54 protein-coding genes and 1 pseudogene (1 of these 55 only partly in view) are annotated in these 56,766 nt (G+C 61.7%); 20 read left to right on the forward strand and 35 right to left on the reverse strand.

Going from position 1 to position 56,766, the window contains the following annotated elements; all coding sequences use genetic code 11:
• Positions 1-2,374: PQQ-binding-like beta-propeller repeat protein (locus tag VLU25_04185; GenBank protein ID HSR67116.1), on the forward strand; the 2,374-nt coding region annotated here is incomplete at its 5' end.
• Positions 2,375-2,409: 35 nt separating this feature from the next.
• Here the strand turns inward: VLU25_04185 and VLU25_04190 are convergent.
• From VLU25_04190 to VLU25_04215, 6 genes are all read right to left on the reverse strand, one after another.
• Positions 2,410-2,940 carry a hypothetical protein gene (locus VLU25_04190; protein ID HSR67117.1) on the reverse strand — a complete coding sequence of 177 codons (531 nt, stop codon included), beginning with the start codon at positions 2,938-2,940 and terminating at the stop codon, positions 2,410-2,412.
• 628 nt (positions 2,941-3,568) lie between these two features.
• Positions 3,569-4,429, reverse strand: coding sequence for a hypothetical protein (locus VLU25_04195; GenBank protein ID HSR67118.1), 861 nt, complete (start codon positions 4,427-4,429; stop codon positions 3,569-3,571).
• 431 nt (positions 4,430-4,860) lie between these two features.
• A complete protein-coding gene (locus tag VLU25_04200; protein ID HSR67119.1) occupies positions 4,861-7,986 on the reverse strand; it encodes a glycosyl hydrolase in 3,126 nt (1,041 codons plus the stop codon).
• 63 nt (positions 7,987-8,049) lie between these two features.
• Positions 8,050-8,670, reverse strand: coding sequence for a class I SAM-dependent methyltransferase (locus tag VLU25_04205; protein HSR67120.1), 621 nt, complete (start codon positions 8,668-8,670; stop codon positions 8,050-8,052).
• A 90-nt stretch (positions 8,671-8,760) separates the two neighbouring features.
• Complete coding sequence (locus VLU25_04210) at positions 8,761-9,078, reverse strand: hypothetical protein (protein ID HSR67121.1); 318 nt, start codon at positions 9,076-9,078, stop codon at positions 8,761-8,763.
• Positions 9,023-9,454 (reverse strand): hypothetical protein, encoded by a 432-nt coding sequence (locus VLU25_04215; GenBank protein HSR67122.1) that lies wholly within the window; start codon positions 9,452-9,454, stop codon positions 9,023-9,025. The genes VLU25_04210 and VLU25_04215 overlap by 56 nt, the downstream gene beginning before the upstream one ends.
• Positions 9,455-9,599: 145 nt before the next feature.
• On the opposite strand from VLU25_04215, the gene VLU25_04220 reads away from it, so the two are divergent.
• From VLU25_04220 to VLU25_04235, 4 genes are all read left to right on the forward strand, one after another.
• A complete protein-coding gene (locus VLU25_04220) occupies positions 9,600-9,956 on the forward strand; it encodes a PadR family transcriptional regulator (GenBank protein HSR67123.1) in 357 nt (118 codons plus the stop codon).
• Positions 9,953-12,616 carry an ABC transporter permease gene (locus VLU25_04225; GenBank protein HSR67124.1) on the forward strand — a complete coding sequence of 888 codons (2,664 nt, stop codon included), beginning with the start codon at positions 9,953-9,955 and terminating at the stop codon, positions 12,614-12,616. The genes VLU25_04220 and VLU25_04225 overlap by 4 nt, the downstream gene beginning before the upstream one ends.
• A 135-nt stretch (positions 12,617-12,751) precedes the next feature.
• Positions 12,752-13,111, forward strand: coding sequence for a PadR family transcriptional regulator (locus VLU25_04230; GenBank protein HSR67125.1), 360 nt, complete (start codon positions 12,752-12,754; stop codon positions 13,109-13,111).
• Position 13,112: 1 nt separating this feature from the next.
• Positions 13,113-15,797, forward strand: a complete 2,685-nt coding sequence (locus VLU25_04235) for an ADOP family duplicated permease (protein ID HSR67126.1) — start codon at positions 13,113-13,115, stop codon at positions 15,795-15,797.
• A 78-nt stretch (positions 15,798-15,875) separates the two neighbouring features.
• On the opposite strand, the gene VLU25_04240 is transcribed toward VLU25_04235, so the two are convergent.
• A complete protein-coding gene (locus tag VLU25_04240; protein HSR67127.1) occupies positions 15,876-16,535 on the reverse strand; it encodes a helix-turn-helix transcriptional regulator in 660 nt (219 codons plus the stop codon).
• Positions 16,536-16,923: 388 nt separating this feature from the next.
• Here VLU25_04240 and VLU25_04245 point away from each other — a divergent pair, with 388 nt between their 5' ends.
• From VLU25_04245 to VLU25_04255, 3 genes are read left to right on the forward strand one after another with little or no spacing between them, the layout of a single operon-like run.
• On the forward strand, positions 16,924-17,655 hold the full coding sequence (locus VLU25_04245) for a helix-turn-helix transcriptional regulator (GenBank protein ID HSR67128.1): 732 nt from the start codon (positions 16,924-16,926) through the stop codon (positions 17,653-17,655).
• A 48-nt stretch (positions 17,656-17,703) separates the two neighbouring features.
• Positions 17,704-20,172, forward strand: coding sequence for an HD domain-containing protein (locus VLU25_04250; GenBank protein HSR67129.1), 2,469 nt, complete (start codon positions 17,704-17,706; stop codon positions 20,170-20,172).
• A complete protein-coding gene (locus VLU25_04255; protein HSR67130.1) occupies positions 20,169-20,501 on the forward strand; it encodes a P-II family nitrogen regulator in 333 nt (110 codons plus the stop codon). The genes VLU25_04250 and VLU25_04255 overlap by 4 nt, the downstream gene beginning before the upstream one ends.
• Positions 20,502-20,511: 10 nt before the next feature.
• On the opposite strand, the gene VLU25_04260 is transcribed toward VLU25_04255, so the two are convergent.
• Together VLU25_04260 and glnA are read right to left on the reverse strand one after the other, a co-directional pair.
• A complete protein-coding gene (locus VLU25_04260; protein ID HSR67131.1) occupies positions 20,512-23,460 on the reverse strand; it encodes a DUF294 nucleotidyltransferase-like domain-containing protein in 2,949 nt (982 codons plus the stop codon).
• Between the two features lie 39 nt (positions 23,461-23,499).
• The gene (glnA, locus tag VLU25_04265; GenBank protein HSR67132.1) at positions 23,500-24,915 is read right to left on the reverse strand and encodes a type I glutamate--ammonia ligase; all 1,416 of its coding nucleotides are present in this window, start codon (positions 24,913-24,915) and stop codon (positions 23,500-23,502) included.
• 271 nt (positions 24,916-25,186) lie between these two features.
• On the opposite strand from glnA, the gene VLU25_04270 reads away from it, so the two are divergent.
• On the forward strand, positions 25,187-25,414 hold the full coding sequence (locus tag VLU25_04270; protein ID HSR67133.1) for a CDGSH iron-sulfur domain-containing protein: 228 nt from the start codon (positions 25,187-25,189) through the stop codon (positions 25,412-25,414).
• A gap of 186 nt (positions 25,415-25,600) precedes the next feature.
• On the opposite strand, the gene VLU25_04275 is transcribed toward VLU25_04270, so the two are convergent.
• The 3 genes from VLU25_04275 to VLU25_04285 are packed head-to-tail and all read right to left on the reverse strand — an operon-like array spanning position 25,601 to position 27,667.
• A complete protein-coding gene (locus tag VLU25_04275) occupies positions 25,601-26,086 on the reverse strand; it encodes a bifunctional nuclease family protein (protein HSR67134.1) in 486 nt (161 codons plus the stop codon).
• Positions 26,070-27,449: a tRNA (N6-isopentenyl adenosine(37)-C2)-methylthiotransferase MiaB gene (gene miaB, locus VLU25_04280; protein HSR67135.1), complete on the reverse strand. Its 1,380-nt coding sequence runs from the start codon at positions 27,447-27,449 to the stop codon at positions 26,070-26,072. The genes VLU25_04275 and miaB overlap by 17 nt, the downstream gene beginning before the upstream one ends.
• 59 nt (positions 27,450-27,508) lie before the next feature.
• Positions 27,509-27,667 carry a DUF5989 family protein gene (locus VLU25_04285; protein ID HSR67136.1) on the reverse strand — a complete coding sequence of 53 codons (159 nt, stop codon included), beginning with the start codon at positions 27,665-27,667 and terminating at the stop codon, positions 27,509-27,511.
• Between the two features lie 105 nt (positions 27,668-27,772).
• On the opposite strand from VLU25_04285, the gene VLU25_04290 reads away from it, so the two are divergent.
• From VLU25_04290 to VLU25_04310, 5 genes are all read left to right on the forward strand, one after another.
• The gene (locus VLU25_04290; GenBank protein HSR67137.1) at positions 27,773-28,831 is read left to right on the forward strand and encodes a class I SAM-dependent methyltransferase; all 1,059 of its coding nucleotides are present in this window, start codon (positions 27,773-27,775) and stop codon (positions 28,829-28,831) included.
• Positions 28,821-30,050, forward strand: a complete 1,230-nt coding sequence (locus tag VLU25_04295) for a hypothetical protein (protein HSR67138.1) — start codon at positions 28,821-28,823, stop codon at positions 30,048-30,050. The genes VLU25_04290 and VLU25_04295 overlap by 11 nt, the downstream gene beginning before the upstream one ends.
• On the forward strand, positions 30,047-31,789 hold the full coding sequence (locus VLU25_04300) for a carbamoyltransferase (GenBank protein HSR67139.1): 1,743 nt from the start codon (positions 30,047-30,049) through the stop codon (positions 31,787-31,789). Before VLU25_04295 ends, VLU25_04300 begins: the two co-directional genes overlap by 4 nt.
• The gene (locus tag VLU25_04305; protein HSR67140.1) at positions 31,786-32,007 is read left to right on the forward strand and encodes a hypothetical protein; all 222 of its coding nucleotides are present in this window, start codon (positions 31,786-31,788) and stop codon (positions 32,005-32,007) included. Before VLU25_04300 ends, VLU25_04305 begins: the two co-directional genes overlap by 4 nt.
• Before the next feature lie 112 nt (positions 32,008-32,119).
• Entirely contained in the window at positions 32,120-33,904 is a 1,785-nt protein-coding gene (locus VLU25_04310) for a PQQ-dependent sugar dehydrogenase (protein ID HSR67141.1), read from the forward strand.
• Positions 33,905-33,913: 9 nt separating this feature from the next.
• Here the strand turns inward: VLU25_04310 and VLU25_04315 are convergent, their stop codons facing one another.
• Together VLU25_04315 and csrA are read right to left on the reverse strand one after the other, a co-directional pair.
• Entirely contained in the window at positions 33,914-34,393 is a 480-nt protein-coding gene (locus tag VLU25_04315; protein HSR67142.1) for a peptidylprolyl isomerase, read from the reverse strand.
• A 71-nt stretch (positions 34,394-34,464) separates the two neighbouring features.
• Entirely contained in the window at positions 34,465-34,686 is a 222-nt protein-coding gene (gene csrA / locus VLU25_04320) for a carbon storage regulator CsrA (protein HSR67143.1), read from the reverse strand.
• Positions 34,687-34,735: 49 nt separating this feature from the next.
• Between csrA and VLU25_04325 the strand changes: the two genes are divergently transcribed.
• On the forward strand, positions 34,736-34,873 hold the full coding sequence (locus VLU25_04325; GenBank protein ID HSR67144.1) for a hypothetical protein: 138 nt from the start codon (positions 34,736-34,738) through the stop codon (positions 34,871-34,873).
• Positions 34,874-34,890: 17 nt separating this feature from the next.
• Here VLU25_04325 and VLU25_04330 read toward each other — a convergent pair whose 3' ends face one another.
• The 20 genes from VLU25_04330 to flhB form a co-directional block, all read right to left on the reverse strand.
• On the reverse strand, positions 34,891-35,346 hold the full coding sequence (locus VLU25_04330) for a flagellar assembly protein FliW (GenBank protein ID HSR67145.1): 456 nt from the start codon (positions 35,344-35,346) through the stop codon (positions 34,891-34,893).
• Positions 35,347-35,356: 10 nt separating this feature from the next.
• A complete protein-coding gene (flgL, locus tag VLU25_04335; protein HSR67146.1) occupies positions 35,357-36,241 on the reverse strand; it encodes a flagellar hook-associated protein FlgL in 885 nt (294 codons plus the stop codon).
• A 10-nt stretch (positions 36,242-36,251) separates the two neighbouring features.
• Complete coding sequence (flgK, locus tag VLU25_04340) at positions 36,252-37,619, reverse strand: flagellar hook-associated protein FlgK (GenBank protein HSR67147.1); 1,368 nt, start codon at positions 37,617-37,619, stop codon at positions 36,252-36,254.
• An 18-nt stretch (positions 37,620-37,637) separates the two neighbouring features.
• Positions 37,638-38,072 (reverse strand): flagellar export chaperone FlgN, encoded by a 435-nt coding sequence (gene flgN / locus VLU25_04345; GenBank protein ID HSR67148.1) that lies wholly within the window; start codon positions 38,070-38,072, stop codon positions 37,638-37,640.
• Positions 38,072-38,248, reverse strand: coding sequence for a hypothetical protein (locus tag VLU25_04350; GenBank protein ID HSR67149.1), 177 nt, complete (start codon positions 38,246-38,248; stop codon positions 38,072-38,074). Before VLU25_04350 ends, flgN begins: the two co-directional genes overlap by 1 nt.
• Positions 38,249-38,326: 78 nt before the next feature.
• Positions 38,327-38,629 carry a flagellar biosynthesis anti-sigma factor FlgM gene (gene flgM / locus VLU25_04355; protein HSR67150.1) on the reverse strand — a complete coding sequence of 101 codons (303 nt, stop codon included), beginning with the start codon at positions 38,627-38,629 and terminating at the stop codon, positions 38,327-38,329.
• A 108-nt stretch (positions 38,630-38,737) separates the two neighbouring features.
• Complete coding sequence (locus VLU25_04360; protein HSR67151.1) at positions 38,738-39,061, reverse strand: rod-binding protein; 324 nt, start codon at positions 39,059-39,061, stop codon at positions 38,738-38,740.
• Positions 39,061-40,179 (reverse strand): flagellar basal body P-ring protein FlgI, encoded by a 1,119-nt coding sequence (locus tag VLU25_04365; protein HSR67152.1) that lies wholly within the window; start codon positions 40,177-40,179, stop codon positions 39,061-39,063. Before VLU25_04365 ends, VLU25_04360 begins: the two co-directional genes overlap by 1 nt.
• Before the next feature lie 23 nt (positions 40,180-40,202).
• Positions 40,203-40,898, reverse strand: coding sequence for a flagellar basal body L-ring protein FlgH (locus VLU25_04370; GenBank protein HSR67153.1), 696 nt, complete (start codon positions 40,896-40,898; stop codon positions 40,203-40,205).
• Positions 40,895-41,878, reverse strand: a complete 984-nt coding sequence (flgA, locus tag VLU25_04375; GenBank protein HSR67154.1) for a flagellar basal body P-ring formation chaperone FlgA — start codon at positions 41,876-41,878, stop codon at positions 40,895-40,897. Before flgA ends, VLU25_04370 begins: the two co-directional genes overlap by 4 nt.
• Positions 41,879-41,880: 2 nt before the next feature.
• Complete coding sequence (flgG, locus tag VLU25_04380; GenBank protein HSR67155.1) at positions 41,881-42,669, reverse strand: flagellar basal-body rod protein FlgG; 789 nt, start codon at positions 42,667-42,669, stop codon at positions 41,881-41,883.
• 23 nt (positions 42,670-42,692) lie between these two features.
• Positions 42,693-43,427, reverse strand: a complete 735-nt coding sequence (locus tag VLU25_04385) for a flagellar hook-basal body protein (GenBank protein HSR67156.1) — start codon at positions 43,425-43,427, stop codon at positions 42,693-42,695.
• Positions 43,428-43,522: 95 nt separating this feature from the next.
• Positions 43,523-44,053 (reverse strand): hypothetical protein, encoded by a 531-nt coding sequence (locus VLU25_04390; protein HSR67157.1) that lies wholly within the window; start codon positions 44,051-44,053, stop codon positions 43,523-43,525.
• A gap of 3 nt (positions 44,054-44,056) precedes the next feature.
• On the reverse strand, positions 44,057-44,341 hold the full coding sequence (locus tag VLU25_04395) for a FliM/FliN family flagellar motor switch protein (GenBank protein HSR67158.1): 285 nt from the start codon (positions 44,339-44,341) through the stop codon (positions 44,057-44,059).
• 16 nt (positions 44,342-44,357) lie between these two features.
• Positions 44,358-45,410, reverse strand: coding sequence for a flagellar motor switch protein FliM (locus VLU25_04400; protein ID HSR67159.1), 1,053 nt, complete (start codon positions 45,408-45,410; stop codon positions 44,358-44,360).
• 15 nt (positions 45,411-45,425) lie between these two features.
• Positions 45,426-46,202, reverse strand: a complete 777-nt coding sequence (locus VLU25_04405) for a FliA/WhiG family RNA polymerase sigma factor (GenBank protein HSR67160.1) — start codon at positions 46,200-46,202, stop codon at positions 45,426-45,428.
• A gap of 22 nt (positions 46,203-46,224) precedes the next feature.
• Positions 46,225-47,022: a MinD/ParA family protein gene (locus VLU25_04410; protein ID HSR67161.1), complete on the reverse strand. Its 798-nt coding sequence runs from the start codon at positions 47,020-47,022 to the stop codon at positions 46,225-46,227.
• 51 nt (positions 47,023-47,073) lie between these two features.
• The gene (flhF, locus tag VLU25_04415; GenBank protein ID HSR67162.1) at positions 47,074-48,333 is read right to left on the reverse strand and encodes a flagellar biosynthesis protein FlhF; all 1,260 of its coding nucleotides are present in this window, start codon (positions 48,331-48,333) and stop codon (positions 47,074-47,076) included.
• A complete protein-coding gene (gene flhA / locus VLU25_04420) occupies positions 48,330-50,423 on the reverse strand; it encodes a flagellar biosynthesis protein FlhA (GenBank protein HSR67163.1) in 2,094 nt (697 codons plus the stop codon). Before flhA ends, flhF begins: the two co-directional genes overlap by 4 nt.
• 50 nt (positions 50,424-50,473) lie before the next feature.
• On the reverse strand, positions 50,474-51,535 hold the full coding sequence (flhB, locus tag VLU25_04425) for a flagellar biosynthesis protein FlhB (protein ID HSR67164.1): 1,062 nt from the start codon (positions 51,533-51,535) through the stop codon (positions 50,474-50,476).
• 357 nt (positions 51,536-51,892) lie between these two features.
• On the opposite strand from flhB, the gene VLU25_04430 reads away from it, so the two are divergent.
• The 3 genes from VLU25_04430 (at position 51,893) to VLU25_04440 (ending at position 55,028) form a co-directional block, all read left to right on the forward strand.
• The gene (locus VLU25_04430; GenBank protein HSR67165.1) at positions 51,893-52,651 is read left to right on the forward strand and encodes an IPT/TIG domain-containing protein; all 759 of its coding nucleotides are present in this window, start codon (positions 51,893-51,895) and stop codon (positions 52,649-52,651) included.
• 37 nt (positions 52,652-52,688) lie between these two features.
• Positions 52,689-53,531 (forward strand): hypothetical protein, encoded by an 843-nt coding sequence (locus tag VLU25_04435; protein HSR67166.1) that lies wholly within the window; start codon positions 52,689-52,691, stop codon positions 53,529-53,531.
• 81 nt (positions 53,532-53,612) lie between these two features.
• Entirely contained in the window at positions 53,613-55,028 is a 1,416-nt protein-coding gene (locus VLU25_04440) for a pyridoxal-dependent decarboxylase (GenBank protein ID HSR67167.1), read from the forward strand.
• Positions 55,029-55,044: 16 nt separating this feature from the next.
• Here the strand turns inward: VLU25_04440 and VLU25_04445 are convergent.
• Positions 55,045-55,344, reverse strand: a pseudogene (locus tag VLU25_04445) (HigA family addiction module antitoxin).
• A 316-nt stretch (positions 55,345-55,660) separates the two neighbouring features.
• Between VLU25_04445 and dusB the strand changes: the two are divergent.
• Positions 55,661-56,689 carry a tRNA dihydrouridine synthase DusB gene (gene dusB, locus VLU25_04450; protein ID HSR67168.1) on the forward strand — a complete coding sequence of 343 codons (1,029 nt, stop codon included), beginning with the start codon at positions 55,661-55,663 and terminating at the stop codon, positions 56,687-56,689.
• A 47-nt stretch (positions 56,690-56,736) separates the two neighbouring features.
• Positions 56,737-56,766, forward strand: partial view of an MG2 domain-containing protein gene (locus tag VLU25_04455; protein HSR67169.1) — the start only. 5,616 nt of this gene lie beyond the right edge of the window; only the first 30 of its 5,646 coding nucleotides appear in the window; its start codon is at positions 56,737-56,739; its stop codon lies off the right edge, out of view.

The following is a 56,766-nucleotide window of genomic DNA, read 5'->3' on the forward strand; positions in this document are numbered from 1 at the left end:
CCTGAGCGCGCGGGCGGGCGAGGACTGGACCCGCTGGCGGGGTCCTAACATGGACCTCAGCGTCAAGGGCAGCGGGACATTCGAGCCTGATCGGAAGTACCGCCTCGAAGTGGCCTGGAGGAGGCCGCTGGGCCCCGGATACTCGGCGGTATCACTTGCCGGCGGTATCGCGGTTACGGCCTTCGCCTCAGGTGAGCATGACGTGGTGGCGGCTTTCGACGCCGCTACCGGGGAGGAGCGCTGGCGAACCCCGGTCGGGCCCAGGTATCCGGGACACTGGGGCTCGCAGGACGGCCCCATCTCGACGCCCCTGATCGCGGACGGAAGGGTCTTCATTGTGGATACCGGCGGACGTCTGGCGGCCCTTGATTTGGCCGATGGAAGTGTAATCTGGAGTTCGGATCTGGCCGAGGATCACGATTCTCCAGCCCCTTTCTACGGATTCGCAACTTCACCTATCCCTTTTGACGACCTGGTGATCGTGCAGACCGGCGGCAAGCAAGCCGCCATCGCTGCCTTCCAGGCCGATACCGGAGAGGTGCGCTGGGCTTGCTGCCAGGGGGCCGTCAATTACCAGTCTCCCTTCATTGCCGACTTCGAGGGCGAGCCGCTTCTTCTGGGGGTGGGAGACAAGCGGTTGTTCGGCGTGGACCCGCGCAGCGGACGCCAACTGTGGTCGGTCGAGCACGGCGGAGACGGCTCGGTCATCGGCAGCATGAGCAGCAACATCGTCCCCACCTCGAACCATCGCTTCTTCCTCAAGAACCGGGCCTCGGGATCCAAGCTCTTTGAACTGGTGGGACCGGAGCAAGGCGGAGTCCGGGAAGTGTGGTCGAGCCGTTCCATCCGCGGAACCTACGTGGTTGCGGTTCACCACGACGGCTACATCTATGGACCCTCGGGCCGGATCATGACCGCCATATCGGCCGAGACGGGAGAAACCGCCTGGAAGTCGCGGACGCCCAGCGACGGTTTTCCCATCGTTGTCGACGGACACTTGGTCGTTGCGACCAAAGACGGTGCACTCAGCGTAGGCCGGGCTTCCCCGCAAGGCTACCAGGAAATGGCCGGACTGAACCTCTTCGACGACCTGGTCTGGACTCCCGCCAGCTTCTACCAGGGCAGCTTCTATCTGCGCAGCATGTCGGAACTGGCCCGGGTCGACGTAGTGGAGGCCAGCGTTCCCATGGCGCTCGACCGGGAACGGCCCGGCGTCCTGCCCGAATCGGACTTCGCTAAGTGGGTGGCCAAGACGGAGTCGTCAGCCGACCCCGGCGCTGAAATCGACCGCTTCCTGCAGTCCCAACCCCGGCTCCCGGTCATCGAAGACAAGGACAAGGTGCACTTCATCTATCGCGGACCGGGGCGGGACATCGCTTTGGTCTCGGATCTCTTCGGAGGCCGCACCGACCGTCCCATGAACCGCATCGCAGACACCGACTTCTTCTACTACTCGTCTCCCCTGGAACCCGACGCCCGTATCACCTACGGATTTCTCAGAGACTTCGAGCATTGGGTGCTGGACGACCGCAATCCCCAGCGCGACGAACGCTACTACGGCGATTCCAGGTCGGTTGTGACCATGCCGGACTGGCGCCCTCCCGGCTTTCTCCACGAAGCCACGCCCCGGCGCCGGGGACGGTTGGAAGAAGTCCCCTTCAGCAGCAGCCACCGCCAGATCCATCTGCCGCTGAAAGTCTATCTGCCGGCCGACTACGACCCCGATCAGCGCTATCCCGTCCTCTATATTCACGCCGGCACCCTGGAGATTCTCTTCGGCCGCATGGTCCAGACCCTCGACAACCTCATCGGCCAGAGCGTCCAGCCTTTGATCGCGGTCTTCATTCCCGCACCGGGAGAAAGGCCCAATGGCGCCTCCAATGGATACACCATCTATCAAAGCTACTCAGGCGCAGAAAAGGACGCCACCCGCCGGATGCTGGTTGAGGAAGTCGTTCCACTGGTCGAAGAGCGCTATCCCATCATCGACGATCCGCAGTCGCGTGGACTGGTGGGAGGCGACTACACGGCGTTCGCCAGCTTTTATGCGGCCGCCAAGCATCCCGACTTGTTCGCTCGCCTTGGTCTACGTTCCATCGTCTACGAAAGCGCCTACCGGGAAGAGTACGCGGCCCTGCTGGCCAGCCCTCAAGAGCAGCCCCTGACGGTTTATCTCGAATGGGGCAAGTACGACGACAAGAGCGAGAAGGAAGGCTGGGACGCCCGAGCCGACAGCATGGCTTTCGCCCGCATGCTGCGCTCCAAGGGATACAGCTACGTGGGCGGAGAGACCCATGACGGTGCCGGCTTTTCAAGCTGGCGCAACCGCACCGACCGGCTGCTGCAAACCCTCTTCCCGCTCAAAAAGGACTGAAGCAGGCCCTACTTATCCGGCGTAGCAAGCAGCCGTCAAGGCAGCGGCGGACCGATCAAAAGGAAGACGTCGACTGCGAATAGACTGCCAGTCGTCGTTTCGAGTCTGGTCCAGTAGCGGAACTCATTTCCAAAGCCGTCGGTTCGCCGACTAGTCGTGAAGGTCAAGGGTATCTTGCGAATTGACGTCGCCGCCACAGATACCAGTTCGTCGGCTTGAGATCGTCCGTCATGATTCCAGTCGTACCAGAGTCCCAATGACGGAAACACACTGTCCTCGGCGCTGATGAGTCCATCTTGATTACCTCCTTCACTCTCCTCGTCAAACACCCCGAGAGCATGGAAGCCGTTTCGATCTGCCAAGGCTGGCTGCGAAGTGAAATTACCGAAGAGCTCCCGTCCGCTGTCAATGACACCATTTCCATTTCGATCAAGGACTAGGAAGCCTGCTCTTGAACCTGCTGCGGTCCAGCTTACGCGTTCCCGGTGGCCATCGCCATTTAGGTCAAACTCAACGCCGCCATCAAGTCCCGTAAGCTCAATGCGATTGCCCTTCTCGCTGATCAAAATCGGGGTTCCTGGCGAGCACGCGCAGATGCCAAAATCGTAGATCAGGCCGTTTTGGTAACAGGCGTCCAGTTCAGCTTGCGTCGGATTGCAGCCATTGGGATCATCGTCGCCGCTCGGAGGAGGAGGACAGGGTGTGGGGCAGCCCGGGCATCCAGAGGATGGAACCGAGAACATGTTGGTGGTTGTATTCTCACAGAAGCAAAGGCCAGCTCTGCGTCTCCGATTGATGACCTTCTGCTTCCACTGACAATTGCTGGCGGAAAGCGTGATTGTCGGATCATTCATTACTGGAACGCAATGGTCCCAGCCTCCCAGTCTACACGACGAGGAGATGCATTCGCCTTTGCCACTTGTTTGCTTCGGCTGAGCTGATACTCCGTAGCATCCAACAGACCACGTTTGCATATGGGTAATGGGATTGCCTGCTCCGGGACATGACGAGACATCTAGAATATCGTCCGTGAGTGACGATGCTATGCACTTGCAGTCAACGCAGTTCTGAGCCAAGCCAGGGATCACACCGGCAATGCCGAGAGTCATTCCAACTGTCAATATGGCTATTCTATTCATGTTCTATTCCATTGTGTGGTGTTTCTTGTTTTGATGTTTTTCGCTGGCTATTTTTCTAACGTGGGTCTCGTGGGACATGGGCACGGGACGCGCTGACCATTACTTCGAGATCCTTGATAATTTGCGCCGCTTGGCTGTAAGCGTCTCGGCCGCTGCGCGTCCTAAGACCCGACATTGGAAAGGCCAGTGATCCGGCCAGACTCTTTTCTTCCAGTCTTGCGGACGAATGATCTGAGGAGTGTCTTCCTACAGGGTATCTAGAATTGCCGTCGCGCAGTTGTTTCTTGATCAGACCGAGTCGAGAGAGCAGATCTTGCTCGTCTGCGGCCTCAGCCACTGCCGTTTTCAACTCCTCAAGCCAGTGCTCACGAACCGATTGAGAAATCTTCCGTTCTTCCAAAATCTCGGCAGCTCGCGCAGGATCCCCGACTGTGCCCAAGTCCTCGAAGATGATCGCGCGGGCATCGACAGCTATGCCGGTCAGTTCGCCGTACCCAGCAGGATCCGATCTTCTGGAGCTGGGAGGCACTGGATTTGCAGTCACTTCCCGCTCTTCGCCAGGTCGAAGCGGTCCCTCATTCTCATCAAAGGTCCAGCGCCCTGCCATCGCCCAGTCGGTAGCATGGAGGAGCGAAGAGGAGCGTCCGCTCGCATAGGTCATACGGTATTCAACTTCCCATGCTGTGATCACCCGAGGCAGTCGATTAGCGATGACATATCGTACTGTGCCGTTCACGACGTCCTCCGAAACAACTCGGATTGAAAAATGCCGCAGGCTGGGAATTTGATTGAGCTGCTCCTCGCTGTTGGCATTTCGCCTTTCCTTCTCCTGAGCTTTAATGAGGCTACCGGGCCCTGGAATCAAGCTCAGCATCAACAGCAGGCTGAGACCTAGGGTTATTGGATAAGAAAGCATAGCGCCCACTCCTGGTTAAGTATTTGTCCTCATCACATATGCGAAGAAGTCATCGCCAAGCCAAAAGGTCACATACTAGATTTCAGATTAGCTAGTATCATAAATATAGTTCGATGTTCGGGGGTTGTCAAGAGAAGAAATCAAAAATCATTAGAAAATAAGCTATTTTCGCTACTGAAGTTACATATTTAGTCTTGCGCTTAGCACGTAATTCTTCAAATACCAGTATGAGAATGATCTACGGCTAGTTAACAACTCTTCTAGTTTCTCCCTGTGTCGAATCTTCTGGCGCTCCTCGACCTGGCGGTGGTTGACTGGTGCACCGCAACCGTATGGAGGTCCTCGGAGACCAGACCGCCGCTCCTCGGCGGCTGTTGATTTGGTCTGGGCAGCCGGTTGAAGGAGTTGTGGGATATGGACCAAAAGCAGGCTTAGCTGCCGGGGAGAATGATGGGCGGGATCTGTTTTTCCGCCAGCAGGTCAATGAACTCCGGCAGGGTTTGGCTTAAGAAGGCGGCGACTGCTGCCTCGGCTTCCTCATGAGCAAACGCCAGCTCCTGCAAGAGCAGCTTGGCTCCCTCGGTGACCGGCGGGCCGCCTTCATCGATGGTGCGCATGAGGTTGAGGAGGCGGGCGTTGAGCTTGTTGGGGAAGTTGATGACGTCCTGGAAGGTTTCCTGTTTGGGCTGGGCCAGGGTGCTTTCCAGTGCCTCGATCCTCTCCAGCAGCCTCTCGCCGGCCTGCGAGATTTCGTCGTCGGCCTCGTGCCCGCTGGTCAGCTCCAGCAGGTCGTTGATCTGACGGCGCAGCGAGCGCAGACGCTGGACGTCGCGTTGGACGCTGTCGGCCCGCTTCCAGAGACCGTCGAGGATGTCCTGCTGCTCGGCGAACTGCCGGGCCGTGAAATCGGTGCGCGGATCTTGTGCGACCTGCAGGGGCGCTTCTTCGGCTTGTCCGCCCCGCCGCAGCCGCACCGTGAAATCGCCGGGGGCCAGGCGGTAGCCCTCCAACCCCCCGATGACGAAGAGTCCGGGCACCTTGGCCACCGGTTCCCGGCGCAGGTCCCAGACAAAGCGGTTAAGGCCTTTGGACGCAAGCAGCGGCTTCTCGGCCGCTGGACCCTCATCGCCGTCGGACTCGTTCTTCTCAGGCTTGGCGCTGGAAAAGCTGCGTATGACCTTCCCGCCCGAGTCGAGAATCTCTAACTCCAGCGGATCTTCGCCTTCCTCCACCGCCTCAGCCAGCCAGTAGTAGAGGATGGCGCCGTTGGGCGGGTTCTTGCCGGCTTCCGCACTGTCTCCCGCTGACCCCCCGGTGCGGACGGCCGGCGAGGGCTTGAACAAGTGCAAGTCCTTGTCGGCCAGTTCTTCCTCCCACTCCCGCAGCGGGGCGATGTCGTCGAGTATCCAGAAGGCGCGCCCTTGAGTAGCGGCCACCAGGTCCGCATCCTTGACCCGCACATCGGTGACCGGCGTGACGGGCAGGTTGAGCTGAAAGCGCTCCCACTGAGCGCCGCCGTCCCAGGAAACGTAGAAACCGTACTCGGTGCCGGCATAGAGCAATCCCGGACGCACCGTATCCTCGCGCACCACGCGCAGGAAATGTTGGGGCTCGAAGCCCTCGGTAAGCGACGTCCAGGTGGCCCCGAAGTCCTCGGTCTTGAAGAGGTAGGGAGAGAAGTCGTCCCACTTGTAGCGGGTGACGGCCAGATAGGCCGTGGCGGGATCATGGGGCGAAACCTCGATGGAGTTGATCATGGCCTCGCCGATTCCCGGCGGGGTGACGTCTTGCCAGTCGGCTCCGCCGTTTCGCGTCAGATGAACCAGCCCGTCGTCGCTGCCCGCCCAAAGCACCCCTTCTTCGTGAGGCGACTCGGCCACGTAGAGAATCGTGTTGTAGGTCTCCCCTCCCGCCGCCTCGTTGGTGATGGGCGCCCCTCCCGGACCTTGCTTTTCCTCCTCATCGCGGGTCAGGTCGGGACTGATCTCGCGCCACGATTGTCCCCTGTCGTCGCTGCGCAAGAGCACGTTGCCGGCATGAAAGATGACCTGCGGGTCATGCTGCGAAACCAGGATGGGGGCGTTCCAGTTAAAGCGATACTTGAGGTCCTTGGGTTGCGAGCCCAAGCCCAGGTAGGGGTAGGCCATGATGTTGCGCTCTTGTCCGAGCCGGTGGTTGTACTCGGTGATGATGCCTTGATAGCAGCCGGCGTAAACCAGGTTGGGATCGCTGGGATCGAAGGCTACGTGCGCGCTCTCGCAGCCGCCCACAGCATGCCAGTGCTGGCGTCCGATGTGAGAATCCATGCTGCGGCTGGCAATGGCCACGGTGGAGTTGTCCTGCTGGCCCCCGTAAACATGGTAGGGAAAGCGCTGGTCGGTGATGACCCGGTAGAACTGGGCGGTGGGCTGGTTGGACTGGGTCGACCAGGTGCGCCCGCCGCTGTAGGAGACGTTGGCGCCTCCGTCATTGCCGTTGATGAGGACCTGGTTGTCGAGAGGAGAGATCCAGAGGGCATGGTTGTCCCCGTGGGGCACCTCGATGCGCTTGAAGGTCTTGCCTCCGTCCACCGACTTCATGAGGGGGGCGTTGAGGACGTAGACCGTCTCCTCGTCGAGGGGATCGGCGAAGACGTGGGTGTAGTACCAGGCCCTGGCCCGCAGGACGCGCTGGCGGTTGACCCGCGTCCACTGCTGGCCGCCGTCGTCTGAGCGGAAAAGGCCGCCCTCCTCGGCCTCCACGATGGCCCACACCCGCTGAGGACGCGCCGGCGACACGGCCACTCCGATCTTGCCCATCTGATCGGGCAGTCCCTCGCCGAGCTGCTCCCAGGTGTCTCCGCCGTCGCTGCTCTTGTGGATGCCGCTGCCCGGGCCTCCGCTGAACACTCTCCAGGGCTTGCGCCGATGATCCCAGAAGGCGGCGTAGAGGATGCGCGGATTGGTAGGGTCCATGCTCAGGTCGCTGGCCCCGCTGCGCTGATCGACGTAGAGGACCTTCTCCCAGCTCGCGCCTCCATCCCGGGAGCGGTAGATGCCCCGTTCCTCGCTGTCGCCCCAGGGACTGCCTTGGGCGGCCACGTAGACCAGGTCGGAGTCGCGTGGATGGATGCGGACAGCCGAGATCTGGCGGGTCTTCTCCAGTCCTGCGTGAGTCCAGGTCTTTCCGGCGTCGGTGGACTTGTAAACCCCGTCGCCCGAGGAACTCATCACGCCCCGAAAGGGAGCTTCACCTGTCCCCACGTAGACCACGTTGGGGTCTGAGTCGGCTACCGCCACCGCTCCGATGGAGCCGGACTGGATGAAACCGTCCGATACGTTGCGCCAGCTATCCCCGCCGTCGAGAGTCTTCCAGACGCCTCCGCCGGTGGTTCCGAAGTAGAAGGTGCCCCGCTGGGAAGGGACCCCGGCCACAGTCGTCGAGCGGCCTCCCCTGAAGGGTCCGATGTTTCGCCATTGCAGGCCCTTGAAGGTCTCCGGGTCGGGCCCGGAGGCCGACAAACCGCCGCACAAAGCCGTCAGGAGCAAAAGCAACCAGGTCGAGTACCGTGTCAGCATGCCTGTCAGCATAGGCCCGGCGGGTGCTTCATGCAATCAGGACTCGCCAGGTGACCTGAGTCTTTACCCCGAGAGTGTGAGCCGTCCTAAACACGCTTTGGCCGTGTCGTAGTAGTGGTTTTCACCTTCATCGACGTGCTGGGCCAGCAGGGAGAGGCCTGCGTCCGAGATGGCGGTCAGGTAGGCCTCTATGCCTAAGGAAAGCGACTCGCGGCCGGTCAGAACGTCTCTCCAGGCGCCCTTCTCGGTGGGCGCCGAGAAGAGGAAACGGCCGCCCGGATTGAGGGCCAGCGCAACCTTGGCGATGAGATCGCGCTGCGCCTGGGCCGGCAGCAGGAACATCAGCCCGCTGGCCAAGGCGGCATCGAACTTCCGATCAAAGAAGCTGGACTTCTCGACGGGCTCGCAGACGACCTGCCCTTCAGGGCAGCGCTTGCCGAAAGCTTCCGCCAGGCTGGGCGAAGCGTCGACGCCATAGATGGTGAAACCGTCGTCGAGCAAGGCCCGCGAGACGGGTACGCCATGACCGCAGCCAAGATCGAGAATCGCCGTCCCCGGTTCCAGAGACCCTGCCCACTTTCGCACCGTGGCCACGCCGATGCGCGACTGATCGCGGCGAGCCATGTAGTCCGAGGCGAAGGATTCATATCCATTGGCTGTGTCGTCCTCGATCTTCTCTCGCATCGCTCAATGCTATACCGCCAACGGCCGCAACGTCCCTCCGTTCATTACGGCGGCTTCCTGCGTATTCGCCCCGACCGTCCGGTAGCATTTTCAAAGGCCCAGTTCGGTGCGCAGCACCTCTCCGCTTCCGGATGGTCCGATCATCTCCAGCGCCAAGGGGGCTTCTCCGGGATCGATGCGAAGGCGAATGGAGAGGAACGGGCAGCACAGCGACTCGAAAGCCGCCAGCCTTGCCGCGGCCAGGACCGTCTCCTTGCTCTTGTGCAGCTTTACGGCAAGCCCGTGGTCGCTGAATGATAAGGAAAGCACGGCTTGGCGCAAAGTCTCGATCAAGGCTTCGCGACCCTGGTTCTCATCGTCGTTGAGAACGCCGGGCGTACAGGCAATCGGGGGCGTATCGCTCATCATCAGTCCTTCCTTTGGGCAGCCTTTTCCGAGGCGGCCGGTCAACGACTTGCAAAAGATGTTCCGAATCAGTATAGAAGATCGCCGAGGCGTCGCGGTTTTCCTGGTGGGTTTTTTGCACGGCCTCTCCCGCCCAACCGCTCTGCGCCAGCCAGGGAAAGAGCAGGGAGATCGACACGCCGGCTAGGGCCGCCACCAGACCCGACCCCATCAACTTGTGGCTTTCTCGCTTCATTGTCATTGCCCCAATGCCGGCGGAGGCGATCTTGGGGACGGTGGCGACCCATCCGGCCAAGACGCTGCCCAAAAGCAGGAATCCCAGCCAGATCGCCCACCAGTCCTCCAAACGGTAGAGATCGCTCCACTTCTGCTTGCTCATCCATCCTCGCTTTTTGAAGAGCACTCTACCCGCAGCGCGGCAATCTCTCAACCCGGCACAATCGGGCCTCCATGCCACCTCGACCGCAAAAAAAAGGGCAACCCTATCTTCCCTTCGACAGTCTAAGGGTCTAAACTGGAAGACGATGACCAGATCAGATCGCGGAGATTTGCTGCGGGGGACCTTGGAGATGCTGATTCTACAGACTCTGAGGAGAGGGGCCATGCACGGCTACGCCATCACCGAGGCCATCGAACGGATCAGCCAGGACGTGCTCAAGGTGGGGGAGGGGTCGATGTACCCGGCTCTCTACCGCATGGAAAAGCGGGGATGGATCAAGTCCCACAAAGCCCGCTCCGAGAACAACCGCATCGCCAAGTTCTATCAGTTGACCGCTAAGGGGCGCAGGCATCTGCAGGGTGCGTCGCGGCGCTGGAAGAGTTTCAGCGCCGCCGTGGACGCCATCATGGGAGCAGATGCAGCCGAGGAGAAAGGGCCATGAGAAACGACGGAGAAGGGATCGATCCGACCCTGGCGGCCGAGATCGACGGGGAAATCGAGGAAGAAATCAGCTTCCATCTGCAAATGCGCATGGAAGCCAACATGAAGAAGGGGATGAGCCGCCAGGAAGCCCGCGCCCAGGCTCTGAGGCAATTCGGCGACCCCCAGGACGTGCGTCGCCAAGGACGCCGGATCTTGGCCTCCCAAGGTTCTTCATCGAGAGGCCGCGCCTGGTTCGCCGCATTAGGCCATGACCTTCAATTCGGACTGCGCCAGTTGCGCCGGCATCCCGGGTTTGCGCTGGTGGCGATGGTGACGCTGGCCCTGGGAATCGGGGCCAACACGGCCATCTTCAGCGTCGTCGATTCGGTCCTTCTCAAGCCGCTGCCCTATCAAGATCCTGAACGGCTGTTCATGCTCTGGGAGAGGCCGCCCGAGTATCCGCGCAATTCGGTTTCTCCGCGCACTTTTCTCGATTGGCGCGAGCAGAGCCGGAGCTTTGAATCCATGGCCGCCTTCAGCGATGACGGCGTGGTTGTGACGCGGGGCGGGGAACCGGAACAGATCTCGGGGGCGGCGGTATCGCCCGGATTCTTCCGTCTGCTGGGGGTGGATATGGCCTTGGGGACCGGCTTTCTGCCCGAATCCCGGCAGAGCGGAGAGCCGACCGTGATCCTGACCCACGCGTTGTGGCAGAGCCGCTTTGGAGGCGACCCGGCGCTGGTGGGGCAAACCATCACCGTGGACGGCAAGCAGATGCCAGTCGTGGGCATTCTCGAGCCGGGTCCTCTCGACCGCCGTCCAGCTCAGCTTTACTTCCCGCTGATCTTCGACCCGAGCCAGGTGGGACGGGCCAGCCATTACCTCACCGTCTACGCCCGTCTGGCCCAGGGACGCAGTCTCTCCCAGGCCCAGTCCGAGATGGACGCCATTGCCGCAGCCATCGCGGAAGAGTCGCCCGAGACCAACAAGGACTGGGGCGTCCGCATCGATCCCCTGCGCGAACGCATCGTGGCGTCCGACCTGGCTCAGAGCTTATGGGTGCTCTTTGCCGCCGTGCTGCTGGTGCTCTCCATCGCCTGCGTCAACGTGGCCAACCTTAATCTGGTGCGGGCCTCGGAACGGGAGCGCGAAGTGGCCCTGCGTTCGGCCCTGGGGGCGGGACGCCTGCGGCTGTTGCGCCAGTTCCTGGTCGAGAACCTCCTGCTGGCCCTGGCTGGAGGGGCGCTGGGGGTGGCGGTGGCTCACTGGACCCTGCGCCTCTTTTCCGCCTGGATTCCTCCGGGCACGCTGCCTGCAGAGGCCCAGGTGCAGGTGGACTGGCGGGTGCTGGCCTTCGCCCTGGCCGTCTCGCTGCTGACGGGATTGATCTCGGCCGGCGCGCCCGCCTGGAGGGCCTGGCGCCAGGATCCCAACGAGACCCTCAAACGGGCCGGACGCACCTCTTTGCCCGGCACCGGGCAGAGACGCTCGCGCAGTCTGCTCCTGGTGACCGAGACGGCGTTGGCCCTGGTACTGCTGGTGGGGTCGGGACTGCTCATCCGCAGCCTCTGGCAGCTCCAGCAGAGCGAGATCGGATTGGACCCTGAGAACGTCCTCTCGTTTCATATCAGCTTGCCCTACAGCAAGTATTCCGAGGCCCAAGCAAGTCTCGATTTCTTTCAGCGTCTGCGCGAAAACGTGGAAGCCTTGCCGGGAGTGGAGTCGACGGCTCTCGTGACTCAGATTCCGGTCACCTTTTGGAACAACGGACTCTTCTTTTCCATCGAGGGCGAAACGCCAGTGGACGTGGCCCGCCGTCCCGGCGCTCATTTCCAGCGCGTCAGTCCGGGATATTTCCGCACCATGGGCATAGCGCTGCTGCAAGGACGCGATTTCAGTCCCCGGGACGCTGCCGGCGGGCCTCTGGTGGCCATCGTCAACGAGACCCTGGTCAAGCGCCATATCCCTTCGGGCGATCCCATCGGACGGCGCATCGCCGCCGGCAGCGGAGACTTCGCCCGCAGCTACCAGATCATCGGCGTGGTGGGGGACGTGCAGGTCTACGGTTTAGCCCCCGGCGCCCAACCGGACGCACCAGAGATCTACGTGCCTCTCGTTCAAGCGCCCTTCAACAACAGCTTCCTGGTACTGCGGACGGATGGGCAGGGAAGCGATCCCCAGGCATTGACGCCGGCCGTGCGGGAGCAGGTGCGCCGCATCGATCCCCAGCAGCCCATCACCCAGGTGCGCAGCATGCAGGAGGTGGCCGCAGCCTCCCTTTCAGACGAGCGCTTCATCACCCTCTTGCTGGGCGCCTTCGCCTTGACCGCACTGATTCTGGCATCGGTGGGAATCTACAGCGTGGTGGCCTTTGTCGTCTCCCGCCTCACCCATCAGATCGGCATCCGCAGGGCTCTGGGGGCGCTTGACCGCCACGTGGTGGCACTGGTGCTGCAACAAGGTCTGCGGCCTGCCTTGTGGGGCATCCTGCTGGGGACGCTCCTGGCCCTGGGGCTGGGAGGAGTGATCTCCAGTCTGCTCCATCAAGTCAGTCCCGCCGACCCCCTGATCCTGGCAGCCTCAGCCCTCCTTCTGGTGGCCACAACCTTGCTGGCCCTGGCCGTCCCGGGATCGCGGGCCAGCCGCGTTCAACCGGTGGTGGCCCTGCGCAGCGAATGAGTCTGCTTCAGCCCGCTTCCTAGGATGTCTTGTTTTTCCCTGGGGCTCATCGGCACTAAAGAGAGCCAAGCGCCGTCAACTTAACTTCACCCTTGACCTACTATAAACAATCTGTCTATAATCAACCCGTTTGTAATGACGGAGAAACAACAGACGATTCAAGACTGGCTCCCGCTCAACCCTCAGGTGTTGGCGATACTGATGGTCCTGATGGAGCAGGACCGGCATGGCTACGGCATCATGCAGGATGCCGCCGCACTTTCCGGCGCCCAAGTCCGCATGCAGCCGGGAGCGCTCTACAGACACTTGAAAAAGATGCTGGAGGGCGGACTGGTCTGCGAGTTGGAGCGCCGCAAGGTGGATCCTGAAAGCGACGAACGGCGACGCTATTACCGCATCACCACGCTGGGAAGGGAAGTGGCCGCCGCCGAGGCCGAGCGGATGGCGCGGTGGGTCCGGCTCGGCCGGGCCCTGCAACTCCTGGATGAGGGATGAGATGGAGAAACGCGAAGCGGTCGCGGTACGGTTCTCGTCGAGGCTCTACCGCTGGCTGCTAAAAGTCTATCCGCCCTCTTTCCGCAAGCGGTTTTCCAGGGATCTGCGCGAGGCCTTTCACGATTCCTGCCGGGCCGCTTGGCGTGGGCGCGGGTGGATCGGCCTGATTCGACTCTGGACGGGAGCCCTGGCCGACCTGTGCCTGCAAGGGCTCGGTGAATGGAAAGATCGTTTACTTCCGCCCCGTGGCAATGTGGGCAGTCCATCAGGAGGAGGTCCCATGCAAGCACTGCGCTCCGAATTGACCTACGCATTTCGCTCCCTGATACGATCTCCGGGATTCGCCCTCACCGCCGTCTTGATTCTAGGCCTGACGATCGGGGCCAATACAGCTCTCTACAGCTTCTTGAGCCCCTTCTTGTTCCGTCCTCTGACGTTTCCTCAATCCGAGCAACTGGTTCATCTATACGAGACCGATCTGGAGCGAAGAGGCGAGATGGGATGGGATTTGCTGCGCCAATCCGGCCCCACCTTCGAGGACTGGCAGGCTCGGCTCAGCAGCTTTCAAGATCTGGCTGCCTACCAGTATTCAACGGTCAATCTGTCGGACGGCGCCGGTCCGCCCGAGCAGTTCGACATGGCCTGGGTCACTCCCAATCTCTTTCACCTCTTGGGGGTGCAGGCTCAGCGCGGACGCCTATTTTTGCCCGCCGAGGACCGGCCGGGAGACCCCAAGGTCGTGCTGGGACATTCGCTCTGGCTCACTCGCTACGGCGGCGACGAGCAGATCGTGGGACGCCCAATAGACCTCAACGGGAATCGCCATCTGGTGGTGGGGGTGGCTCCTCAGGACTTTCATTTTCCCTTCGCTTCGGTCCGCTTGTGGGCGCCGATCGAGAGTCCTTTGAAGGGCGAGCGCCAGCGAAGCGACTGGCTGGTGATCGGACGCCTGGCTCAAGACGCCAGTTTGATTTCCGCCGCCGAGGAGTTGAAAGGCGTCCATTCGGCCCTGGCCGAAGAGTATCCCGACGTCTATCGCGAGCGGGGCGTGCGCGTGGTCCCGCTGCGGGAGGCGCTGGTGTTCTTCTACGACCTCTTCCACCTCATGGGACTGGTGCTCCTGGGAGCGCTGGCAGCGGTGCTGCTGGTGGTTTGCGGCAACGTGGCCAATCTCTTCATGGCTCGAGGCATGACGGGACGGCGCGAACTGGCCGTGCGCCAGGCTTTGGGCGCCAGCCGTGGACGGATGGCCTTGCAGACGCTGTTGCAGAGCTCGCTGATCGCCCTGGCCGCCGCCGGGCTGGGCCTTCTTCTGGCCCGCTGGTGCATTCTTACAGTGGGAAGCATTATCCCCGCACAAATCTTCCGGGTGGGAGACGTGCACCTCGACGGTTGGACGGTGGCCTTGGCTCTACTGCTGTCGGCGGCGGCCGGACTGGTCTTCGGCCTGATCCCCGCCTGGCGAGCCGGAGCAAATCTGAGCGATGCCCTCAGCGAGGGCGCGCGGGGTACGGCCTCGCGACGAAGCCGCCGCCTGACCCGCCTGCTTGTCGCGGTACAGACGGCAGGCGCCATGATTCTCTCGGCGGCCGCTCTGCTGGCCGTCTCCGCGCTGGACGACTTCCGGCGCCTCGATCTCGGCTTCCAGCCTCGGGGTCTGACTTCGGTAGCCATCAATCTTCCCCAGGCTGACTATCCCTCGGCCCAGTCCGTCGAGGCTTTTCAGAACGCCCTGCTGGAGAGGCTGAAGGCACTTCCCTCTGTCGAGCAGACGGCCCTCACCCAGACCCTGCCCCTCAACTTCGAAGAGCATGAAATCGGCTACCGGCTGCCCGAGCAACAGCCCGAGGCTGAGATCAACGCCCTCTGGAGCCGCGTCAGCCAGGGTTACTTTTCCAGCATGGGAATCCCTTTGCTGCAGGGCCGGGACTTCCAGGCAGCCGACCAGACCGGGACAGCGCCCATCGTCATCAGTGCCGCCTTGGCCCGGCGTCATTGGCCGGATTCCAGTCCCATCGGTCAGTCCGTTCTTCTCAACCCGGGTCCGCGCCAGCAGCAAGGCGTCATCGTGGGAATTGCGGCAGACAGTATCGGCGGCATCGTCTTTATGGAGAGGCGAGACCGGATTTACACCTTCTCCCAGCGTCAGCCCCAACGCCGCTTTTTCGCCATTTTGCGCACCCATCGGGAAGGAGCGGCCCCCGCGCTAGAAATCAGAAAGCAAGTGGCCGAGTTGGATGCCTCGGTGGGGGTCAACGTGGTGGCGATGGAGGATCTTGCCGAGCAAGCCTGGCGTCCCCTTAAAATCGCCGCCATCATGCTCAGCGCCTTCGCGGGCTTCGCTCTTCTGCTGGCCGCCCTGGGAATGCACGGCCTGGTGGCCTATGCCGCCAGCCTGATGGAAAAAGAAATCGCCATCCGTGTGGCCCTGGGCGCGGAAAGGGCCGGAGTCATCCGCCTCATCGTCCGTCGAGGACTGAGAGGCGTGCTGCTGGGAATGGGCGTCGGTCTGGTCCTGATCGGCGGCCTGGTGGGGCTGGCCGCGCTTGCCGATCCCTCCAATCCCCCTCTGCTCGTCCCTCTGGTGGTGACGGGAGTGACGCTGCTGACGGCTCTGATCGCCGTTGCGGGCCCTGCCCTCCGGGCTCTGCGCACCGACCCCATAGCGGCTCTGCGCACAGAATAGAGCCTCCCGAACAAGAAAGAAAACCCGCGGCTTCCCGGCCAAGACCAGGAGCCGCGGGCAGAAAGTCGCGAGAGCCGATCAAGAGGCGCGTGACTGGGCCACGCATTCTTCCTCCCGCTCGAGGTCGTCGGCGTCCAACACCAGGGAAGGGAAACTCCGGCGGATGGTGTTGCGGGCTTGAAAGAAGCGCGTGGCCAGGTCGGCGTCTTCTTGGATGGCGTCCTCGAAGTTGCGGGTCTGCTCGCCGATGGAGGACAGACTCCAACCCAGCGAGCCGGACAGGTCGGTCAGCGACAAATAAGGTATTTGTCGGACGATCAGTCCAATGGCGCCGCGGGCCTGGATGAGCCGCTTCCAGCCACGCGACTGGATAAACAGCTTGTCCTTGCCGATGTTGAAGGCGTCTGAAACAGCCTCGTAGACATCGTCCAAAGAGACCTCGCGAGGCTGGCGGCGCATGGATTGACGGGTAGCTTCAACCAGAAACTCCTCGTCCACCACGCCCTTGGGACTCTTGTCGGCCCTGGGCCAGACCTGGCGGATATCGGCCTTCAGCACCTGCAGAATGCGGAACAGGCTGTCCAGATTCATGCGGTACCAGCCGTTTTCCAGGCAACTGTAGGACCCAGGGGGTATTCCCGCGCGACGGGCGACTTCGGCCGAAGTCATCTTGCGGGATTTGCGGATTTGCTGCAGGCGGTGACCAACGTAGTCATTGATTCGACCTTTGGTGCTCAAGATTCCTCCTCGTCTTGTTCGCATTTGGTGCGTCTTTTGTCCCGACCGTTCCCCGAAATCGGCGCACGGGACGAAATACACGAGTTGGTCTCCCCCTCCGGAAATCCAGTCCTCACTGAAACTCTTTATGGACACGGGGCCAGCGGTCAGGCCGGCAGAGTGAGAGCAGGAAAGTTTGCCTACTGTCAAAGCCCGTGACTTCATAGGATCATACCCCACTAGCGTTGCGCCATGCAACATATAAGAAGAAAAATGTCTCTCCGCGCTACGGTCTGCTACACTGTCAGGAGGGGTCGGGACCCTTGCGAGGGTCTATAACGTTTGTCATTGGGGAGGGTTTTGACGCCGGCTGGCGTCAGCCTGCCGGGTTTCAAGGGGGAATAGAGATATGTTGCTGCATAGCGATTCCAGCGTCTATGGCGACTTTGAGAAGGAAGGCCGTTTCCGCAGTCTGAGACAGCTTCTCGAGGCCAAATTTCCAGGACTCTCGCAACGCAAGATCGCCCGCAAGCTAGGCGTCGACAACGCCACCGTAGCGCGCTGGATGTCCGCTCAGCAGATCCAACCCACCAGTATGGAGAAATGTCTCAGCATTGCCAGGGTCTGCGGGATCGACCCTCGCGAGGTTTTCGCCGTAGTTGGTTTGCTGGATGAATTCGGGCCCATTTGGGACTACTACCAGGGACGCCTGCCTTCCATTCGATCCCTGTATCCCGGACGGGAGGCTTCAGGGAGGCTGATGGAGCGGGCCGACCGCCTCTTGCGCCGGGGGTGGAAACGCCGCTTCCGAGCCAAACTTGAGGAATTGGAGTCCTACTGGGAAGTCAATCGAAGCGCCTTCGAATCAGTGGCCGACAGCCTGGAGGCGGAGTCGGCCTTTTTGCTGTTGAGCCATCCGGGAAACGAGGCCGACGTCCTCTACCGCTTTCGCTGCCCGGAGCAGGAAGCGCGGGAGGCTCTCAAGTCATCCGGCGAATCCTGGAAGCGCTTTGAGCACGGCAAGAGTCCCCTTATCATCCAACTGCTTCTCAAGAAGCCGGCCCATCTTCAGCCCACTGTGGTGGAAGTGATTCTGGCTGGATGGTACGCCTCTTTCAAAGCCCTCTTCGAGGCCGATTGAGCTGCTCCCGGGTGCCATCAAACCGGCCGCGCTGCTAAGATAAGAGCCATGCCGACCCACTCTCCGCCCAAGCGCAAGCGCCAGTTGGCGCGGGCCCGCAAGGTCATCGAAGAGGACTTTACAGCTCAAGGGAACGCTTTGCGCGCATTGGGTCGCATGACGGAGGAGATCGACGGCATCATCAAGGATGTTTCGGGCGAATTGCTCAAGGAAGAGCCGGTGGCCATGGTCGCCATCGGCGGCTACGGTCGGAGCGAGCTCTTTCCGGCTTCCGACGTCGACTTGCTGATCGTTCACCTGGGGGAGCAGCAGGAGAAGGTCATCCGGGATTTTCTCCACCGCCTCTGGGATCTCGACTTGCAGGTGGGCCAGCAGGTGTGGCGCATGCAGGACCTGGAGTCCCTCGATCTGCAGTTCGCCGAGTTCGTGCTGGCGCTGCTGGACGCGCGCTTCGTGGCCGGCGACGAGGTGCTGGGGCGACGCTTTCTCAAGGGCGTCCTGCCGCCTTTCCTGCGACGCCAAGGAGATCAGCTTTCACAGCGTCTCATCGAGTTGACGCGCAAGCGTCACCAGGAGTTCGGCAACACCGTCTACCAACTGGAACCCGACATCAAGTCCTCTCCGGGAGGACTGCGCGACTACTGGACCGCACAGTGGCTGCAGCGGTTGCTGGGAACCGAGGCTTTTCTGGCCGCTTCGGAAGACGAGATTCAGCGCGCTCACGAGTTTCTCTGCCGCATCCGCCTGGTGCTGCACTGGATGACCGGCCGCCGCCAGGACAAGCTGACCCACCGCCTCCAGGAAGAGGTTGCGGAGACGCTGGGATTCGGCAGCCGAGATCCCTCATCGGCCGTGGAATCGCTCATGAACACTTATTTCCTGAGCGCCCACACCATCGTCCACCTGTGCCGGCGCAACGTCACGGCCGTCGATCCGCCGCCGCCTTCCGAGGCCATCGAGTGCGTGGGACGGGAGGTCTCGACGGCGGCCGACGTGGTGGGCCTGTTTTTGCATGGCCTTAAAGAGGGGCGTCCCCTGGGTGACTCGGCCCGCGACGCCGCCGTTCAAGCTCTCCCCGAAATGTCTTCGGGACTGCGTGCACCACGGGTGACGCAACTGCTGCGGGAGCTCTTTCAGCCCCGGCCAGGGCTTTATCGCACGCTCAGCGAGATGTACGAACTGGGCGTGTTGGAGATGCTCTTTCCCGAGTTCAGCAGCATTAAGGAAAGGGTCATCCGCGATTTCTATCACCGATACACGGTGGACGAGCATACCTTGCAGGCCATCAAGCATTGCGAAGAGTTGCTCGACCCCGAGAGTTGTCCCGACGGGCGCTTTGCGGCCCTTTTGAGGGAAACCCAGAAGCCTGAACTGCTGACTCTCTCGTTGCTGCTGCACGACGTGGGCAAGAGCCGGGAAGGGAATCACGCCCAGCGCAGCGCCCGGATGGCCCACCGAGCACTAAAGCGCCTGGGATTTCCCACTGAAGACATCGAGCGTGTATCCAACCTGATCCGCGATCATCTGGCCATGTCCAACGTGGCCTTTCGGCGCGATCTGGAAGATCCCAAGGTCATCGCCTCCTTCGCTGGGCGCTTCTCCGAGGTGGAACAGCTTCGTCTGCTTTGCCTGTTGACCTACGCTGACATCCGCGCCGTGGGACCGGGAATCCTCAAAGACTGGCAACGGGACCTGCTCTTTCAGCTCTACGTGGCGGCCTACAACCATCTCACCCGAGGCTACGGAGCCGAGCGCATCTCCAGGCAGTCCATCTCCAAGCGGCTTCTCGACGACCTTCCCGAGGAAATCGATGCCGCCGCCTTCCAGGACTTTCTCAAGGGCTTCCCCAAGCGCTATCTGGTGAGCGTCGACCGACAGGAGATTTTTCAGCACTTCCGCATGTCGGCCCGCCTGCAAGAGGAACCCGTGCAGATCCGTCTCAACCGCCAGGACGAGCGCTGGCGCCTGTGCGTCCTCACCCCCGACCGCAAACGCCTCTTCGCCCACATCGCCGGGACCCTGACTTACTTCGACATGAACATCCTCAGGGGATACGGTTTCAGCAATGACCGGGGACTTGTACTCGACCTCTTCCAGTTCACCGACACGCGTGACCGCTTCGAGAAGAATGCCCAGGAAAGGGAAGCGTTCAAGCACCTTCTGAGGGCTGTCATTAAGGATGATGCTTCGATATCTAAACTGCTGCAAGAAAAGGCTAAAAGTCCACTCTTGCGGGATGTGGCCCGCCCCTTCGAGCCCACTGCCTACTTCGGCGAAAGCGACTCGGACGAGTACTCCATCCTCGAGGTAATCGCCCCCGATTCGCTGGGGCTGCTGCACCGAATCGGAAGGGTGCTGGCGGCGGCCGATTGCGACATCGAACTGATCCTCATCTCCACCGAGGGATCGCGCGCGGTGGATGTCTTCTACCTCAGCCACCAGGGACGCGCCCTGTCCCCCGACCAGCGGCGTCAAATCTCAAACTCCGTACTGGAAGCCATTGAAACCTCGCCATGAAACTGATCATCGCCATCATCCGTCCCAGCAAAGTGGAAGAAGTCAAAGATGCCCTCACCGAACTCAACGTGCGCGGCATGACCATTTCGGAAGTCCGCGGCCACGGACGTCAGCGGGGCCATACCGCCATCTACCGCGGCCAGGAATACAAGGTCTCCCTGCTGCCCAAGATCAAGGTGGAGTTGGTTCTGCCCGACGAGCAGGCCGAAGAAGTCATCCGCACCATCATCGAAACCGCCCGCACCGGCGAAATCGGCGACGGGCGCGTCTTCGTGGTTCCGGTCGAAGAAGGCTACAACATCCGCACCGGCGAACGCGACATTACTTGAAGGGATGGCGTTAGTGGAAATGGCGATGGTAAAGGCGGCGGACGGCGTGGCGGTGGTGGAGGTAGGTGTCGAGCAGGTCCTGGGGGTCGAGGTCGGCGGTCAGGTGAGCCAGGAGACGAGCTTCCTGAGGATCGTTGGGGATTGAATTGGCGGATCTTTCCTGCACCAGCCGGCTGACGGCTTCCAGGCGGCGGTAGAAGTGTAAAGCGTCCACAAGGGCGGCGGCGGACTCTTCCTTGAGGGCGCCCTGGAGGCGGAGTTTGGAAAGGGCGCGGGCGGTGTTGGGCTCGGGCAGGGCCTGCGCCAGTTGCAGGCTCTGGACGATGAAATAGATGTCCATCAGGCCGCCCGGGCCGACCTTGAAGTCGTAGCGCTCCTCGTTTTTCTCTTCAGACAGCTCCTTTTCCTGGCGTTCTCGCAAGCCGGCCAAAGAGCTCCGTTCGTCCTTTTGGAGCGCTTGGGGGGAATTCCAGAAGAGGTCGGGACAGGGATCGTCCAAGTGGCGAGTCAGCACGGCGGACGCCTTGACGTAGGCCACCCGCTCCCAAGCCTCAGCCCGATCCTTGAGGTACCGGTGAAAGTCTGCAAGTGCAATGGCGGGGTCGCCGTGGCGGCCTTCGGGGCGCAGCCGGAAGTCGAGGCGGTAAGCGCGTCCGGCGGCCGTCAGCTCTTCCAGCAATCCGCGCAAGCGACGGACGAAGGCGTCCAACAGCGGCAGGTCGGGGACGTCCTGGCTGTGGAAGACCAGCATCAGGTCGAGGTCGGAGTGGTAGGTCAACTCCGATCCGCCCAGCTTGCCCAGGGCCAGGACAGCCATGGGGAGTTCCCGCAGATCGTCGATCGACTCCAGAGCTTCGTCAAAGGCCCATTTCAAGCAAGACGCAGCCAGCGAACTGAGCAGTCTGCGGGCCTGTTCGCCGGAGATGACTTCCTCCAGCTCCAGCACGGCAATCTTGAATTCTTCACGGCGCTTGAGTGTGCGCAGGGCATCGGCATCGGGACAGCCCTCGACCTCGATATCAGCGTCATCGGCCATGGCCTCTTTCCACTCCTCGGGGCGGTTCACCCCGTCCAGCAGTTCGGGGTTGGCGATAAGCGTTTCCGAGAGCAGGTTGCCTGCAGCCAGAATGTCGAAGAGCCGGGCCGCCAGGGAGCGGTTTTCCACCAGGCCGCGGTAGAGTCCGTTGCGGGCTCCGCTGGCTTCGGCCAGGCGGTCGAGGCGGCTGAAGAGGCGCTCGGCTCGAGGCATCCTCTGGGCGGCTTCGATCAGCGCCGGCGCCAGGTTGGCCACCAGATTGCGGAGCCGTGAAGGGGACTCGGGAAAGGCCGGAGCCGAGGCCAGCATCTGCAGTCCGTTTTGAATGACTTCGGGCTTTTCCACCTCCTTGCGCTTGAGCCAGTCAACGCCTTCTTCGCCCCTCAGGTCAGGATTGAGCAGCAGTTCCTCGAAGCCTTCAGGCAGGTGCTTGTCCTCGAAGAGAGACTCGAAGATCTGACGCACGTTGCTGCTGTGACGGCGCATCTCCGATTGCAGCGTGGGCCTTTCCTGCTGCTCGCCCTCGTCCTGATGCGGGGCCAGACGCATGAGCCGGCTGAGGACCTCCAGTTGGCGGGCATCTTCCGGCAGCGTATGGGTCTGGCGGTCCTCGGCCAGTTGCAGCTTGTGCTCGAGTATGCGCAAAAAGCGGTAGGCCTCGCGCAGGTCGCGGAAGGTCTGATGGGCGATGAATCCGCGGTCCACCAGCACCGTCAGGGCCCGCAAGGTCTGGGTCGTCCGCAGCTCGGCCTGTTCGCCCCCGTGCAGAAGCTGGAAAGCCTGCACGAAGAATTCCACCTCGCGGATTCCCCCGATGCCCAGCTTGACGTTGCGTTCCTCTTCACCCAAAGAACGCATCTTCTGGTCGGTGCGCCGCTTCAGCCAACGCACCTCTTCCACAGCCGCCAGATCGATATAGCGGCGGTAGACGAAACGTTGGGCCAGCTTCAGGAATCGCCGCCCCAGTTCGGCATGGCCGGCCACAACCCGGCACTTGATGAAAGCCAGGCGGTCGGCGGTGTCAGCCCAGGTCTCGAAATAGCTGCGGAAGGCTTCCAGAGAGTAGGCGATCTGGCCCGTGGAGCCCATGGGACGAAGTCGCAAGTCCACGCGGTAGAGGCTGCCTTCGCCGCTGGGTTCGCTGAGCATGCGGGTCAGAGTCCGCCCCAGGCGCAGCATGGCGCGGTCGTTCTCCCCCTGGTCGAAGACATAGACCAGATCGATGTCCGAGCTGAAATTGAGTTCGCAGCCGCCCAGCTTGCCCATGGCCAGCACGGCAAAAGAGGGCGAGGCCAATTCCGACTTGCGGCAGGCCAGCTCGAAAACGGACTGCAGAATGGCATCGGCCAAAGCCGAGATCTGGGACATGGAATCGGGCAGATCGATCAACTCGAGAACTTCCTGAGCCGCGATTCGCAGATTCTCCCTGCGGCGCATCCGGCGCAGTGCGTCCAGGGCCGAGGGGATGTGTTCGAAAGGCCTGACGGCGTCTTCGGCCTGGCGCAGGAAATAGTCGCGGTCCTGCGGCTGTTCGAGGTTTCCCCGGTCGAGAATCCAGTAGACGTACTCGGGGTTGCGGACGAAGGTCTGAGTCAGATAGCCCGACGACGCCAGAATCCACACCAGACGGGCCAGAGCCGCGCGGTTTTCCATCAAGAAAGAAATCAAGACGGCCGGGTTTTGCAGCGCCCCGAAGACATCTTCGAGGCGGGGAAGGACGGCGTCGGGATTGGGGCAATCGGCGATCTCCTCCAGCAGGGAAGAGAGCAAGTCGGCCAGGCGCTCGGGTTGGCCGATGCGGCGAGCCAGGCTTTGCAGACGCTCATCGGCCCGTGCCGGGTCGGTGAAACCGAAGCGGGCCAGGAAGGCTTCAGCTTCCCGGCCCGCCAACTCGGGCGAAAGAATGAGGTCCCGCGCCTGCATGGCTTCAGCATAGCCGATGCCCCTGTAGGCGCGAAGCCGCTAAATATCGAAGTAGAGGGCGAACTCGTAGGGGTGGGGCCGCAGCCGCATGGGTTCGACCTCGTGCTTCCACTTGTACTCCAACCAGCTTTCGATCAGGTCGGAGGTGAAGACATCACCCTGCAGCAGGTAGTCGTGGTCGTCTTTCAGGGCCGCCAGGGACTCCTCCAGACTGGCCGGGAGGTTGGCCACTTCGGCCATCTCTTCCGGCTCCAGGTCGTAGAGGTCTTTGTCCATCGGATCGGGCGGGGCGACCTTGTTCTGGATGCCGTCCAATCCCGCCATCATCATGGCCGCAAAAGCCAGATATCCATTGGCTGAAGGGTCGGGAGAACGGAATTCGATGCGCTTCGACTTCTCGCTGCGCGAGTAGGCCGGAATGCGGACGCAGGCGCTGCGGTTGCGCTGCGAGTAGATGAGGTTGATGGGGGCCTCGTATCCCGGCACCAGGCGGCGGTAGGAATTGGTGGTGGGGGCGCAGAAAGCCAGCAGCGAGGGAGCGTGCTTGAGGATCCCCCCGATGTAGTGGACCGCCTCGCGGCTCAGATCGGCGTAGGTTCCCGCCTGATAGAAGAGGTTCTTGCCATCCTTCCAGAGACTTTGGTGGCAGTGCATTCCCGAGCCGTTGTCGGTGAAAACCGGCTTGGGCATGAGCGTGACCGTCTTGTTGTGGCGGCGTGCAACATTCTTGATAATGTACTTGAACTTGAGCAAGTTATCTCCCATCTGACGCAGGGTATCGAAGCGCATGTCGATCTCGCACTGGCCGCCGCTGCCCACTTCGTGATGGTGGACCTCAACCTCGATTCCCACCTGCTTGAGCAGCAGCATCATCTCGGTGCGGATGTCCTGCAGAGAGTCCATGGGAGGGACGGGAAAGTAGCCTTCCTTGTAGCGCGGCTTGTAACCCAGGTTGGGCTGCTCGTCGCGGGCCGTGTTCCAGGGACCCTCGACGGAATCGACCTGGTGGAAAGAGCGGTTGGGCGAGACCTCGAAGCGAATGTCGTCAAAGACGAAGAACTCGGGCTCGGGACCGAAGTATACGGTGTCGGCGATGCCGGTGGATTGCAGATATTTTTCAGCCTTGGTAGCCACATAGCGGGGATCGCGGCTGTAGGGCTCGCCGGTGATGGGGTCGCCCACGTTGCAGAAGAGAACCAAGGTGGGCTCTGCCGTGAAGGGGTCTTCAAAGGCGCTCTCAGGATCGGGGAAGAGAAGCATGTCGCTTTCCTGGATCTTCTGGAAGCCCCGAATGCTGGAACCGTCGAATCCGAAGCCTTCTTCGAAACTGTCCTCGTCCAACATGTCCGACGTCACGGTAAAGTGCTGCCACAGCCCCGGCAGGTCACAAAACCGCAGGTCAACCGCCTTGATTTCACGCTCCCTGGCGAACTGGATGACTTCTTTGGCGTTCATTTTGCTCGGTCTCCTGAAAAGAGGTTTGCACTACTGGAAGGAGGGAGCGTAGCACATATCCTCTGACACGAGCGAGAGCGGAATACAAATATCGCCGAAATTTCGGATTTCCTTCTACACTAGACGGGAAAACGACCTATTTTGCGGCCTGCTGTAAGCGTAACTCCGGCAATTTGACGTCTGACGACTTACACTCCTAACTGAGAAAAAGCCGATTCGGTCGTTTTGAGAAAGGATCCGCTTCCAAACGGCCTGTGCTACTCTTTGCTTCATGTCCACGGAAATCATCTGCAAGAACAACGGGCCCCTGCGCATCTCGGGGGATTTCAAGATCTTCGATGCTGAGGGGAATCAATTCGACCTGGCCGGCCGCACGGTGATTTCGCTGTGCCGCTGCGGGCGCACCGGCAACTCGCCTTTCTGCGACGGCAGCCACAAGGAGTGCGCTTTTGATTCGGTTGTTGCAGCCCGCAAGCTGCCTCCGCCGCCCGGGAAGTAGCTCGAAACCCTCCACATTCGGTCAACCGGGGGGATTTGCGCCTCTAGCCCGGTCACGTCTGCATGTTCGTTTAACGTGTATTATGTCAATAAATGCGAGAGGGCTTAGGAGGTGTTGTCGTCGGCCGTGAAAGGCGGGCGCAGGAATGCGGCGCCCTTTTGCACCAAGATCATGCAGGGCCTCGCCCTACATCTTGTACTTGCCCAGGTCTTCCGGATTGAGGTTCTCGAGCCATTTCTTGACCTCTTCCGGATCGGCGTTCTCTTTTTCCAGCGTAATGTTGCGGGAGCTCTCGATCACCTGTTCGGTGACGAAGATGGGACAGTCGGTGCGCAGAGCCACGGCGATGGCGTCGGAGGGCCGGCTGTCGATGATGACGGGTCCGCCGTCCTGAATCAAATGAATGACGGCGAAGAACGTGCTCTCTTTCAATTCCGTCACCACCACCTTCTCCACCTCGCCTCCCAATTGGCCGATGAGATTCTTGATGAGATCGTGAGTCATGGGCCGCGGAGTGTCGATGCGTTCGATTTGAAGGGCGATGGCGTTGGCTTCGAAAATGCCTACCCAGATCGGCAAGAGCGTGGTCTTGTCGTTGTCTTGCAGGATTACGATAGGCGAGTTGGTGATGGGATCCATCATCAGCCCTTTGATTCTAAACTCGCGTTCCATGCTGCCTCCTCCGTGGGCCTCCAGCCAGGGCCGCGGGAGTCACGCGCTCTCCCTTGAGGCTGTTGGGACCGACATCTGTAATGCGTAGAGAGACGAATTCGCCGGCCTCTTCCTCTCCTGCGAAGTTGACGACCTTGCCGCTGAGGGTGCGTCCGAAGCGGTTTTCTCCGTCGCGGGCCAGGCCCTCTACAAGGACCTCCACTTCCCGCCCCAGATAGCGCTGCTTGTGCAGATCGAGCTGGATTCCCTTCTGCATTCTTTGCAGCATCATCAGGCGGCGTGTTTTCACGTCCTCCGGCACGTCGTCTTGCCAGGGCATGGCCTCGGTGTATGGCCGGGGCGAATATTTAAAGGAGAACATCGACTCGAAGCCCACTCGAGAAACGACTTCAAGGGTTCGCTCGAAGTCTTCCTCGCTCTCGCCGGGAAAACCGACGATGACGTCGGTTGAAAAGGCGATGGGACGGCCGCAGCGCTTGAATTTGTCCACCAGTTCCAGAAACCACTGGCTGGTGTACTGGCGCCGCATGCGTTTCAGCACCGAATCGGACCCCGATTGAAGAGGCAGATGCACCTGGTTGCAAATGTTGGGATAGGAGGCGATCACCTCGATGGCCTGGTCGCGGAAGTCGCGCGGATGAGGCGAGGTAAAGCGCACCCGCCGCAGGCCTTGGATCTCGGCCACCCGGGCCAGCAAGTCGGCGAACTTGAAGCCGGAATCGGAGGGGTCTTTGTAGCTGTTGACCGTCTGTCCCAGCAGCAGTACCTCGACGAATCCGTCTCCAGCGGCCTGGCGCGCTTCCTCCAGTATGTGAAGGGCCGGGCGGTTGCGTTCCCTGCCCCGGGTAAAGGGCACGATGCAGAAGCTGCAGCGCTTGTTGCAGCCTTCCATGATGGTGATGTTGGCGCGGAAGCCGCTGCTGCGGTCGACCGAGGAGATCTCGACGGGAGCCTTGTCCTCGAGAAATCGGGTGGCCACCCTGCCGGCCCCCTGTTTGGCGCGCCCTTGCCGCACTTCTTCCAGCAGGTCGGGAATCTCGTGATAGAGATGAGTCCCCACCACCAGGTCGACGAATGGCGCCCTGTCGACCATCGTCTCCCCTTCCTGCTGGGCCACGCAGCCCACCACGCCGATGGTGAATTCCGGATCGGCTTTCTTGCGCGACTTGAACTCTCCCAGACGGCTGTAAACTTTCTGAGCCGCCTTCTCGCGGACGCTGCAAGTGTTGAGGAGGTAGACGTCGGCCTGGTCGGGATGAGCGGCTGCCACCATGCCCTGATGGGAGAGAAGACCGGCAATCTTTTCCGAGTCGTGCTCGTTCATCTGGCAGCCGAAAGTCTCAATGTAATAGCGACGCGCCATAGACAGCCCATTCTACACCAAGAGGAGAGAAGCCGTTTCGCCCGGGCCCGGCGCCGGGCCTAAAAGAGGGCGTAGATGAAGGGGGCCACCGCGGACGATTCAGAGAAGACCAAAAGGATTCCGATCAGGACCAGAAAGAGGATGATGGGCGACAGCCAGAGCTTCTTGCGCACGCGCAGGAATTCGAACAGCTCGGCCAGGATGCTCAGCTTGCCCATAACCTCTTCAATTTAGCAAAAGCGGGCTCGATGATACAATAGCGGACGGCTTCGCAGACGCCCTGCAGCCGGGCTCCCAATAGAGAAGCTAATTTTTTAGCACAAATGCCGACCACGCCCCAACTCCCCTACCTGCACCTGCTCCGCTGTCCCCTCTGCGGCGCCCGCTTGGGGCAGAGCGGCCGGGTGCTGAGGTGCCTCGATTGCGACCGGGAGTTCGCTTTCAGCCAGGGAATCCCCTGCCTCTATCATCCTCATGAGGGAGCCGGCGATCCATCAGACGTCACCGCCCGCATCCGCGAGTTCTACGAGGAGCACCCTTTTCCCGACTACGACGATTTCGACAGCCTGGGCAGTCTTATGGACAAGGCCCGGCGGGGTGTCTTCGCCCGCCTGCTGGACGAGCAAATACCCTTCGGAGCCCGCGTGCTGGAGGCCGGCTGCGGCACCGGACAGCTCAGTTGCTTTTTAGGGATCGCCCATCGAACGGTGCTGGGCACCGATTTGTCGCTTTCCTCCTTGCGCTTGGCCCAGGACTTCCGAAACCGCCACGATCTGGAGCGGGTTTTCTTCCTGCAGATGAATCTCTTTCGTCCTGTCTTCGCCGAGCAATCCTTCGACGTGGTCATCTGCAACGGGGTGCTGCACCACACCTCGCATCCCTATGCCGGATTCCAGCGTCTGGCCCGCCTGGTGCGCCCCGGCGGACACCTCATCGTGGGCCTCTATCATCGCTGGGGACGCCTGGGCACCGACCTTCGCCGCATGCTTTTCCGTATCACTGGAGAGCGTTGGGCCGGGCTCGATCCCCGTCTGAGGCGCGCCCGCCTGAGCGCCGCCAAGCGCAAGGCCTGGTTCGAGGACCAGTACCGCAATCCTCACGAGGTCAAATACACCATCGCCAGCACGCTGGACTGGTTCAGGCCCAACGGTCTGGAGTTGGTCAAGACCATCCCCAAGACCCGCCTGGGATCGACCTTTTCCGCCGACGAACATCTGTTCCGTCCCGAGCCGCCCGGTGGCGGCCTGGCTCGGGCGGCCAAGGAGTTCTCGCAACTGTGGAGGGGCGCTCAGGAGGGCGGGTTCTTCACGCTCATCGCCCGCAAGCAAGGGGTTGCACTCCCCAATCCGTCCAGCCGCGCCGGAGAGTCCCATGCCGGATGACGCCCGCTCCGCCCCAGACACACGCCAGGAAGCGTCTCCGGCGGCGCCCGAGGCCGCACAGCAAAGACTGACGCCTGCCCGCAAGTTCAAGCTCTACTTGCTCAGCTTGGCTTTTTTCGCAGTGATTTTCCTGCTGCTGTCCGGTCTGGCTGAATGGGCCCTTCGCTGGTCGGCTCTGGACGATTCCGAGGAGAGCCGCGACCACGTCATGATGACTGGACGCCTTCCTATCACTTTCAAACCCGACTATCAGGGAGTGATTTGGGATGAGCCCTTCCGCACCAACCACTTCGGCTTCCGGGGCGAAGAGGACTTCCCGGCCGCCAAGCCTTCCGGCGAAGTGCGGGTGCTCTCGCTGGGCGACTCGATCGGATTCGGCCTGGGCATACCCTCGCGCGACCACTACACCAAGGTGGCTCAGCGGGCCCTTCAGCCCACCCTGACCAAACGCCTGCGCGTCATCAACGCCGGAGGACAGGGATACAGTCCTTCCAGCTACGCCGTTTCGCTGCAGACGCTTGGCCTGAGCCTGCAGCCCGACGCGGTTGTGATCGAGATCGAACTCTGCAACGACGTGACCGACGAAGCCCTGCTGCAGCGTGGCTTCCAGGCCTCTTCCCCGCCCCTGCTGCCCTATGCCGTCTACGGCGGCCGCTACCTGGTGGGGTGGGACGGGAATCTGCTGGCCTCCTACGTGCGGGGACCCTACCCCTGGGAGCGCACCTACGTGTGGACTGAATTGACGCGCCGCTGGCTCAATCTGCGTTTCCGCCTCGACCCCAACGAACCCTTTGCCTCGCAGCCCGAGCAGACTTATTACACTTTGGGCTTCGACCGCAGCCTGTTGACGCCGCAGCGTTTGGAAAGCGGCTGGCAGGGCCTTTTCGACACCCTGCAGGGAACCCATCAATGGCTGCACAGCCGGGGAGTGCCCTTTCTGCTCATGATCATGCCTTCCCGCTACCTCTACCGGGAGGGAGCGCCCGCCCGCCGCTCATTCGCCCTGGGACTCAAGGAACGCGCCCTGGAAATGGCCCAGGAGCGCTCCATTCCCTACCTGGACATGACGGAAACCGTAGGACAGGCGGGAGGCGCCGAGCTCTTCTTCGACTTCGCCCATCTGACGGCGCCGGGAAACCAGGCCGTTGGAATGCGTCTGGCCCAGGAACTGGCGCCCATGCTCGAGTCCATCACCCGGGAGAACACCCAGCGCCCATGAGCAAGAACGGCATCCGCATCTTGGGCATCTCGGCCTTCTACCACGACTCGGCGGCCTGCCTGCTGCATGACGGCAAGGTGGTGGCGGCCGTCCAGGAAGAGCGGTACACACGCGTCAAGCATGACAGCTCCTATCCATCCAACGCCATCGCCGCCTGTTTGCAGATGGGCGGAATCGAGTCCTCCGACCTCGACTATGTCGTCTTCTACGAGAAGCCCTTCTCCAAGTTTGAGCGCCTGCTGGAAACCTACGGCCAACACGTTCCCCGCGGCATCCGCTCCTGGCTCAAGTCGATCCCTGTTTGGATCAAGGAAAAACTGTGGATCAAGCAGACCCTGCAGGAGAAGCTGGACTTCGAGGGGCCGGTGCTGTTCGCCGAACATCACGAATCGCACGCCGCTTCGGCCTTTTATCCCTCGCCTTTCGAGAGCGCCGCCATCCTCACCGTCGACGGCGTGGGCGAGTGGGCCACTACAACGCTCGGACGCGGCCAAGGCAGCCAGTTGGTTCTGGAGCAGGAGATCCGCTTCCCCCATTCGGTGGGACTTCTCTACACGGCTTTCACCTACCACCTCGGCTTCAAGGTCAATTCGGGCGAATACAAAGTGATGGGACTGGCGCCCTACGGCCAGCCCCGCTATCTTGACCTGATCTTCAACGACTTGGTGGAGTTGGGCGACGACGGCTCCTTTCGACTCGATGGCCGCTACTTTGACTACGAAGCCGGACTGCACATGACCTCGTCCAAGATGAACCGGCTGCTGGGCCACCCTCCACGTGAACCAGAAAGCGAATTAACGCAATTTCATAAAGATTTAGCTGCATCGGCTCAGAAAGCGGTTGAGGAAATCCTGGTGCGTACGGCGCGCCACCTGCGCGGTCTCAGCGGAGAGCGCCGGCTGGTCATGGCGGGGGGCGTGGCACTCAACTGCGTGGCCAACGGACGCATCCTGCGCGAGGCTGGATTCGACGACATCTGGGTGCAGCCCGCCGCCGGAGACGCGGGAGGCGCCATGGGAGCCGCCCTGGCCGTGTGGCATCGCTACCTGGAGCGGCCCCGCCAGGTCCATTCAGCCGACAGCCAAAACGGCTCTCTGTTGGGACGCGCTTACAGCGACTCCGAGATCGAAGTCACCCTGAGAGGATACGGCGCCGTCTACCACCGGCTCGAGGAAGACGAGATGGACCGGCGGGCGGCCCGATGCCTGGCGGGGGGCGACGTGTTGGGATGGTTTCAGGGACGCATGGAGTATGGTCCGCGGGCGCTGGGCTCGCGCAGCATCCTGGCCGACCCGCGGGGCTCGGACAAGCAGGAGCAGGTCAACTTGTGCATCAAGTTCCGCGAGTCCTTCCGGCCCTTCGCTCCGGCTGTGCTGGAAGAACGGGCCGCCGACTACTTCGAACTCGACCGTCCCAGTCCTTATATGCTGCTGGTTGCACCCGTCCGCCCCGAGAAACGCCGGCAGTTGCCGTCCATCACCCACGTGGACGGCTCGGCCCGCGTGCAGACGGTGGACTCCGCACGCTTTCCCCGCTTCCACTCCCTGCTGCACAGCTTTCATGCCCAAAGCGGATGCCCGGTCGTGCTCAACACCAGCTTCAACGTCCGCGGCGAACCCATCGTCGAATCTCCCGACGACGCCTATCAGTGCTTCATGCGTACCGGCATGGATGCCCTGGCTATGGGGTCCTTCCTGCTGCTCAAAAGCGAGCAGCCCACAGGGCTGGAGGAACGATGAACGCCCTGCGCCGAATCTGGAAAGGCATGCGCGCCGTGCTCATGGCCATTGGAGGCGTGCTGGGCCGTGTTAACAATTTTCTCTTGCTGTCTATCGCTTTTTATGCTTTGCTTTTTCCGGTGGCCTGGGTTCGCAGGACCTTTTCCCGTAGGGAAGATCCGCCGGGATGGCTGCCGCGCAGGCCTTTGAAGCGCGAACACTTTGAGAAACAGTACTAGGGCCACACGGTGGCCAACAAGCACACACACGGGTCAAGTTTCAGCGACCGCGGTGAAGGCTCAATTGCCCTCGGCGGTTTGAGGCGGCTCGCTAGGATGTTAGGATTTGATTGTGAGAAAATTCACATTGATTCTTGCGTTTGGTTCCCTTTTTTTCGTCTGCTCCTTGTCGGCGCAGTCGGTGGTCAGCTTTGAGACGGTGGCGGAGGGCCTTCAACGTCCGGTCGGCATCACCCACGCCGGTGACGGCTCGCGACGGCTTTTTGTGACCGAGCTGGGTGGCCGCATCCGGGTGATCGCCAGCCGCCAATTGCTGGCGGAGCCCTTCCTCGACATCACCAACCGAGTCACCGAAGAGGGCGAGGGCGGCCTTTGGGACGTGGAGTTTCATCCCCGTTTCAGGGACAACGGACGCTTCTTCGTGGCTTACGCCACCGGACAAGGGGGACAGAGACGTCTTCGCATTGGCGAGTATTCGGTCGATCCCGACAATCCCAACCGGGCTCTGCCGACGGAAAAAATCGTGCTCAATATTCCCCATCCTGAGCAAATCCACTTCGGGGGCGATCTGGAGTTCGGGCCCGACGGCATGCTCTACATTTCCTCGGGCGACGGGTCAAGCGATCCCGAGGAGGACCGCAACGCCCAAAACCTGCAGATTCTCTTGGGCAAGATCCTGCGCATCAACGTCGAGACCGATCTTCCCTTCATCATCCCTTCCGACAATCCGCTGACGGGACGGTTCGGCGCCCGCGGCGAAATCTGGGCCTGGGGATTCAGGAACCCCTACCGCATGGCCTTCAGTCCCGACGGACGTCTTTTCGTCGGCGACGTGGGGGCGCAGCGCATTGAAGAAATCGACATCGTGGTCAGGGGGGGCAATTACGGGTGGAGCCACATGGAAGGCCCCGACTGCTTTCCGGTAACCCGCCAGGACTGCGAAGATCCCGAGTTCATCCTGCCTATCCACAGCTACGGGCGCAGCGACGGAGCCGCGGTGCTGGGCGGAATGTTCTACCGCGGGCCGCAGACCAGCCGCGTCTGGGGCGATTACATATTCGCCGACTTCATTAGCCGGCGATTCTGGTCGCTGCGCGAGGAGGGGCCGGGCCAGTGGTCCCGCCGCTACCTGGGGCGGACTCCTTCCTTCCTTCCCGCCGCCATCGGCCAAGGGGAGGACGGAGAATTTTATGTCAGCGATCTCGTGGGAGGACGAATCCACCGCGTGCTCTTCCGCGATTTTTCGCTGCTGGCCCAAGTGGCGGTGGGAGATAGCTCGGCCGGCCCGTTTTCCACCAATATCCACTTGCTCAACGACACCACGCGCGAAATCAGGGGCGATCTGTTCTTCTTTGATTCTGACGGAGAGCCGCTGAGCTTCACGATCGGCGAGGAAACTGAATCCGAGTTCCACTTCACTCTCCCGCCTGAGAGTTCGCGGGTTGTCGTACCCCGCGACGAGTCCGGGGAACTGCGTGTCGGTTGGGCGGCCTTCGTGGGTGACGGACCGATACGGGCCAGCGCTTTGTTTCAGCAGTTCGGGCCTGATTCCCGCCTGCTGGCCCAGGCGGGGGTGGACAACTCGCGTCTGGGACGCCGACTTGTAGCCCCGGCCCAACGCGACCTCGAAGCCTCTCTCGACACCGGGATCGCCGTCGTCAATCCCTGGCCCGCGGACACGGTCGAAATCACCCTGCGGGTCGTCGATGCCCAAGAGCAGGAATTGGCCTCCATGCAGTTCACCCTTGAGGCCCAGCAACACCGTGCGCTCTTCCTTTCCGAGATCGGAGTCCTCCCCCAGTCGCTGCAGGCCAAGCTGGTGGTGGACGCCGACCGCGAGATTGCTGCCACCGTCCTCCTCACCGCCAACGGCGTGGTCTCCGCCAGCCTTCCTTGAAGAGGGCGGTTACTGGACCCGTTTGATGATGTGGTATCCGTAGGGAGACTTGACCACGCCGATCTCGCCCAGGTAGAGGCGCATGCCCATCTTAGTGAACTCCGGGCCCAGAGGAGCGGTCAGGCTGACCACATAGGTGCCCGAGTTGGCGGCCGTGGTGGAATCTTCGCTGTATTCCTCCATCAGAGCCTGGAAGTCCTCCCCCTCCCGGGCTCTGCGCAACAGCTTCAGCACCAGGTCCCGGGCCTCCTCCAGGTCACGCTGGGCGGCCCGCCGGTCGAATCCGCTGCCGTAGATGCCGGCCAGATCCTTCCAGCCGATGAGGATGTGGCGCACCTCCGCCCTGCTGGTCACCAAGTCTCTCTCCAGAACGTGATGGGATTGAATGCTCTCCCCCTGCTGGGCCTCAGGAAGAGGCTTGCCGCCGCAGCCAACCGGGGCCATGAGAGCAGCCAGCATGGCCGCCGGCCCAATGACGCACTTCAACATCCAGTGCCGATCTGATCCAATGCACATCCTGCTTTGCCCGGATGCCTCCTGCATGCCCTGCCGCAGCCCCGTCACTTGAGGCGCGAAAGCAGTTCGGGAGAGAGGGCCACGGGCCGGCTGGCCCGCTTGTTTTGCTCCACGATGCTCCTGTAGACTTCTTCGCGGTGTACGGGAATTTCCCGCGGGGCCGCGATTCCGACCCGCACCTGGTCGCGGTCGACGGAGAGGATCTTGATCGTCACCTCATCTCCGATCATCAAGCTCTCTCCCGCCTTGCGCGTAAAAACCAGCATCGTTGCTCAAGAGTATGCCCCCCAGCCGGGCAACTGACAAGTTCCCAGATTGATCGCCAAGTCCGCAGCCGTGGCACCTGCAGGCATACCCGCCTCCATCCTCCTCGAACGCCAGGCCGACATCCGCGCCCTGAACCTGCGCGGCCGGCCGCTCAAAGAAAAAGTCAAGACTCTTCTCAAGCAGTGACGGCTCAGCCGTAACACCTAGGCGGATTCGGGGAGCAGGGGGGTGGCGGTGGAATAGGATGAGTTGAAGAGGATAACTTGGGCGGCTTTGCGGGTGGGGAGGTTGAGGACCACCGGGGCGAAGAGGTTGACGGTGGCTTTGGAGGGGTCTTCGTCGATGGTCACGATGCAAAAGACAGCCGCCTCTTCGGGACGTTCCAGGTCGAGCGACCGGCGGTCCTTCTTGGGCAGCTCGAAGTGGTAGTCGGAGTCTACCGCCTGGGGTGGCAGCAGCGGGAAAGAAATGGAGGGCTCCTCCACCGATTGCAGGAAACTGAAGGGCTGGAAGTCGGGGCTTTCGATGAGCAGGAAGCGCCTGAGCTTGGCGAATCCCGGCATGCCGTCGGGAAACTCGACGATGTCTTCCTCTTTGAAGGAAACCGGTCCGAAGCGGATGGTCTGCAGTTCTTGCGCTTGAGTCATCGCCAGTTTCATCTTGCCGCGATCATCCAATCAGGTCAAACAGCGAGACGCGCTGACGGGCGCCCGTCTGCAGGGTGGCCTGCAAACTGGTTTCGGCTGCGGTCAGTTCGGTGATGGCTTCGGCGATGTCGGCATCCTCGATTCCCGAGGCCTCCTGGACCAGTTGCAGCCTGGAGCCTTGGTGGGCTCTTTCGGTCTCCTCGGTGAGCCGCACCGCTTCGCCGATGCGCACGCGGGCCAGATCGATCAATTGCTCGGCGGCGCCGATCTCCTCCAGAAACGCCTTGGCCGCATCGCGGTCGCCGGCCCGGAAAGCTTCCACCAGGCCTGCGATGGAGTTAAGCAAGTCGGCGGACGGATCGGTGAAGATCTCCTGGCCGGGGATGGAGGTGAGGACGCTTCGGTTATCGGCAATCTCGACTTCCAGCCGCTCGCCGTCGCCCTGGTAGACGTAGCTGCCCCCCACGAGCTGATAAGGTTCGGTGTCGGTTTGGCTGCCCGAGAAGATCTTGCGTCCGTCGACTTCGCTGTCGGCAAGGCTGAGGATGCTGTTGAGAATCTGTTCGATTTCGTCGGCCACCGTCTCGCGCTGCTGCGGGTTGATGGTCTCGGTGAGGCCGAAGGCGCCCCGCTCGTGCACCACGTCAATCAGGTTGCGCAGCGAGTTGAGGACTTCATCAGCCGATCCCAGCCGCACTCTTGACTTCTGGATATTGCGCTGGAACTGGTTGATGCGCGATAGCTCGTCGCGCAAGCGCACCAGGCGCGCGCTGGGAGCGGGGTCCTGAGAGGGTTCATGCAGCTTTTTGCCCGAGCTGATCTCGCGGGTCCGCTTGAAGATCTGCTGGTTGATCCTGGCCAGGTTCTCCAACAGCAGGCTGAAGTTGGTTCGGTCGGCGACTCTCATGGCATCGTCCTTAAATCAGGTTCATGGTTTCTTCCAGCAGGCGGTCGACTACCTGGAAAAAGCGGGCGCTGGCCTCGTAGGCGCGCTGGAACTGGACCAGGTTGGCGGCTTCTTCGTCGAGCGAGACGGCGGAGACCGAATCGCGGGCGTTGGTGACCTGACGGACCACCACCTGCTGCACCGACAGGCTCTCCTGCACGTTGCGCGACTCCAGTCCCGCTCTGAAAACCACGTCGGAATGAAACTCGCTAAAAGTACTGTCTCCCAGCGCGGCGAAAGGCTGTTCGCGCAGGTCGGCGATCTGCTGGGCGATGTCGACGTTGCCGGGTCCGCTGCCGGGGTTGCGGGCCGCCACCTGGCGCGGATCGGAAATGGCGACGGAAAGGGTCCCGGCGGCGCCTCCCGGAGTGAAGGAGAAAAACGGCTGTCCGGCATTGCCGTTCAGGTCTTCCCCGCCGCTATGAGCGGCATTGACCTGGGAGGCGATCTCTTCGGCCAGCAGGTTGAGATCGCCGATGAAGCTGGGGATGGTCTGGCGGTCGAGCAGCAATTGGCCACCCAACTCCCCGCCGGTTATGTCGCCTGTCACTTCGCGGTTTTCCACGAAAATGGCGGTGCTGCCGGCCGAGGTCTCAGCGCGCAGCTCTTTGGTTTCCGTACCCAGGACCAAAGGGGCTCCTGAGGTGGTGGTGACATCGATGATTCCGTTTTCGTCGCTGACCACGCGGAATTCCACCAGTTGGGCCAGTTCTTCAAGGGCTTGTTGGCGTTGATCCTGAAAGACGCCGCCGTCCTGCCCCGAAGCGCCCGCTCGCGTCAATTCGCCGTTGAGGTCGGCGATGCGCTGGCTCAGCGAATTGATCTGGCCGACGGTATCCTCGATCTGCTGATGGTTGTCCAGGGCCAGCCGCCCCAGGCGTTGGAAGGCGGTATTGAACTGGTCGGCCAAGCGCTCGCCTTCGCTGATGGCAGCCTGGCGAAGCGCCAGTGAGGAGCCGTCGTTGGTGAGGTCGGAGAAGGAGTTGAAAAAGCGCGAGATCTGGTCGGGAATTCCGCTCTCGGTCGATGAAAAGACGGTTCCCTCTATCTGCTGCAGGCCGAATTGCTGTCCCTGGTAGAAGCCCTGGCTCTGAAGCTCGGTGATCAGGCGCCGTTCGATGAAGAAGTCGCGCACGCCTTCCACGCGGCTGATCTCGGCGCCCGTGCCTAAAAACCCGTAGCTGCGCAATTCGGGTCGGGTCGAGGTGAAAAGGGCCCGCTTGCGTGTGTAGCCTGCCGTGTTGACATTGGCCACGTTGTCGCTGACGACGGCCAGGCCGGCCTGGAAGTTGGTCAGCGACCTGACGTTGTTGCGCATGATTGTAAAAAGACCGCTCATGGTGTATTGCGTTCCTCGCTAGCTGCTGCGGTAGCGGTTCATCATGGTTCCCCGGCTGTCGTATCCGCCGGCCATTCCGTAGACCTGCTCGAGCATCCCCTGGGAGGCCGAAGCCGTGCGCTGGAGAAAGCGGAAGCGGCGCGCGTTGGCAATGCGCCAGTCGGCCGTCAGGCGAGCCAGTTCCCTGCCCTTCTCCCGTAATTCGGCGGCTTGATCAGGCGGAAGCGTATGAGCGAAGTCGGTGAGGCTGCTCCCCTGCAAGATCTGGGCTAACTGGCGGTTGAGTTCCTGCAATCGCGCAGCGTCTTGCTGATACTGCTGGTGGAAGCTCCGCAGTTGTTCGCCGTCGCGCTGGCTGAGGGCGTCCTGGAAGGCTTGGTCTCGCCGGGCCGACTGGCCGCAGCATTCGATTTGGGCATCGAGCAATTGGTGGAGGCGCGAAAGGTCTATCATCACACCCTCACGTCCAGGTTGTGGTCCTCAGGCTCGAAGGCGTCCTGGGAGTCGTCTTTATCAGAGTGGTTTCGGGAGTCCTCGGCGGGCCGCCGTCTGGGAGGCTTGCGCCGGACGAAACGGGAGTCGTAGAGCTCCTCGTTGGTGCGGTCGATTGCGGGCAATCCGTCAACCATGGCTTATCGTCCTTTCCCGACCGCCACGGCTTGAGGGCTTGCCGCCGTCCGTCTTCAACGTCCGGCTGACGATCGGAGTTAGGCTTGTTCGCTTAGGATGCTGCCTGTGATCAGAGCGTCAGCAACGCGCTCGGCGCGGATGTTGTAGGTGCCGTTGTCGAGTTGGCGGCTGATTTCCGCCACCCGTTCGGACCGCACATCCGGCGCTTCGCTGGCTTTCTCGACCAGGGGACGAATGTTGCGGCTGTCGGTGGAAAGTTCCAGCCGGTCTCCGCCCTGGTTGCTCTGATCGACGCGCCGGCCTTCTCCCGAATCAGCATTTTCGTTCTGCTTCTGGGCTTCGACCAGTGCGTCTAAAGGGTTTGTGCCGTCGATTCTCATTGCTAATAAAACCTCTCGACAGTGACTAGGAACCGTCGAATATGTGACCGTCGTCACTTTGCTTATCGGCTATGCCGAGCGCAACTTTAGAGGTTTCTAAAGAAATTCTCAAGAATCCGCCGCTCCTCCTGCTGCCTGGTTTTCCTCCGCCCGCTCCAGGTATTGCCGCATCTGCTCCGCCAGGCCGAATCCTCCTTGTTTGACCAACTCCTGGGCCAGGTGCTGGTCCATCATCGACATGTGCACGTCCTTGCCGGGAGCGTCCTCGAAAAGGCCGCTGGATCCGATGCTCTCGCGCATGACCTTGAGCAACTGGGCCACGAAGACCGCCTCGAACTGCCGGGCCATCTCTTCAAGCGAGGCCTGAGGACGCTGCTGGGCCTCTTTGAGCTGGATATTGGCGGTAAGAGCGTCGATCGATTTGATGTCCATTAGATGATCTCCAAATCGGCCTGCAGTCCGCCGTTGGCCTTGATGGCCTGGATGATGGCCAGGATGTCGCGAGGTGAGGCCCCGACGGCGTTGAGGGCCTGGATCACCTGGGCGATGGTGGCGCCTTCGGGAATGCGCACCGGTTGAGCTCGCTGCTCGGTGACCTCCACAGATTGGTTGGGCACCACGACGGTCTCGCCCTCGGACAGCGGCCCGGGCTGCGAGATGGCGAACTGGGTTCCCACTTCGACGGTCAGCGAGCCATGGACGATGGTGACTTCCGAAATCAGCACCTCCTTGCCGAAGATCACGGTACCGGTCTTCTCGTTGATCACGACTTTGGCGCGCACATCGACTTCGACGGGCTGGGTTTCGACCTGGCTGATGAAGTCCACCACCGATGGACGGTATCTCTGAGGCACGATCACGCGCACCGTGCGCGAGTCGATGGGTTGGGCCACATTCTGTCCCACCATGCTGTCGACGGCCGTGGCTACGCGCTTGGCGGTGACGAAGTCGTCCTCGAAGAGCACCAGGTCGAGGTAGTCGCGTCCCTGCAGCGAGAAGCCGACTTCACGCTCGACATAGGCGCCGTTGGGAACGCGTCCTACCGTGGGCTGGTTTTTCTGGATGGAGGTGGTGGCGGTGCTGACGGCGAAGCCTCCGATCGAGACCGGACCTTGAGCCACGGCATAGACCTGTCCGTTGGCGGCCTTCAGAGTCGTGCTCAAGAGAACGCCTCCCTGCAGGCTCTCGGCGTCTCCCAACGAAGACACGGTCACGTCGATGGTCGATCCGACGCGGGCGAAGGGCGGCAGAGTGGCCGTCACGGTGACGGCGGCCGCGTTGGATATCTGCAAGCGGCGCGGATCGACCTGGATGCCTTCGCGGTCCAGCATGTTGGCGAGCATTTGAGTGGTGAAGAAAGTCTGGCGGCTGTCGCCGGTACCGTCGAGTCCCACCACCAGGCCCTGCCCCATGAGCTGGTTGCCGCGTACGCCTTGAAAAGCCGCCACGTCTTTGATGCGCGAATCGGCGGCCTGAGTCCAGGCCGGGAGACCGAGCGCGATCAGCAGGACCAGGCCGAGGCGCTGGCGAGTTTGGCCTATACACAACATGTCGTCTCTCCCTCACGGATTGCCTAGAAGGGCCAGAAGCCCGACAAGATCTTGTAGAGAATGCCCGGCTTCTGAGCTCCGGACACGATTCCGCGGCCTTCCACCGAGATCTCCATTTCCGCCAGCGACGTAGAGGCCACGATGTTGTTGGAGGAGACATCGTTGGGCCTCACCACCCCGCGCACCACCACGATCTGGCGTTCTCCGTTGATGACCACTTCGCGATGGCCTTCCAGCAAGAGATTGCCGTTAGAAAAGACCTCCACCACGCGAGCCGTAACGTTGGTGATCAGGCTGTTGGAGCGGGTGGTGGAGGCGGTTCCCTGAAAGTTCGTTTGGCGGCTGCCGTCGAGCAGGCTGGGCAACTCGGAGATGTGTTTCTCCAGCCCCAGCAGACTGTCGGCGCCCGACTCGATGTCGCTGGCTTTGCTGCTGTCGGTCGTCGCCTGGCTGACGGCGCTGGTCGATTCGCGCACGGCGATGGTGACGATGTCCGCCACCTGGTAGGCCTTGACGTCGCGGAAGACGTCGGATCTTTGGCTGCGGTCGGTCCACAGCGAACCCGAGGCCTCGCGGTTGTCTTCGGGCAGGTTGCGGGCTTGCTCGACATACTGGGAGAGTCCTGAGCGGACGGGTCCCGGATGCTTGGCGGACTCGCCGCAGGCCGAGGCCAGCAAGGCTGACGCCGCGATCAAGGTGAAAGTGCGGAACATCTTCATTGTCGTGCCCTTCCTGGCAGATTGACTTGAACTTCTTTCTCGCCGCTGATGACGGCGCGCACGATGGTTTTGCTTTGCAGGTTTTCTACGGCGATCTGGTCGCCCAGCTTGCCGCCGCCTTTGGCCCGGCCGGTGGTGCTGACCATGAAGTGGGGCCCGCGGGCCACCAAGGTCACGATGTCGCCGTTGCGGACCATGTCGGGACGGTGCAGAAAGCGTCCGCTGAGGGGCTGGTCGGCGGCAAAGAAGCGCCGGGTGATGGTTCCCACGACCGCCTGAGCGTCGGAGAAGTACTCGCCCGAGCGCTGGATCTCACGCTGTTGCAAGCGCACGTCGGAGGCGGTAATTCGATGTCCCGCCGGCAAATCGCCTGCCGCCACCACCACGGGACGGTCGAGCGAAAGCGAGACGCGGGCCCACTGACTGCGCTGCAAGCGCCCGTCCAGCATCAGGTTGAGCTTGACGCTGAGATTGGAGAAGTTGCTCAATCGGTTGGGAGGCTCCACGGCGATCTCCAACTCACCCTTGGGCAGAACCAGGTCGGACGGGGCCTGCACGGCCACCACCCGATAGCCCTGAGGCTCGAAATGGGCCCGCACGGCTTCCTCCAGCTCAGCGGCACTGACCAGGCGGCTGGAGCGGGTGACCAGCACGCGGTCCTCTTCCATGACCAGGTCGACGTCGCTGAGGCGCCTGCCCCACTTGCGCAGCAGACCCTCGATCTCGGAACGGTTGATCCAGCGGTAGTTGCCCGCGTAGGGAGCGTAGCCCAAGGGGATGGCGGCCAACTCCGAGGTCTCGGGCGTAATGGAGGCGATGTCGCCCAGCACCAGGGTTTCCGCGTCGATCTCGGCTTGCGCCGCCACTCGGATGGTCTGGGCCTGCACCCAGGACAGCGAGGACAGCCACAGCACGATAAAGAATCCTGCCAGTGCGAGCAGTCTCCAACTGGACCGGTCAGATGTCTTTGCCAGGTTCATGACTAGCGGCTCAGGTTATTGAGTTCTTGATACATTTGATCGGCGGCCCGCAGCACCCGCGAGTTGGACTCGTAGGCACGCTGGCTGACGATCAAATTAACCATTTCTTCCACGATGTTAACGTTGCTGCTCTCGAGGAACTTGTGAAGCAGCGATCCCATTCCGTTCTCGCCCGGGATGCCGTCCACAGCGTCTCCGCTGGCGGCCGTGGGCAGGTAGAGGTTGCGCCCGATGCTGTTGAGTCCGGCGGGGTTGGCGAAGTTGGCCAACTGGATCTGCCCCGCCTGCTGCGCGTTGGGGTCTCCCGGAAGGTTGTAGGAGACGGTGCCGTCGGCGCCGATCAGCACGTTGGTGGCCTCGGTGGGAATGGTGATCTGAGGCTCCAGCGGATCGCCGTTGGCGGTCACCATGATGCCGTCGCGGGAAAGATGGAAGTTTCCGGCGCGGGAATAGGCAGTGTTGCCGTCGGCCAGGCGGACGCGGAAGAATCCGGCCCCCTCGATGGCCACGTCGAAGTCGTTACCGGTCTGAATGTAGTCGCCCTGCAGAAAGACGATGCCGTTCGAGACGGCCCGCGTCCCCAGCCCGATCTGGAGTCCCGTCGGGACTTCCGTGGCCGTGGTGGCGTTTCCGCCCGGAGAGACCAGGTTCTGATAAAGCAGGTCCTCGAACTGTGTGCGGCGCTGCTTGAATCCGGTCGTGTTGGTGTTGGCCAGATTGTGGGAAATATTGTCGATGTTGGTCTGGGTGGCCTCCATCCCGCTGGCCGCGCTGTACATTGCTCTCAACATGTCGTTTACCTTTCCGGGGACGCTCAGGCGTTGACCCGCGCGATCTCGTCGATGGCTCGGCGATCGACGTCTTGACTCATCATTCTCATGGCCCGGGCCAGCATTTCGAAGGTGCGCATGTTGTGCATGGCGTCAGCCAGTCCGGCCACCGGGTTGACATTGGACCGTTCCAGGAATCCTTGCTTGACCGAGAGGTTCTCGGGCGGCAGTGGCTCCGCTCCCTGGGGAGCCTGGAAAAGCACGCTGCCGGCTTTGACCAGTTGAGCCTTATCTTGGAAGTCGACGATTTGAATTCGCCCTGCCAGTACTCCGTCGACGCTCACGTCGCCCAGCGATCCCACCTCCACTTGGCCTTCCGGCAAGATGATGGGGCGGTTGTTTTCGTTGAGCAGAGGCTCGCCCGCGGCGCTGACGATGCGGCGGTTGGCGTCGAGCGTGAATTGCCCGTTGCGCGTGTAGCTGACGCCTTCTCCGGTCTGGACGGCGAAAAAGCCGTCCGAGGCCAAGGCCAGATCGAGGGGATTGTCGGTGCGCTGCAGGGTGCCGGCGCTGAAGTTGGTGCGCGACTCTTCGGCCACCACCGAATCTGCCAGGGCCCGCTCCAGAGGATTTCCACGCACCCGATTGAAGATGCCGTAGAAGACCATGTCGCGCTTGTAGCCGGCCACGCCCGCGTTGGCCACGTTGTTGGCGCTCACCTCCAAGGCCTGGGCCCGGCTCTTCATTCCGGCCGCTGCGATATAGAGTCCGTGGTTCATGGTTTACCTCGATCCTTTCCTGCCGTCCTCGATTGCATGCCTCATGCCAAATCTGAAAAGCCCGCGGGTCTTGGATTTGAGGCCTGCCGCGAAGGTCAATTGGGCAACTCTTGCCCACTCTCGCAGGCAGAAGCTGCCGCCGCGGCTTGAGTGCCCAGGAACTGCTTGAGTCCCAGCACCAGGTCGGTCTCGCCCTGGTAGACGTTCAGGCGCCGCGAAATGTCCTGGGCGGGAACCCCTCGGCGCGCCAGGGTGTAGATGTGATGCTTCTTGTCGATGGAATTGTAGCGTCGGCTCGAGGACCTGCGGCTGCCCCCCTGCACGGGCCCGGACGTTTCCTTGAGGCGTGAAGCGGCCAGGCTGTCCTGGCGCTTCTCCAGCTTCTTGACGTGGACGCGCAGGTCTTGGATCTCTTCCTGCAGCCGTTGTCCAATCTGTAGCTGGCTCTCTTGCAGCCGGCGGCTGTCCCGGCGCTGATTTCTGCGCACCTTGGCGATCAGATCGAGCGTCTTGCGGTCGCCCCGCCCCAGCAGCGCGCCTAAAGCCAACAGGTTGACCAGCAGCGAGAGTCCGATGGCGGCCAAGCCGATGGTGAGCGGATCCAGTTGTTGCAGATATTGCATCATGGCCTAGCCTCCCAGTGAGTGAATGCGGTTTTCGGGCGACTCGATCTGCAGGATCTTGATGCCGTAGTAGCCGTCCACTACCACCACCTCGCCGCGGGCAAAAGGACGGTCGTTGATCTTCAGCACCACCGGATCATCGGCGGCCCGGTCCAGTTCCAGCACCGACCCGGGGACCATCTCCAGGATCTCCTTTAGGGGCCACTTGGCCGAGCCGAAACTGACCGTTACGGGCAGGTCGATGTCGAGGATGCGTTGGATGTTTTCGCTGTGACGGTTGTCGCTGCTCATGGTTCTTCCCTCCTCTTCAACTCATCTGCAGGGCCCGATGACCGTTGGACAGGACCACCTGACCTTTAAACTTGGGAGCGCCGTTGACGACCAGGTCGACCGGAGCGTCGACGCGGTGGTCGAGGCGGAGGATGTCGTCTTTCTGCATCTCCAGGAGTTGGGCCACGCTGATCTGCGTGCCCCGGGCTTGGGCGCTGAGATCGGTGGGCATCTGCGCCATCAGTTCATGGATGCGCATGCGGGCGTGTTCGGGGTTCTGCCCGCTGCGGGCATGGGTCTGCATCTCCATCTTGTGCTTGAACTTGAGCAGCATCAGTCCGGGAATGCCCCAGAAGATCTGGCCCTCGGTCTCGCCCGCCCGCATCAGCATGATGATGGAGATCATGTTTTCGCCGTGAGAGTAGAGCTGGAGAAACCCGGGACGGGTCTCGCGCGACTCGATTTCCATGTCGAAGTGCATGACCCGCGACCAGGATTCGCGGAACTCCTGGCAGAAGACCGTCACCATCGATTCCATGACCGACTGATCCAGCTCGGTGATGGAGCGTTTGATCTTGGGAACCGATCCGTTTCCGCCCATGAGCACGTCGACCATGGCGTGAACCAGCTTGGATTCAAGGCACAGCGCCACGTTGAGCCCCATGGGTTCGAGGCGCAGGGACCAGATGGAAGAAGGCTCTGGCAATCCCTGTATGAATTCGCGGTAGGAGAGCTGGTCCATACCCTCCACCTTGAGGCCGACCTGAGCCCGCAGGGCGGCGGCCAGGGTGGAGACGCCGTTTTGGGCGAAGGAATCGAGCACCACGTTGAGAGTGTTCTCCAGCTCTGTGCCCAGGCCCTGCGGTTTGAGGATGGGAAAGACGTTGCGGCTGACCGAAATGGTCCCCCGCGAAGAAGTCTCTTCGCTTCCCCTCTGAGGCGATGCCGAAGCCGCTGGCTCCTGAGCGGCCTCGGACTCCGCTTCCCGGGCGGCCTTGGGCGCCTCTTTGGACGCCTTCTTCTTCTTGGCGCCTTTCTCGGAGCCCAGCAGCGCGCTGATTTCGTCTTGGCTGAGGATCTGATCGCTCATGATGACCTCTCGGGATTACCTTTTGAAAGCTTTCTGCATGCGGGCCCTCAAGCGCAGCATGGCCCGGGTGTGCAACTGGGAAATCCGAGACTCGTTGACGCCCAGGATCTTTCCGATTTCCTTCATGGTCAGTTCCTCGTCGTAGTAGAGGGCGATGACCAGTTGCTCGCGCTCGGGGAGTTTCTTGATGAACTGGGTCAACATCTGGCGGATCTCGCTCTTCAGGCACATCTCGAAGGGCGACTCCTCTTCATCGGCGGCCGGCACATAGCGCAGCGGCACGTCCTCGGAATCGCCCTTGTCCCCGGCCTCGTCGGCGATCTGGAAATGACCGATGTTGAGTCCTTTGAGCTGATCGATCAGGGCGTGGAAGTCTTCCAGGTTGAGGTCGAGTTCCTCGGCGATTTCTTCATCTTCGGCAGAGCGCCCCAGGCGCTGTTCGACGCGGGCGTAGGCTTCTTCCACCTCCTTGCTGCGTTTGCGCAGGGAGCGGGGGGCCCAGTCGAGATCGCGCAGACTGTCGAGGATGGCTCCCCGGATGCGCACCTCGGCATAGGTCTTGAACTTGACGCCCTTGCTTTCGTCGAACTTCTCGTAGGCGTCCAGCAGTCCGATGACGCCGGCGCTGATCAAGTCGTCCAGTTGCACGTCGGGCGGCAGCTTGGCCGCGATTCGTTGGGCGATGTACTTGATCTGCGGAAGGTGTTTGAGCACGACCTCGTCGCGCTTTTCCTCCGCCGTCTTCGACTCTTGATAGGCTTTCACTTTGAGGGCATTGCCTGCCGTTGCCATTGACCTGTCTCCCATATTCCTGCTAGTTGCTCTGATGAATCGCTATGCTTTGGCTGAGTTGTTGCGCAATGCGGTCCAGACAGCGTCCGGCCGCGCTTTGGGGGCTGGTAACCATGAGCGGGACCTGCTGCACGATGGCTTCGTGGACGTTTTCGTCCTTGAGCACGTAGCCCAGCAATTGCAGGCGCCGGCCTAGAAAGCGGTCGGCCACTCGGGAAAGCTGTCCGAAGACCTCTTCGGCTTCGTCCTCGTCTTCGGCCGAGTTGACGACGACCAGCATCTCCTTGTCCCGGTTGCTTTTGTTGAAGACCTTGATGAGGGCGTAAGCGTCCACGATGGCGGTGGGCTCGGGAACCAGCACCACGATGACACGGCGCGAGAAATGAAGCAGTCCCAGCACGTTGGTGGAGATGCCGGCCGCGGTGTCGATGAGTACGTAGTCGTAGTCCTCGACCAACCGGTTGAGCTGATCCAGGATGTGTCCCCGGCGTGTCTCGCCCAGTTCGCTCATCTCTTGAATCCCCGAACTGGCGGGGATGACGTCCACGCCTTCCGGCCCCTGCAAGACGATGGAGCGAAGCGGCACGATGCCTTCCACCACGTGTCCCAGGTGGTATCCGGGAGTCAGTCCCAGAAAGACGTCTACGTTGGCCAGCCCGAAGTCGGCGTCCAGGATGGCTACCCGGTAGCCCTGACGGCTGAGCGAAATGGCCAGGTTGACCGACAGATTGGTCTTGCCCACCCCTCCCTTGCCGCTGGTGACGGCCAGCACTTGGCAATGCCGTCCATCGAAGGTCGGTAACGGGCCCCTGCTCTGCACGATTTGTCGAAGAGCTGCAGCTTGATCAGGCATTAAAGGTCTTGTCCTCTGCTAGTCCGGAATCACGAGTTCCGAAACGAATTGGGGGGTGGGAACCTGAATGTCGTCAGGAACCGCTTGCCCGTTGGTCAGGTATGAGAGCGGCATTCCGCTCAAGATCACTTCGCCGGCGATGGATCCGTAGGTGGAGGTCTCGTCCAGCTTGGTGAAAACCAGCTTGTCGGGGGCGTATTCCCCGAAAGCTTCGATGATTTCGCGAAGGTCGTCGGACTTGGTGGTGATGCTCAGCACCAAGTGCTTCTCGATGTCGCTTCGGCGGCGCAAGAAAGAACTCAAGGCCGCCATGTCCTCGGCCTGTTTGTGAGAATGCCCGGTGGTGTCGATGAAAACGCAATCGCGTCGCGCCGAGGCCTCCTGGATGGCCCGATCCAGCTCCTCGATGCCTGAAACCACGCGGATGGGGACGCCGATGATGTCGGCATAAGTCCTCAGTTGTTCGGCGGCGGCGATCCGATAGGTGTCCAGCGTGATCAACTCCACCCGCTTCTGCTCGCCCAGGGCAAAGACCGCCGCCAGCTTGGCGATGGTAGTGGTCTTGCCGACGCCGGTCGGACCCACGAAGATGGCCGTCCGCGTCTTCTCGAAGTCGATGGGCGCGGTCTGCACCATGCGCCGCACAGCCTGGCGGAGATAGGGCCGCAAGGGAGCTTCTGACTTCCCTTCACGGGAGCGCTCGCGCAGAGCAAAGCGCAGCAGCGAATGAGCCAGGTCGCGGTCGATGCCTTCCACCACCAGGCGGGCCATTTCGGCGGCGGCCTCTTCGCTCTGCTTCCACTCGGGGTTGGCTCCGGCTTTGAAATTGAGGGCGATTTCGCCGGCGGCCAGCGATTGGCGCCGGCCTACCAGGCGCTTGAGCTTTTCCAGTTCCGCGGCCAGCCGTTCAAGCTGCGGCTTGAGTTCCGGTCCGTCGCCGCCGGAGGGTCTCTTCAACGCGGCTTTCGAGTGCTGAGCGGGCCCCTTCGATGGGGCGCGTGGCGGTCCATCAGCCACCTCATAGGAATCGACGGACCGGCTCAGCCGCGAGACGCCGTTGGAAGCACCCTCGGTCGCAACCGCAGCGCCTCCGTCTTTCCGGGCCGCCTGAGCCTCGCTGGCGGCGGTGATTTCGTAGGCCACCTTGGGCATCAATCCCAGCATTCCGCGGGTTTTGGTTCGCTTGGTGCTGAGGATGACGGCGTCGCTGCCCAGATCTTTCTTGATCTGTTCCAGCGCCTTGGTCACCGAATGGTTGTGGTAGGTCTTGATCTTCATCGCTCGATCACTCCCAGGGAACTGACCCGCGCGTGGGGCGGAATCTCGTTGTGAGAAATCACCACCAGCGACGGCATCACGCGTTCAACCAGGCGTTTGAGGTGCAAACGAACCTCGGAAGACGTCAACAAGAGCGGGTAGCCGTCGAAGCTTCCCTGCTCGACGGCGGAATGGATCTTGGACACAAGTTCGCGGGCCACCTGCGGATCCAAAGCCAGGTAGCTGTCTTGCTCGGTCACCGTGACGGCCTCGGAAAAGGTGCGCTCGATCTCGGGCGAGAGGGTGAATGCCTTGAGGCGCCCCTGCCCGTCCATGTGCTGCTGACAGATGGAGCGTCCCAGGCTCTGGCGGGCGTACTCGGTGAGCAGGGAGACGTTCTTGGTCATGGGCGCGTAGTCGGCCAGCGTTTCCAGAATGGTGACCATGTCGCGGATGGAAACCCGTTCCCGCAGCAGGTTCTGCAGCACCTTCTGCACCTGCCCCACGTTGAGCACCTTGGGTATCAGCTCCTCCACCACTTTGGGATGGGTCTCGTTGACGTTGTCGATCAGCGTCTTGACCTCCTGGCGTCCCAACAGTTCGTGCAGGTGGCTCTTAACGACCTCGGTCAAGTGGGTGGCCAGCACGGTGGTGTTGTCGACTACCGTGTAGCCCGCCAATTGAGCTTTCTCGCGGTTTTCCGGCTTGATCCAGAGAGCCGGCAGTTGAAAAGTGGGCTCCTGGGTGGGCGTGCCGTCGATGCTGCCGCTGGTCTGGCCGGGGTCGATGGCCATCAGTTGCTCGGGAATCAGCTCGGCACGGGCGATCTCCACGCCCTTGAGGAGGATGCGGTATTCCTTGGGGTTGAGCTGCAGATTGTCGGTGATGTGGACGGGCGGCACGATCATTCCCAGGTCGAGGGCAATCTGGCGGCGGATCGACTTGACCCGTCCCAGGAAGTCGGCACCGCCCTTGTTGTCGACCAGTTGGATCAACTGGTAGCCCAGTTCCAACCCCAGCGGGTCGAGCCGCATCAACTGCTCCATCCGCTCCTCTTTCTTGTCCTGCTCGGCCTGGAGCTCTTCGTCCTCGGGGGTGACGGGGTGGGCCATGGTCTTCTGCTGGCGGTGGGCGTAATAGGCCACCGATCCGACGGCGCCCGACAGGATGAGGAATGAGAGGGTGGGCAGTCCGGGGACCAGGGCCAGCAGGAAAAGGGCTCCCGAAGCCATGGCTACCGGCTTGGGATTGTTGAAGAGCTGGTCGCCCACGTCCTTGCTCAGATTGGTCTGGTTGGCGGCGCGGGTGGTCATGATGCCGGCGGTGATGGAGATGAGCAGCGAAGGAATGGCCGACACCAGCCCGTCGCCGATGGTCAGAACGGTGAAGGTCTCCAGCGCCGCGCTCAGGTCCATGCCGTGCAGCCCCACGCCGATGGCGAATCCGGCCAGGATATTGATGAGAGTGATGATGATGCCGGCCACCGCGTCCCGCTGGGTGAAGCGGACGGCTCCGTCCATGGCGCCGTAGAACTCGGCTTCGGCGGCCACTTTGTCGCGGCGTTGGCGGGCTTCGCGCTCGTCGATGAGTCCGGCGTTGAGGTCGGCGTCGATGCTCATCTGCTTGCCCGGCATGGCGTCCAGGGTGAAGCGGGCCGTGACCTCTGAAATGCGCACCGCGCCGTGGTTGACCACGATGTACTGAATCGCGATCAGGACCAGGAAAATGACGACGCCCACCACGTAGTTGCCGCCCACCACGAATTGCCCGAAGGCTTCGATTACCCGTCCGGCGGCTGACGATCCCTCCGATCCATGCAGCAGGATGAGCCGCGTCGAAGCCACGTTGAGGGAGAGGCGGAAGAGGGTAAAGAGCAGCAGCAGGGTGGGAAAAACCGAGAAATTGAGGGGCGCCAGCACGTAGAGGGAAACCAGCAGAATAATGACGCTCATCGCGATGTTGAAGGCGATGAGGATGTCGAGCAGGGGCGAAGGCAGCGGGATCAGAATGACCGCGAGCATACCGATGACCGCCGCCGCCATCAGGGCGTCGGATCTCGGCTGAAGGCCTGCCAGCCTTCCAATCGGCATACCCATCGTCGCTGTTTTCATGCTGGTCTACTCGTCTGAAAAAGCCTCCTGCAAGGGCCAAGGGAGCAAGATCAGTGCCAATTCTCTTCTTTAAGCCTGTACACATATGCCAAGACCTGTGCCACGGCCTTGAAGAGGTCACCTGGAATCTCGGCTCCAACCTCGGCGGACTTGTAAAGGGCCTGGGCCAGGGGCACGTTTTCAACCTGAGGGATGTCGTGTTCGGAGGCCAGATCCTTGATCTTCTGAGCCAGGTGTCCCTGGCCTTTGGCCAGCACCAGAGGAGCCGCCATGGCCTCCATGTCGTACTTGAGGGCCACCGCGTAGTGGGAGGGGTTGGTGATCACCACGTCGGCCTCGGGGACCGAGGCCATCATGCGTTTACGGGCCATCTCGCGCTGCAGGCGGCGGATGCGTCCCTTGACCAGTGGGTTGCCTTCGGTGTTCTTCAGATCCTCCTTAACCTCCTGCTTGGTCTGCTTGAGGTCTTCCTCGAACTTGTACTTCTGGAACACAAAGTCGATCACTCCCAGCACTGCCAGGAACAGTGCCACCTTCAGCCCCAGCGCAAAGAGGAACTTGCCCATCAGCGCCACAGATCCTTCAACCCGCAGCAGCGAGAGTTTCTGAAACTCGGGCAGGTGAGCGCTTACCGAGTCGTAGCCCAACCAGGCGATGACAACGATGAGCATGACCGACTTGACCAACTGCATCAGTCCTCGTTTGGAAAAAATCTTCTGCAAACCCTGTTTCGGGTTGAGGCCGTCCAGCTTGGGCTTCAGATTATGGGAAGAAATCAGGAAGCCGCTCTGAAGTCCTTGCGAGGCGAAGCCGATAAGAAGCGTCAAGAGAACGAGGGGCGCCGCCAATTTCATGACGGTGAAGACGGCGTCCTGAAAAATGATCTCAGTCGTCAAAAGATTGACGTCGGCATTGAAGTAAGCCTTCCAGTTGCGCAGCACCACCTGCTGCATCTGAGCGAACAGGAAAGCCCCCCCTAGACCCATGAAGAGCACGGCGTTGAGGAAGACGAAGGACTGCGAAAGGTCGCGGCTGCGCGCCACCTGCCCCTTCTCGCGGGCGTCCCGCCGTTTCTTCGGTGTGGGTTTTTCTGTCTTGTCCGACTTCGCCATCTCGACCCCCATCAAGCAAATTGCCTTCCAGTCGGTTGTGCCGGGGGGGGCTGTGGAGGCGGGCGCCTCGCCGTGGACAAGGATTGAGAGTTGGGTTACATTCTTGACAACATCGCCAGTTTCTAGGACGACATCAGGAGAATCAGGCAAGGAGCGTCCGTCTCTCGGAAGTGTGGGCATTTCTTGCCTGATCAGTGAGACCGGTTTTCAAGGGAGGCACATGCTATGAACGGCCCAACCAAAGGTCCAGATCCGAATTCCCCAAAGTCTAAGAACCCTCCGGCCAAGGAGAAGCAAGAGAAGCGCAAGAGCGAAGGAGCTTCCCGCTCAGATGTTTTTCTTTTGGTTGCGGCTCTGTTGCTGATATTCGTGGTATTGATCGTCGTCCTTCTCAGCTTCTGGCCGGAAACGACCGGCACCCAACTCACCAATCAGACCGTCACCCTCTTCGGATTGCCCCTGGGAGCAGTCGGCCTGGAAGTCCGGCTCTTCGTGCTGGTGTTAGTGGCCGGCGCTCTAGGCAGCTTTATCCACGTCGCCACTTCAGCGGGAGATTACATCGGCAATCGCAAGCTATACCGGAGTTGGATCTATTGGTACATCCTGCGCCTTCCGGTGGGAGCCTCCCTGGCGCTTCTGGTTTATTTGCTGCTTCGTGGTGGAGTCATCACCGGCACGGGGGTATCGGAAGTCCCTCAGACGGCTCCCTTCGGCATCGTGGGACTTTCAGCCTTGGCCGGGATGTTTGCCAAGAAGGCCACCAACAAGCTTGGCGAGATCTTCGATATGCTCTTCCACACCGACCAGGACGATAAGCTTAAGGACAAGGTGGGCGCTCAGGCGCCGGTACTGACGGCCCTCGATCCTTCCAGCCTGAAGGTCGGCTCCACTCAGCTTGAACTCAGGATAACGGGTCAGCACTTCGGCGAGGACACCAAAGTCCTGATCGATGGTGAGGCGCGCGCCGCGGAGTACGTGAGCGATACCCAGCTCTCGCTCTCCTTGAAAAAGGAGGATGTCGCCCAGGCCGGAGTGCTGAAGGTGCAACTTGAAAATCCCAGCGTCAGAGACAAGTCAGACACCATGGAACTGAGTATCGAAGACGACACCGAGTGAGCTGCCGGCGGATGTCGCCGCAACGAAAGGAATATTCATGGCCAGCGCCGGAGAGGGGAGTTCCGCTCGGGGCAGCAGTCGCCACCTGACAATATTTCTCATTGTCATCAATGCCCTTTTAATCCTGCCCTTCGGGTACTGCGTGGTCGTTTATCCTACCCAGCCGCCGCCTGCCGCTGAACGCTTTCAGCAAGCCTTGGATGATGCCATGAGCCCCGGGGCCGGGAACGCCGCCACCGGGCTGGTAGCGCTGACTCCCGGCAATTCAAGCCTTTTCTGGGATCGCTCCGATCCTCAGGCGCTCAAAGTCCTGGTGGCTGTCTGGACCGATTACTCGGGTTATCGGGATCACTTCAAGGGGGGCTGCACGCTGCGCAGGGAAGTCTGGGTGACGCCTGTTCCTCAGATGCAAGAGGCCTGCCGCGGCTTTGGGCTCTCGGGCGCCGAACTGAATCGCCGCCTGGAAGAGTACATGGGGCTAGCCGCCGGCGGGACCTATTCGGAGGTGGTGGAGTTGTGGGTCAGCCCCGACCACGTCTTCCGCCCCTGCCCCGACGGGGAAATCGATGACGCGCAATGCAATCCCGGCCTGCCCGAGGTCCCCAGCAACCCCAGTGCGGACCAACTGGAGCACGCCCGCTGGTTTCAGAGGCAGGTTGAAAAGTACTACGGCGAGCGTCCCCTGCCCTGGACCCGTTTCGGCTACACCTACGACTGGGCCGACCCGGCAGCAAAGATCGGAGCCAGCGAATACATCATCCGCAAAGACGCCGCCGTCTTCGTTTCCTCCGTCACTCCCACCGGGGGCTATTGTTCCACTCAAACCACCCTCTCCCGCTCTCCCGCGCCCGCCGGAACGGCGTTCACCGCCCCCTGTTGACCCGCGGGACCTTGAATCGGGCAGCCTGAAGCTCGGACAATCGGGTAGGATGGCTCGCAGCCGACGAGGAGAGGAGGAGGAATGGGCGAGCCGCAAAACGACCCCATCGGTCTGGAAGGTGCAGAGGAGCGTACCGAGAGGTTGCTGCGCGAGGTGTTGCAACGCGCCATCCGCTATCTCGACTCCTTGGGGGAAAGGCCGGTATCGCCTTCTCCTCAGGCGTTGCAGAATCTGGGCCATCTGGAGGAAGCTTTCCCTGAAAGAGGACGCGATGCCCTGGAGACGCTGGGCTTGCTGGACGAATACGGAGCGCCGGCCACCATGGCCACCGCCGGGTCCCGCTACTTCGGATTCGTCAACGGCGCGGTGCTGCCGGCCGCGCTGGCCGCCTCCTGGATGAGCAGCGTCTGGGATCAGAACGCGGGCCTTCCCGTCATGTCGCCGGTGGCCGACCGCCTTCATGAAGTTGTGCGTGGATGGCTGCTCGACCTCCTTGGCCTTCCCGAAGCAGGTGAACTGTGCCTCGTCTCCGGGGCCTCCATGGCCAACACGACGGCCCTGATCGCGGCCAGAGACCGGCTTTTGGCCCAGGCCGGATGGGACGTTCAGGCCCACGGTCTGTTCGGCGCTCCGCCGCTCCAAGTGGTGGTCGGCGAACGGGTCCATTCGACCCTGCTCAAGTCGCTGGGAATGGCTGGACTGGGCCGCCAGCGGGTCATTACTGTGCCTGCAGACGAGCAAGGGAGGATGCGCGCCGATGCCCTTCCCGACCTGGAAGGCCCGGTGCTGGTCTGCGCCCAGGCCGGCGAGGTCAACACCGGAGCTTTCGATCCTTTCGCGGAGATCATCTCCTGGGCCCGGCGGCGCCAGGCCTGGGTCCACGTTGACGGGGCTTTCGGGTTATGGGCGCTGGCCGACCCCGGAATGGCCCACCTGGTTGAAGGCCTGAGGCAAGCCGACTCCTGGGTGACCGACGGGCACAAGCTGCTCAACTTGACCTACGACTGCGGCATTCTTCTGGTGCGCAGGGGAGAGGACCTGCGCCGCAGCTTCGCCGCCACGGCGGCCTACCTGCCGCCTGATCGGGGCTTCGAAGCGCTCCATCACGGCCCTCAAGGCTCCCAGCGCGCCCGCCAGATCGAAGTCTGGGCTGCCCTGCGAACTCTGGGCCGCTCGGGCGTGAAAGCGCTGGTTCGACGACAGTGCGGGAGCGCTCAAAGGCTGGCGGAAGGGTTGGCTGAGGCCGGTCTGGAAGTGCTCAACGAGGTGGTCTTCAACCAGGTTCTGGTGCGGGCCTGCAAAGACGACCAACTGACCCGCAGGCTGATTGCCGCCGTCCAGGAGGATGCCACCTGCTGGTGCGGCCCCACGGATTGGGACGGGCGTCCCGCCATGCGCATCAGCGTCAGCTCCTGGCGCACCGACCAGAAAGCCGCCCAACGCAGCCTGGCCGCCATCCTCCGCTGCGCCCGCCGAACCGGCGCCATCGCTTCCTGACAGGCCTCTGGATACGCTACGCGGCGTGTGGAGATACTTCCTCATCCAGCCGCTTCTCAAGGTCGATCTCGGCCCGCTGCAGGTCGAAGCGCGACTGAAGATTAAGCCAGAACTGGGCTTCCATGCCGAAGAACCGACCAAAGCGGAGCGCGGTGTCGGCAGTGACGGACCGCCTCCCATGCACGATCTCACTGATTCTCCGCTGAGGGACGCTGATGCTCTTGGCGAGCCGGTATTGTCAGATCCCCATGGGCCGCAGGAACTCCTCCAAAAGGATCTCGCCAGGGTGAATCGGGTCAAAGTCCCTTTTTGGCATACTGATCTCCTTCAATGATAATCGACGATTTCGACCTCGTTAGTTAGCGTCCCCGCTACGCCACACGAACGCAAGCGCATTTTAACTCAATGGGAAAACGAAATCGTTCCATGGAACCATCCCCTCAATCGTTCAAGACGTTGCTCACTGTCAGGCCTAACTGACGACACATCGACGCCAGAATCCCTTCCTCAATTCGGACATTCTTGACCGATATCGACCTAGAAACGCCTTCGAGACACAGGGCCATAGCCGGTAGAATAGCATCGATGGGAAGCAGTCCGCCTAGAGGGCGAGTTTGGTATGCTGAGGAGTTATGGAGCCGCGCTTCTGGGTTGGGGATGTGGGGGTGTATGGGGACGTGATCCTGTCGCCTATGGCCGGGTTCAGCGATCTGCCCTATCGCTCGCTGTGCCGGGAGTATGGGTCGGCGATGAGCTATACCGAGTTCGTCTCGGCGCTGGCCTATCTGGCCGGACCCAATCAGAAGACGCTGAGGATGCTGGCCTACTCGCCCCAAGAGCGTCCTATGGTGTTTCAGATCTTCGACAGCGACGAAGACCGCATCGTGGAATGCGCGCGGCGGCTGGAGGAGATGAAGCCCGACATCATCGATCTCAACATGGGCTGCTCGGTGCGCAAAGTCAGCGGACGCGGGGCGGGTGCCGCGCTGCTGCGCGAACCGCGCAAGATCGGACGCATCTTCAACCGCCTCTCCAAGACCTTGAAGGTTCCGGTCACCGGAAAAATCCGCCTGGGATGGGATGAAGACGAACTGACCTACCGCGAGGTGGTCAAAGCCATGCAGGACAACGGCGGCTCGCTGGTGGCCGTGCATGGACGCACCAAGGCCCAGGCCTACCAGGGAGAAGCCGACTGGGGAGCCATCGCCCGCATCGTCGAGGTGGCGCAAGTCCCCGTCATCGGAAATGGCGACGTGCGCACACGCGCTGACATTGAACGCATGAAAGCGCAGACCGGCTGCGCCGCCGTGATGGTGGGACGGGGAGCCATCGGACATCCCTGGATCTTCCGCCGCCTCAACCGCGATGAAGTGCCCTTCCAGGAGAAGGCCACCTTTCTGCGCAGGCATTTCGACCGCATGGCCGAGTTCTATACCGAGAAAGTGGCGCTGATTCTGGTGCGCAAGCACATTGTCCGTTATCTCAAGCAGTATTCGGGCATTAAGGACCTTTACAAGAACCTGGTCCAGGTCGAGTCGCGGCAGCAGATGGAGGACGGGCTGCAAGCCGTGGGACGGCGACTGCGGGAAAGCGGGCAAGGCCGGGTCTTTGCTGCTGGGAGCACGATTAGGCTGGCACCACCCGCCCATCGGGAACTTTGACGGGGTTGGGAGTACCATATTGAAGAACCAACCGAAGGACGTGAAATATGATGCTGCTGCGGCGCGATGTGGTTCTG

The organism is Acidobacteriota bacterium (assembly GCA_035471785.1).
Taxonomy (GTDB): domain Bacteria; phylum Acidobacteriota; class UBA6911; order RPQK01; family DATIPO01; genus JANQFM01.

Bases quoted from the DNA above. Each gene is read 5' to 3' on its own strand.
- VLU25_04435 (HSR67166.1), top strand. From the start codon at position 52,689: ATGGCCAGCGCCGGAGAGGGGAGTTCCGCTCGGGGCAGCAGTCGCCAC.
- VLU25_04400 (HSR67159.1), bottom strand. From the start codon at position 45,410: ATGAGCGATCAGATCCTCAGCCAAGACGAAATCAGCGCGCTGCTGGGC.
- VLU25_04385 (HSR67156.1), bottom strand. From the start codon at position 43,427: ATGAACCACGGACTCTATATCGCAGCGGCCGGAATGAAGAGCCGGGCC.
- VLU25_04305 (HSR67140.1), top strand. From the start codon at position 31,786: ATGAACGCCCTGCGCCGAATCTGGAAAGGCATGCGCGCCGTGCTCATG.
- miaB (HSR67135.1), bottom strand. From the start codon at position 27,449: ATGGCGCGTCGCTATTACATTGAGACTTTCGGCTGCCAGATGAACGAG.
- VLU25_04205 (HSR67120.1), bottom strand. From the start codon at position 8,670: ATGCGAGAGAAGATCGAGGACGACACAGCCAATGGATATGAATCCTTC.
- glnA (HSR67132.1), bottom strand. From the start codon at position 24,915: ATGAACGCCAAAGAAGTCATCCAGTTCGCCAGGGAGCGTGAAATCAAG.
- VLU25_04220 (HSR67123.1), top strand. From the start codon at position 9,600: ATGACCAGATCAGATCGCGGAGATTTGCTGCGGGGGACCTTGGAGATG.
- VLU25_04215 (HSR67122.1), bottom strand. From the start codon at position 9,454: ATGAGCAAGCAGAAGTGGAGCGATCTCTACCGTTTGGAGGACTGGTGG.
- VLU25_04370 (HSR67153.1), bottom strand. From the start codon at position 40,898: ATGAAGATGTTCCGCACTTTCACCTTGATCGCGGCGTCAGCCTTGCTG.
- VLU25_04230 (HSR67125.1), top strand. From the start codon at position 12,752: ATGACGGAGAAACAACAGACGATTCAAGACTGGCTCCCGCTCAACCCT.
- VLU25_04235 (HSR67126.1), top strand. From the start codon at position 13,113: ATGGAGAAACGCGAAGCGGTCGCGGTACGGTTCTCGTCGAGGCTCTAC.
- VLU25_04210 (HSR67121.1), bottom strand. From the start codon at position 9,078: ATGATGAGCGATACGCCCCCGATTGCCTGTACGCCCGGCGTTCTCAAC.
- flhB (HSR67164.1), bottom strand. From the start codon at position 51,535: ATGGCGAAGTCGGACAAGACAGAAAAACCCACACCGAAGAAACGGCGG.
- flgM (HSR67150.1), bottom strand. From the start codon at position 38,629: ATGAGAATCGACGGCACAAACCCTTTAGACGCACTGGTCGAAGCCCAG.
- VLU25_04250 (HSR67129.1), top strand. From the start codon at position 17,704: ATGCCGACCCACTCTCCGCCCAAGCGCAAGCGCCAGTTGGCGCGGGCC.
- flhF (HSR67162.1), bottom strand. From the start codon at position 48,333: ATGAAGATCAAGACCTACCACAACCATTCGGTGACCAAGGCGCTGGAA.
- VLU25_04260 (HSR67131.1), bottom strand. From the start codon at position 23,460: ATGCAGGCGCGGGACCTCATTCTTTCGCCCGAGTTGGCGGGCCGGGAA.
- flhA (HSR67163.1), bottom strand. From the start codon at position 50,423: ATGAAAACAGCGACGATGGGTATGCCGATTGGAAGGCTGGCAGGCCTT.
- VLU25_04270 (HSR67133.1), top strand. From the start codon at position 25,187: ATGTCCACGGAAATCATCTGCAAGAACAACGGGCCCCTGCGCATCTCG.
- flgL (HSR67146.1), bottom strand. From the start codon at position 36,241: ATGAGAGTCGCCGACCGAACCAACTTCAGCCTGCTGTTGGAGAACCTG.
- VLU25_04195 (HSR67118.1), bottom strand. From the start codon at position 4,429: ATGCTTTCTTATCCAATAACCCTAGGTCTCAGCCTGCTGTTGATGCTG.
- VLU25_04330 (HSR67145.1), bottom strand. From the start codon at position 35,346: ATGAAACTGGCGATGACTCAAGCGCAAGAACTGCAGACCATCCGCTTC.
- VLU25_04440 (HSR67167.1), top strand. From the start codon at position 53,613: ATGGGCGAGCCGCAAAACGACCCCATCGGTCTGGAAGGTGCAGAGGAG.
- VLU25_04255 (HSR67130.1), top strand. From the start codon at position 20,169: ATGAAACTGATCATCGCCATCATCCGTCCCAGCAAAGTGGAAGAAGTC.
- VLU25_04245 (HSR67128.1), top strand. From the start codon at position 16,924: ATGTTGCTGCATAGCGATTCCAGCGTCTATGGCGACTTTGAGAAGGAA.
- flgK (HSR67147.1), bottom strand. From the start codon at position 37,619: ATGAGCGGTCTTTTTACAATCATGCGCAACAACGTCAGGTCGCTGACC.
- VLU25_04200 (HSR67119.1), bottom strand. From the start codon at position 7,986: ATGCTGACACGGTACTCGACCTGGTTGCTTTTGCTCCTGACGGCTTTG.
- VLU25_04395 (HSR67158.1), bottom strand. From the start codon at position 44,341: ATGAGCAGCGACAACCGTCACAGCGAAAACATCCAACGCATCCTCGAC.
- VLU25_04360 (HSR67151.1), bottom strand. From the start codon at position 39,061: ATGGACATCAAATCGATCGACGCTCTTACCGCCAATATCCAGCTCAAA.
- VLU25_04275 (HSR67134.1), bottom strand. From the start codon at position 26,086: ATGGAACGCGAGTTTAGAATCAAAGGGCTGATGATGGATCCCATCACC.
- VLU25_04405 (HSR67160.1), bottom strand. From the start codon at position 46,202: ATGGCAACGGCAGGCAATGCCCTCAAAGTGAAAGCCTATCAAGAGTCG.
- dusB (HSR67168.1), top strand. From the start codon at position 55,661: ATGGAGCCGCGCTTCTGGGTTGGGGATGTGGGGGTGTATGGGGACGTG.
- VLU25_04390 (HSR67157.1), bottom strand. From the start codon at position 44,053: ATGATGCAATATCTGCAACAACTGGATCCGCTCACCATCGGCTTGGCC.
- csrA (HSR67143.1), bottom strand. From the start codon at position 34,686: ATGCTGGTTTTTACGCGCAAGGCGGGAGAGAGCTTGATGATCGGAGAT.
- flgA (HSR67154.1), bottom strand. From the start codon at position 41,878: ATGAACCTGGCAAAGACATCTGACCGGTCCAGTTGGAGACTGCTCGCA.
- VLU25_04285 (HSR67136.1), bottom strand. From the start codon at position 27,667: ATGGGCAAGCTGAGCATCCTGGCCGAGCTGTTCGAATTCCTGCGCGTG.
- flgG (HSR67155.1), bottom strand. From the start codon at position 42,669: ATGTTGAGAGCAATGTACAGCGCGGCCAGCGGGATGGAGGCCACCCAG.
- VLU25_04295 (HSR67138.1), top strand. From the start codon at position 28,821: ATGCCGGATGACGCCCGCTCCGCCCCAGACACACGCCAGGAAGCGTCT.
- flgN (HSR67148.1), bottom strand. From the start codon at position 38,072: ATGATAGACCTTTCGCGCCTCCACCAATTGCTCGATGCCCAAATCGAA.
- VLU25_04300 (HSR67139.1), top strand. From the start codon at position 30,047: ATGAGCAAGAACGGCATCCGCATCTTGGGCATCTCGGCCTTCTACCAC.
- VLU25_04350 (HSR67149.1), bottom strand. From the start codon at position 38,248: ATGGTTGACGGATTGCCCGCAATCGACCGCACCAACGAGGAGCTCTAC.
- VLU25_04315 (HSR67142.1), bottom strand. From the start codon at position 34,393: ATGTTGAAGTGCGTCATTGGGCCGGCGGCCATGCTGGCTGCTCTCATG.
- VLU25_04225 (HSR67124.1), top strand. From the start codon at position 9,953: ATGAGAAACGACGGAGAAGGGATCGATCCGACCCTGGCGGCCGAGATC.
- VLU25_04290 (HSR67137.1), top strand. From the start codon at position 27,773: ATGCCGACCACGCCCCAACTCCCCTACCTGCACCTGCTCCGCTGTCCC.
- VLU25_04365 (HSR67152.1), bottom strand. From the start codon at position 40,179: ATGTTGTGTATAGGCCAAACTCGCCAGCGCCTCGGCCTGGTCCTGCTG.